Source organism: Pseudomonas faucium (assembly GCF_021602585.1).
Lineage (GTDB): Bacteria > Pseudomonadota > Gammaproteobacteria > Pseudomonadales > Pseudomonadaceae > Aquipseudomonas > Aquipseudomonas faucium.
In genome coordinates this window covers 1-55,601 of the sequence record NZ_BQIP01000008.1, presented here as the reverse complement: position 1 = coordinate 55,601, position 55,601 = coordinate 1, and the positions used below count along the sequence as shown (strand labels likewise).

Below are 55,601 nucleotides of genomic sequence, written 5' to 3'. Positions count from 1 at the left end.
CCCGTTTTCATGTGTGTAGCAGTGCCGGCCTCTTCGCGGGGCAAGCCGGCTCCCACAGGTTCAGTAGAGAACCTGTGGGAGCCGGCTTGCCGGCGATAGGGCCGGTACAGGCAAGCTCAAATTACGCGTGCTTCCAACTCTTCGGCATACCGCGCCGCAAAGGCCATCAACATCGGCCCTGCCCCCTGCAACGTCACCAACGCACTGCGCAGGAAATTCAGATTCCCCTCGACCCGCGCCCGCTCCAGCCAAGCCCCCGCCTCAGCCATTTCCCCACGCTCGACCAGCACCAGCGCCAGGCTGAACATCCCGCGAAAATCCCCCGCCTCGGCCGAGCGCCGATACCAGCGCACCGCCCTCACCGGGCTCGGCGCAGTGGCGATGCCCTGCTCCAGGTACCGCCCATACAGGTTCATCGACTTGGCATGGCCCATCTGCGCGGCCTTCTCGTAGCACAGCAAGGCCTGGGCCTGGTTGGCCGGCACACCACGCCCGGTGGCCAGCAGGTTGCCCAGGTTGTAAAGGCCCCAGTCCAGGCCGGCATCGGCCGCACGCGCATAATGGATGGCCGCCTGCGACCAGTCCTGAGCGCCGCCCCAGGCATGCTCCAGGCAACGGCCGAGCATGTTGTGGGCCATGGCACTGCCGCCCTGGGCGGCGATGCCGAACCAGCGCCGGGCCACCGCCTCATCGGCTTCGATGCCACGCCCATCGAGCAAGATCTGCCCAAGCAGCAGTTGCGCCTCGACCACGCCCTCCCCGGCCGCCGCCAGGATCGCCTGGGCCGCCTGGCCGGGGCTGTGTTCGAGCATGGCCTTGAGGCCGGCCACATCCACCACGTCTTCACGCCGCAACTGATAGGACACGTCTCAGACCTCGGCCCAGCGGCGCAGCAGGTTATGGTAGGTGCCGGTCAGCTGCAGCAGTGAGGGGTGCTCCGGCACATCGGCAGTCAGTTGCTGGATGGCATTGTCCATCTCGAACAGCAGTGCCCGCTGGCTGTCCTCGCGCACCAGGCTCTGGGTCCAGAAGAACGCGGCATAACGCACGCCGCGGGTCACCGGGTTGACCTTGTGCAGGCTGGTGCCGGGGTACAGCACGAGGTCGCCGGCAGCCAGCTTGACCTGCTGCGTGCCATAGGTGTCCTGGATCACCAGTTCGCCGCCGTCGTAGCTGTCCGGCTCGCTGAGGAACAAGGTCGAGGACAGGTCGGTGCGCACCCGCTCCGGGCTGCCCTTGGGCTGGCGCAGGGCGTTGTCGATATGGAAGCCGAAGTTGCCCCCTTCGCGGTAGCAGTTGATCAGCGGCGGGAACACCTTGTGCGGCAGCGCTGCCGACATGAAGCGTGGCGTCTGCCACAGCCGGTCGATCAGCGCGCTGCCGATTTCCTTGGCCAGCGCATGGCCCTCCGGCAACTGCAGGTTGTGCTTGGCCTTGGCCGACTGGTAGCCGGCGGTGACCTTGCCGTCTGCCCAGTCGGCTTGCTCCAGGGCCTCGCGAATACGCGCGAGCTCGTCGCGGTCGAACAAACCGGGAATGTGAAGCAGCATGGCGACGGCACCGTCAGAAAGTGTAAAGGCGCCAATGATATTGATTCACTTTTACGCCGCACAAGCCCTTTCGCCGCTTAAGACGTTTCAGCTCAAGTAAACCGTAAAGCGAATTTGTAAAGATTGTAAATTCCTAGCGAATGGTAACGACTCTCAATTGCTAGTTACAATCGCTTACACTATGATCCGCGGCCTTCACACCTTGGGGAAGGTCCATAACAATGCGAAACGTACCATCTGCAGTCAGTTCACCACGCCTGATCGTGTCCGCCATCGGCGTCGCCCTTAGCGCATCCAGCGTCTATGCCGCCGACCCTGCCGCCAGCAGCGCCATCACCCTCGACGCCACCAGCGTCAACGGCAAGGCTGAACAAGCCAGCACCGACTACAAGGTCGAGAAGGCTTCCTCGCAGAAGTACACCGCACCACTGGTGGACACCCCGCGCTCGATCACCGTGATCCCGCAGCAAGTGATCAAGGACACCAACGCCCTGACCCTGCAGGATGCCCTGCGCACCGTGCCAGGCATCACCTTCGGTGCCGGCGAAGGCGGCAACCCGCAAGGCGACCGCCCGTTCATCCGCGGCTTCGATGCCCAGGGTGACACCTACCTGGACGGCGTGCGCGACACCGGCGCGCAAACCCGCGAAATCTTCGCCATCGAATCGGTGGAAGTGGCCAAGGGCCCGAACTCGGCCATCGGTGGCCGTGGCGCCGCCGGCGGCACCATCAACCTGGTGAGCAAGCGCGCCCACCTGGGCAACTCGCTGGACGGCGCCTGGACCTGGGGCAGCGACCAGACCCAGCGCTACACCTTCGATGGCAACTACCAGTTCAGCGACACCGTGGCTGGCCGCCTCAACCTGATGACCCACGACAGCAACGTCGCCGGCCGTGACAAGGTGAACTACGACCGCTGGGGTATCGCCCCGTCCCTGGCCTTCGGCCTCGGCACGCCGACCCGCGTCAACCTCGACTACTACCACCTGGAAAGCGACGACCTGCCCGATTCCGGCATCCCGTACAGCATCCCGACTGCCGGCAGCGGCGCACGTACCTCGGCGCACCCGAGCAAGCCCGACGACGGCGGCGACAGCGACAACTTCTATGGCCTGACCGGCCGCGACTTCCGCAAGAGCCGCGTCGACATCGCCACCTTCGCCATCGAGCACGACCTGACCGACTCGCTGACCATCAAGAACACCCTGCGCCACGGCAACAGCATGCAGGACTACATCCTGACCCAGCCCGACGACAGCAAGGGCAACGTCAACAATGGCAGCGTCTGGCGCCGCGCCAACACCCGCGTGGGCAACACCGCCACCACCACCAACCAGACCGACCTGTTCGGCGACTTCTACCTGGGCGGGTTCAAGAACAGCTTCTCTACCGGCATCGAGCTGAGCCGTGAAGAAAGCAAGCGTTCGACGTACAACGTCGACACCAACACCCATGGCTCGACCGCCACGACGTGCAACCCGAGCTTGATCGGCGCCAACAGCGGCTACAACTGCACCTCGCTGGGCAACCCGAACCCGGACGACCCGTGGAACGGCGCGATCTCGCGCAACTACGCCGGCACCGACACCAAGAGCAACACCCGCGCCATCTACGTGTTCGACACCCTCGAGCTGTCGCCGGACTGGCTGCTGAACATGGGCCTGCGCTACGACCACTTCGACACCCAGTACCGTGGCTACGATGCCTCCGGCGCCACCGTGGTGAACACCAAGGGTGTCGCCTCCAAGGGCAAGGACACCAGCGAGTTCGTCACCGGCCAGCTGGGCCTGGTGTGGAAACCGGCCGAGAACGGCAGCATCTACGTCTCCTACGCTACTTCCGCGACGCCACCGGGCGCGCTGCTGGGCGAAGGCATGGAAGGCAACCCGCTGGGCAACACTACCGACCGCGGTGGCAACCTGCTGAACAGCGACATGGAGCCGGAAGAAACCACCAACTACGAAATCGGCACCAAGTGGGACCTGCTCGACCAGCGCCTGTCCCTGGCCGCCGCGTTGTTCCGCACCGAGAAGGAAAACGCCCGCGTCCAGGTCGACACCACCACCTACGAAAACGTCGGCGAAACCCGCGTGCAGGGCATCGAGCTGTCGGCCAGCGGCAAGCTGACCGACAAGTGGCAAGTGTTCGCCGGCTACACCTACATGGAAGCGCGCCAGATCGATGGCGGCGCACTGGGCAAGGTCAACGACGGCAACCAGCTGCCGAACACCCCGAACAACAGCGCCAGCCTGTGGACCACCTACTCGGTCACGCCGAAGCTGACCATCGGTGGCGGCGCGTTCTACGTGGATGACGTGTATGGCAGCGTGGCCAACACCACCATGGTCGACAGCTACGTGCGCTACGACGCCATGGCCGCCTACAAGCTGACCAAGAACGTCGACCTGCAGCTGAACGTGCAGAACCTGACCAACGAGGTGTACTACGACAAGGCATTCTCCACCCACTTCGCCAACCAGGCGGCCGGGCGGACCACCCTGCTGACCACCGCAGTCCACTTCTAAAGCAGCACCCCCAAGCCCCGTTCATTCCCATGAGCGGGGCTTTTGCGTACCAAGGCATAATGCACCCCGCGCAACAGGCCCCAGCAACACAAGGTGATCGATGTGGTGAAGAAGACGCTGTTCCAATTGCACTGGTTCTTTGGCATCACCGCTGGGCTGGTGCTGGCCTTGATGGGCATTACCGGGGCGCTGTACTCGTTCCAGGAAGAACTGCTGCGCGCGTTCAACGCCGACGTGCTGAAGGTCGAGGTGCGCGCAGAGGGCGTGCTGCCGCCGGCCGAGCTGGTGCGCCGGGTCGAGGCCGAGCAAGGCGACAAGATCTCGATGCTGTGGGTCGATGTCCGCGAAGGCAATGCCGCGCGCATCTTCTTCACCCCTGCCCCAGGCGAGCGGCGTGGCGCCCTGCGCTACGCCGACCCGTACACCGGCGAACTCAAGGGCGAAGTGGCCGGGCAAGGTTTCTTCAACCTGATGCTCGAGCTGCACCGCTTCCTGGCCATGGGCGACACCGGCCGGCAGATCACCGGCGCCTGTACCTTGATGCTGATCTTCTTCTGTCTGTCCGGGCTGTACCTGCGCTGGCCGCGCAAGGCGCTGAACTGGCGCACCTGGCTGACCCTGGACTGGGCCAAGAAAGGCCGCGCCTTCAATTGGGACCTGCACGCGGTGTTCGGCACCTGGTGCCTGCTGTTCTACCTGCTGTTCGCCCTGACCGGGCTGTTCTGGTCCTACGAGTGGTACCGCGAAGGCCTGAACCGCCTGCTGGGTGATGCGCCTGCCGCCGGCCAGCAGCAAAAACGCGGCGAAGGCCGTGGCCGCCACGGGCCGCAGAAGGTCGACAAGAACGCAGCGCCGCTGGTGGTCGACTACGACGCCATCTGGGCCAACCTCAAGGCGGCAGCAGGCCCGAGCCTTGCCACCTACAACCTGCGCTTGCCACCCGCGGGCGGCCAGCCGGCCAACCTGTTCTACCTGCAAGACAGCGCCGCGCACCCGCGCGCCTTCAATACCCTGGTGCTCGACCCGGCTACCGGCCAGGTGAAAAGCCATGACCGCTACCTCGACAAGTCGTTCAAGGCGCAGCTGCTGCAGAGCGTCTACGCCCTGCATGTCGGCGAGTACTTCGGCCTGCCGGGGCGCATCATCGTCACGCTCGCCAGCCTGACCATGCCGCTGTTCTTCGTCACCGGCTGGTTGCTGTACCTCGACCGCCGGCGCAAGAAACGCCAGGTGCGGGCCGCCCGTGGCAACGTCGACAACACCGATGCCGGCGCCGGTAGCTGGCTGATCGGCTTCGCCAGCCAAAGTGGTTTTGCCGAGCAACTGGCCTGGCAGAGCGCCGGGCAATTGCAGGCCGCCGGCCTGCCGGTGCAAGTACGCGCCCTGGCCGAGTTGGGCGAGGATGATTTGCGCAAGGCACGCCGCGCGCTGTTCGTGGTCAGCACCTTCGGCGACGGCGAGGCGCCCGACAGCGCACGCGCTTTCGAGCGCAAGGTGCTGGGCCAGCCCTGGGCGCTGAACGAGCTCAGCTACGCCGTGCTGGCCCTGGGCGACCGCCAGTACCCGCACTTCTGCGGCTTCGCCCGGCGCCTGCAGGCGTGGCTGGGCGAGCGCGGCGCCAGCAGCGCGTTCAGCCCGGTGGAAGTCGACAATGCCGACCCTTCGGCCCTGCAGCAGTGGCAGCAATCGCTGGCACAGCTGACCGGCGCACAGCCGGTCGCCGCCTGGCAGGCGCCCAGCTACGGCAACTGGAGCCTGGAGCACCGCGAGCTGCTCAACCCAGGCAGCCAGGGCCAACCGGTGTACCTGCTCGGGCTGCGCGCCCAGCAAGCTGCCAGCTGGCAAGCCGGTGACCTGGTCGACATCCTGCCGCTCAATGGCCAGCCACGGATCGAAACCTTCCTCAGCGGCATGGCGCTGGATGCCAGCACCCTGGTGCAGCTCGACGGCCTGCAGGAAACCCTCGCCCAGGCCCTGGCCGGCCGCCAGTTACCCACCCGCCGTGACCACCTGATCGGCTTGCACCCGCAAGCGCTGGTGGATGCGCTGGTGCCGATCGGCAGCCGTGAATACTCCATCGCCTCGATCGCCAGCGATGGCGTGCTGGAGCTGATCGTGCGCCAGGAACGTCACAGCGACGGCAACCTGGGCCTGGGTTCTGGCTGGCTGACCGAATACCTGCCGCTTGGCGGCACGCTGAGCCTGCGCCTGCGCCGCAACAGCGCGTTCCACTTGCCGGAGGTGGCGGCGCCGCTGATCCTGATCGGCAACGGCACCGGCCTTGCGGGGCTGCGCAGCTTGCTCAAGGCGCGGATCAGCGCCGGCGAGCAGCGCAACTGGCTGCTGTTCGGCGAGCGCAATCGGGCGCATGACCTGCTGTGTGGCGATGAGCTGCAGGGCTGGCTGCAAAACGGCGACCTGGCGCGGCTGGACCTGGCGTTTTCGCGGGATCAGGCCGAGAAGGTGTATGTGCAGGATGTGTTGCTGCAACAGGCCGAAGTGTTCAAGCGCTGGGTTGCCGAGGGTGCCTGTGTGTATGTCTGCGGCAGCCTGCAAGGGATGGCGGCGGGGGTGGATGCGGCGCTCAAGGGCATGCTTGGGGAGGCCGTGGTCGAGCAGCTGATCGAAGATGGGCGCTATCGCCGGGATGTGTACTGATCGAACTTGTAGGAGCGGCCTTGTGTCGCGAAAGGGCCGCGAAGCGGCCCCAGCAATCTCTGTGGTACCACCTGATCTTGGGGCCGCTCTGCGGCCCTTTCGCGACACAAGGCCGCTCCTACACATCAGCGCTCAGTGCAGCTCGAAGGTATCGGCATCCAGGTTGGCCGGGAAGCGGGTGCGATACGCCGCCAGCTCCGCCGCGCTCAACACCGCCGTGAACACACCGTCCGCCTCGCCTGCGCTGAGCAGGCTCTCACCCTGGAAGTCCAGCACCTGGCTGTCGCCGGAATAGGCGAAGCCCTTGCCATCGGTGCCCACCCGGTTCACCGCCGCCACATAGCACAGGTTCTCGATACCCCGCGCCGGCAGCAAGCGGTTCCAGTGCTGGCGCCGCGCCGCCGGCCAGTTGGCGGTGTACAGCAGCAGGTCGGTGTCCTGGGCATCACGGCTCCACACCGGGAAGCGCAGGTCGTAGCAGATCAGCGGGCGCACGCGCCAGCCTTTGATCTCGAACTGCACCTGGCGCTCGCCCGGGGTGTAGTGCTTGTGCTCGCCGGCCATGCGGAACAGGTGGCGTTTGTCGTAGTGCAGGATCTCGCCGTCCGGGCGCGCCCACAGCAGGCGGTTGCGGTGGCTGCCGTCGGCGGCCTGGACGATCACGCTGCCGGTGATCACCGCGTCGATCCGCTTGGCCTGGGCCTTGAGCCATTTGTAGGTCGGGCCGTTCTCGGGCTCGGCCAGGCGCTCCGACTCCATGGAAAAACCGGTGGTGAACATCTCCGGCAGGATCACCAGGTCGACGTCGCCGGCCTGCTCCAGCAGCACCTCGAAGTGCGCGTAGTTGGCCTCGCGGTCATGCCAGGCCAGGGTGGTCTGGATCAGGGCGATTTTCAGGTTGGGCAGTGCACTCAGATCGCGCATAGTTTTTCCGCTGCCTGGCGCAGCGTCTCCTCACGTTTGGCAAAGCACAGGCGCACCAGGCGTTGCTCGGGGATGGGTTGCTGGTAGAACACCGACACCGGAATGGTCGCCACGCCGTGCTCGCGGGTCAGCCACAGGGCCATGTCGACGTCGTTCAGGTCCGGGCGGATCTGCGAGTAGTCCACCAGCTGGAAGTAGGTACCGGCGGTACGGGTGAAACTGAAACGCGAGCCTTCGAGCAGGTCGCAGAACAGGTCGCGCTTGGCCTGGTAGAAGCCCGGCAGCTCATCGAGGTGCTGCGGGTGTTCGGCCATGAAATCGGCCAGCGCGCACTGCAGCGGCGTGACGCCGCAGAAGTTGACGTACTGGTGCACCTTGCGCAGTTCCGCGCTCAAGGCCGGTGGGGCGATCACGTAGCCGGTTTTCCAACCGGTCACGTGGTAGGTCTTGCCGAACGAGCTGACCACGAAGGCGCGGGCGTAGAGCTCGGCGTGGGCCAGCACGCTGGCGTGCTGCACGCCATCGAAGACCAGGTGCTCGTAGACCTCGTCGCTGATCAGGTAGATGTCGCGGTCGGCGATCAACCGCGCCAGCTGGTCGAGGTCGTCACGGCTGATCAGCGCGCCGCTGGGGTTGTGCGGCGAGTTGAGGATGACCATGCGCGTGCGCGGGCTCAGGGCCTCGCTGAACTTCTGCCAGTCGATGCGAAAATCGCCGTCGCGCAGCTGCACGTGCACGCAACGGCCACCGGCCAGCTCCACCGAGGGCTCGTAGCTGTCGTAGCAGGGGTCGAAGACGATCACTTCGTCGCCGGCATGGATGACCGCCTGGATGGCGCAGAAGATCGCCTCGGTGGCACCGGGGGTGATGGTCACTTCCTGGTCGGCATCGACCTTGGCGCCATACAGCCGCTCGACCTTCGCCGACACCTGCTGGCGCAGGGCTGGCAGGCCGGTCATTGGCGCGTACTGGTTATGCCCGGCGGCCACATGGCGGCCGACCGCATCGAGCAAAGCCTGCGGGGCATTGAAGTCGGGGAAACCCTGGGAGAGGTTGAGCGCGCCGGTTTGCACGGCAAGCTGGGACATGGTGGTGAAGATGGTCGTGCCGACATTCGGCAGTTTGCTGCGGATCATGGAGCCCTCTTTCCTGGGGTTTGTCCGGCACGGGGTAGAGACCGAGCATAGCGGATCAAGCAGTCAGGAAAAAGGTTGAAACAATAGGGGGATTGCGGTGGGTCAAGGAAGCTGGGGCCGCTTGGCGGCCCCATGCCAAGGTCAGCGCTTGTCGCGGCGCTTCTTCTCGGCCTTCTTGTGGTGCGACATCAAGCGGCGCTTCTTGTTGACCTGGCGGTCGGTGAGGGTGTTCTTCTTGCCCTCGTAAGGGTTTTCGCCACCCTTGTACTCGATGCGGATCGGCGTACCGACCAGCTTGAGCACGCGACGGTAGGTGTTTTCCAGGTAACGCGAGTACGACTTGGGGATCTTCTCGGTCTGGTTGCCGTGGATCACGATCAGCGGCGGGTTGGCACCACCGAGGTGGGCATAGCGCAGCTTGATGCGGCGGCCGTTGACCAACGGCGGCTGGTGTTCGCTGACCGCATCTTCGAGGATCTGCGTCAGGCGGCTGGTTGGCCAGCGGGTGACCGCAGACTTGAACGCGGCCTGCACCGACTTGTACAGGTGGCCCACGCCGGTGCCGTGCAGCGCCGAAATGAAGTGGATGTCGGCGAAGTCGACGAAGAACAGCCGGCGCTCCAGCTCGGTCTTCACGTAGTCGCGCTCACCCGGCTCCATGCCATCCCACTTGTTCAGGGCGATGACGATGGCACGGCCGGCTTCGAGGGCGAAGCCCAGCAGGTTGAGGTCGTGGTCGACCACACCTTCGCGGGCGTCCATGACGAAGATCACCACGTTGGCGTCCTTGATCGCCTGCAGGGTCTTCACCACCGAGAACTTTTCGACTTCCTCGTGGATCTTGCCGCGCTTGCGCACGCCGGCGGTGTCGATGAAGGTGTACTTCTCGTCATCGCGCTCGAACGGGATGTAGATACTGTCGCGGGTGGTGCCCGGCTGGTCGTAGACCACCACGCGCTCTTCGCCGAGCATGCGGTTGACCAGGGTCGACTTGCCGACGTTGGGGCGGCCGATGATGGCGATCTTGATGCCATCCTTTTCGCTCGGGCCCGGGATGCGCACCGCTTCCTCGCCTTCGGCGACGTCCTGGTCCAGGGCTTCTTCCTCGGCATCGCGAGGGATATGGCCCAGTACCGACTCCATCAGCTGGTTGATGCCGCGGCCCTGCGAGCCTGCCACCGGAATGGCGTTGCCCATGCCCAGCGGCGAGAACTCGGCGCGGGCGACGTCGGCGTCGATGTTGTCGATCTTGTTGGCGACCAGGATGGCCGACTTGTTGCGCTTGCGCAGGTGCTCGGCAATCATCTGGTCGGCGGCGGTCATGCCGGCGCGGGCATCGACCAGGAACAGCACGTAGTCGGCTTCTTCGATGGCCATCAGCGACTGCTCGGCCATCTTCTCGTCCATGCCCACTTCGTCACCGGTGATACCACCGGTGTCGATCAGGATGTAGGAACGACCCTGCCAGCTGGCATCACCATACTGGCGGTCACGGGTCAGGCCCGACAGGTCACCGACGATGGCATCGCGGGTCTTGGTCAGGCGGTTGAACATGGTGGATTTGCCGACGTTCGGCCGGCCCACCAGGGCGATTACGGGAACCATGCGGCTCTCCACTCTTGAATTCTTGAAAATGCAAAGGCCGCTGCAAGGCAGCGGCCGGAGTTAGGGCGGCGTGTCCTACGCCGCAACTCAAGACCCTTAGCGGTCTTGAGCATAGCTTCAGCGGATGGTCAGTGCCTCGAGCTTGCCGCTGTTGCCAAAGACGTAGATGGTGTCGCCGACCACCAGGGGCCGGGCACGCAGGCCATCGCTGTCGATACGTTCACGGCCGACGAAGCGGCCATCGACCTGGCTGAGCAGGTGCAGGTAACCCTCGAAATCACCCACTGCCACATAGCTGGAGTACACCTCCGGCGCGGTCAACTGGCGGCGTGCCATCGAGTCGTTGCTCCACAGGGCGCTGGAGGAGCGTTCGTCGACGCTCTGCACAGTGCCCGAGGCTTCGCTGACGTAGACGTTGCCAAAGCCCTGGGCGACACCCACGTAGCTGGAGGCATCACGCTGCCACAGCACGCGGCCGCTTTCCAGGTCCAGGCCGGCGACCCGGCCCTGGTAGGTGCTGACGTACAGGGTACCACCGGACAGCAGCAGGCCGCCGTCGATATCGACCACGCGGTCCAGCTCGGAACGGCCTTGCGGGATGGCCACGCGGCTTTCCCACACCGGCACGCCGTTGTTGATATCCACTGCCACCACCTTGCCGGTGGACAGGCCGGCGACGGCCAGGCGGTTGGTGGCAATCGGTGCACCGGTGCCACGCAGGGTCAGCACGGCCGGGGTGTTCTCGTAGATCCAGCGGCGGTCGCCAGTGGCGGCATCCAGGCCGATCAGGCGGTCGTCCTGGGTCTGCACCACCACAACGTCACCGTTGTTGGCAGGCGGCGCCAGCACTTCGCTGGTGACGCGCGCCTTCCAGCGCTCTTCACCGGTGCTGGAGTCCAGGGCGATCACCTCACCCTTGAGGGTGCCGAGCATGACCAGGCCATAGCCGACACCGACCGCGCCGGAAACCGGCTTGTCCAGGTCCTTCTTCCACACCACGTCACCGGTGATGCGGTCGAGGGCGAAGACTTCGCCGTTGACGTCGGAGGCGTAGATACGGTCGTTCTCGATGGCCGGTACCAGGGTGTTGTAGGTTTCGCCCTGGCCGTCACCGATCGAACGGCTCCACTGCTTCTTCAGCACCACTTCTTCGGTGAACTTGGTCAGCTCGGCCGGAGGCAGTTCCTTCTTGCTGTTGCTGCTGCAACCTGCGGCCAGAACGGCCAGGGTCAGCACTGCTGCTTGTTTCCAACCGATCACGTCACGCGTCCCCTTTGGCCAGATCATCCAGCTTCAGTTGCAGGCCACCGACCGCAGCGTCATCCGACAGCGCAGCCTTGGCTTTTTCGTATGCACCGTGGGCATCGTCGGCGCGGCCCAGCTGCACCAGCAGGTCGCCCTTCAATTCTTCACGGCTGGCCAGGAACGCCTTGTCGGCGTCGCCGTCGAGCAGTTTCAGGGCATCTTCGGCCTTGTTCTGGGCGGCCAGCACGCGCGCCAGGCGCTGACGTGCGATTTCGCCCAGGGTCACGTCGGCCGGCTTGTCCAGCACGGCCTTGAGCTCGGCAGCGGCGTCGTCGAGCTTGCCGCTCTCGACCGCGACCTTGGCCACGAACAGGCTGCCGTACTGGGCATAGGCCGTACCGCCGAACTCGCTCTTGAGCTTGCCGGACAGTTCCGCGACCTTGGTCGCGTCAGGCTGGCCGCTCGGGGTCAGGCTGGTCTCCAGCAGGGCCTGGTACAGCTGCGAGGCGCCTTGCGACTGGTTGTTCTGGTACTTGTGCCAGGTGTTCCAGCCCAGCACCACCACGCCGGCCAGCAGCGCGCCAGTCAGCAGCGGCTTGCCGTTGCGGTTCCACCAGTCCTTGACCGTTGCCAGGTCATCATCATCGGTACTCGACACCCCAATACTCCTTTTCGCCTATTCGCTTGTTGAACCGCGTTACGCCTGTGCGATCGCGGTTTCCAGGTGCTCAGCCAGAGCATCCCAGGCAATGTTCTGTTGTTCGCCCTGACCACGCAGGGGCTTCACGCCGATCTCTTGCTTGGCCAGCTCGTCGTCGCCAAGAATCAGGGCGAACAGTGCCCCGCTCTTGTCGGCTTTCTTGAACTGGCTCTTGAAGCTGCCGCCGCCGGCGTTGACCGCCAGGCGCAAGCCCGGCAGGCGATCGCGCAGCCCTTCGGACAGGCGCAGGCCAGCCAGTTCCGCCTGCTCGCCGAAGGCGCACAGGTAGACGTCGATCTGGCGATTGATCGACTCCGGCACCTTGCCGAGGGTCTCCAGCAGCAGGATCAGGCGCTCGATGCCCATGGCGAAGCCAACGCCGGTGGTCGGCTTGCCGCCCATCTGCTCGACCAGGCCATCGTAACGGCCACCGGCGCAGACCGTGCCCTGGGCGCCGAGCTTGTCGGTGACCCATTCGAATACGGTCTTGCTGTAGTAGTCCAGGCCACGCACCAGCTTGGTGTTGATCACGAACGGAATACCGGCGGCGTCGAGGCGTGCCTTGAGGCCCTCGAAGTGCACGCGCGAATCCTCGTCCAGGTAGTCTTCCAGCTTCGGCGCGCCGACCAGCACCGCCTGGGTGCCCTGGTCCTTGCTGTCGAGGATGCGCAGCGGGTTGCTCTTGAGGCGGCGCTGGCTGTCTTCGTCGAGCTGCTCCAGGCGCGCCGAGAGGAACTCGACCAGCGCGTCACGGTAGCGGGCACGCGCTTCGCTGGTGCCCAGGCTGTTGAGCTCGAGCTTGACCGCGTCCTGGATGCCCAGCAGGCCCCACAGGCGCCAGGTCAGCATGATCAGCTCGGCGTCGATGTCCGGGCCATCGAGGTTGAACACTTCGACGCCGATCTGGTGGAACTGGCGGTACCGGCCCTTCTGTGGGCGCTCGTGGCGGAACATCTGGCCGATGTACCAGAGCTTCTGCACCTGGCCGTTGCCGGTGATGCCATGCTCGAGCACGGCACGCACGCAAGCGGCGGTGCCTTCGGGGCGCAGGGTCAGCGAATCGCCGTTGCGGTCCTCGAAGGTGTACATCTCTTTTTCGACGATGTCGGTGACTTCACCAATGGAGCGCTTGAACAGCTCGGTGAACTCGACGATCGGCGTGCGGATCTGGCTGTACCCATAGGTGTCCAGCAGGCCGGCGACGGTGCCTTCGAAGTAGCGCCACAGCGGCGACTGCTCTGGCAGGATGTCGTTCATGCCACGGATGGCTTGCAGCGATTTGCTCACGAAAAGTCCTTACGAATCTGTGTGTCAGCTGCGGGCGATCAGCGCCGCGTCAGCCTCGACCTTTTCGGCCGCTTTCTGGCGGATGAGTTTTTCCAGCTCATCGACCAGGTTGTCATTGGTCAGCTTCTGCGCAGGCTTGCCGTCGATGTAGATCAGGTTCGGCGTGCCGCCGGTCAGCCCCACGTGGGCCTCCTTGGCTTCACCCGGGCCGTTGACCACGCAACCGATCACCGCCACGTCCAGCGGCACCAGCAGGTCTTCCAGGCGCCCTTCCAGCTCGTTCATGGTCTTGACCACATCGAAGTTCTGCCGCGAGCAGCTCGGGCAGGCGATGAAGTTGATGCCACGCGAACGCAGGTGCAGGGACTTGAGGATGTCGTAGCCGACCTTCACTTCTTCGACCGGGTCGGCCGCCAGCGAGATGCGGATGGTATCGCCAATGCCTTCGGCCAGCAGCATACCGAGGCCGACGGCGGATTTCACCGTGCCCGAACGCAGGCCACCGGCTTCGGTGATGCCCAGGTGCAGCGGCTGGATGATCTGCTTGGCCAGCAGGCGGTAGGCCTCGACGGCCATGAACACGTCGGAGGCCTTGACGCTGACCTTGAAGTCCTGGAAGTCCAGGCGGTCCAGGTGCTCCACGTGACGCAGGGCAGACTCGACCAGCGCGGCCGGGGTCGGCTCGCCGTACTTCTTCTGCAGGTCCTTTTCCAGGGAGCCGGCGTTGACGCCGATGCGGATCGGGATGCCGCGGTCGCGGGCGGCATCGACCACCGCGCGCACACGGTCTTCACGGCCGATGTTGCCCGGGTTGATGCGCAGGCAATCGACGCCCAGTTCGGCCACGCGCAAGGCGATCTTGTAGTCGAAGTGGATGTCGGCGACCAGCGGCACGCTGACCAGTTGCTTGATCTTGCCGAACGCCTCGGCGGCGTCCATGTCAGGTACCGAGACGCGCACGATGTCGACGCCGGCATCGACCAGGCGCTGGATCTGCGCCACGGTGGCGGCGACGTCGTTGGTGTCGGTGTTGGTCATGCTCTGCACCGCGATGGGAGCATCACCACCCACCGGCACATTGCCGACCCAGATTTTGCGGGATTCGCGACGTTTGATCGGAGATTCGCCGTGCATGACTTATTGTCCCAACTTCAGGCGAGCGGTCTCGCCACTGGTGAACGGGGCAACATCGACGGGCTGGCCGTTGTAGCTGACCTGGGCGCCACGGGCAAAGCCCAGGCGCACCGCGAACGGCGGCTTGCCGGTCAGCTCCAGGTTGTCGCCCTTGCGCTTGATGGCGCTGAACAGCACCTTGCCGTTGCCATCGGTGACCTGGGTCCAGCAGTCGGCGACGAACTGGATGGCGACCTTGGCGCTGCCGGCCGGTACTGCGGCGGGCTCGGCGGCGGCCACTGCCGGCACGCTGGCCACCGGCGCCACTGGGGCGGCTGGCGTGGCTGGCGTTGCAGGGGTGGCGGGCACGGCCGGTGCCGGTGTTGCAGCGGTTTGCTGAGCGGGTGCCGGCGCAGTGGTGGCAGGCGCCGCTTCGCTGGCGGGCTGGCCAGCCGGTTCGGCCGGGGCCTGCTCCAGGGGCAGCGGTGCGCTCTCAGCCTGCTGGCTGGCGGTGACGGCCTGGTCTTCAGGCTCGTCCAGCGGGTGGATCTGGGTGGTGCCGTCGGCGCTCTCGACTTCTACGTGTTCCAGGGCGATCTTGGCCAGGTCCTTGCCACGCAGGCTGCCCTGGTCCTGCCACCAGATGAAGCTGCCACCCACCACGGCGACCAGCAGCAACAGGCTGACGCCACGCAGGATGTTGTGCGACAGGCGCACCGGCTCCTCGATGCGGCCCAGCGAATGCACTTCGCTGCCCTTGGCATGGGTACCGGTGTACTGGTCGAAGGCCTCGACCAGGGGCGCCTGGTCCAAGTCCATGAGCTTGGCATAGGCGCGGATGTAGCCACGGGCGAAGGTGTGCCCTGGCAGCTTGTCGAAGGCGCCGGTTTCCACATGGTTCAGCGAACTGATGGTGAGGTTGAGCTTGCGGGCCACCTCGGCTTGCGACCACTCCCGTTTTTCGCGGGCCTGGCGCAACAGCTCACCGGGGTTCTGGCCAGTCGCTGCTGCTACTTCGGGATGCGCGGCTTTCATCGTTGCTCCGACAGGTATTGCTGATATTCCGGCGTACCGGGATAAAGTCGTTGTAATTGCTGGCCCAGCTCGGCCAGTGTGCCCTGCTCGTCGAACACCCGGGCAAGACGGCTGCCCAGCAGCAGGCTGCGGGCGCTGTGATCGCTCAACTGGCTGAAACGATCGTAGTAGTCCCGGGACGGCACATAATGCCTGTTTTCGTAGGACAACTCAGCCATTTCCAGCAACGCCCTGGGCTGCCGCTGATTGAGCTGCAGGGCCTTGGTCAGGTAAGCGTGTGCCTGGTCGCGATTTTCCAGCTTCAGCGCCGTCAGGCCAAGGTTCTCGTACACCCGGGAGCGCTCAGGATACAGGCTATCGGCGCTGGCCAGGCGAAACATCTGCTCGGCTTCGGCAAAACGTTGCTGAGCATATAGGAAACTGCCGTAGTTGTTGCGAATTCGCGTATCGCCGGGGCGCGCTGCAAGCGCCTGCTTGAACTGGGCTTCGGCCAGTGCGGCCTCGCCTTCGGCCTGGAACACCAGCGCCAGGGCCGCGTGAGCATCGGCGTCACTGGCATCCAGGGCCAGCGCCTTGCCCAAAGGAGCCTTGGCCTGTTCGGTCAAACCTTGTTGCAAATAGCCCAGCCCGAGCTGCACGTAGGCCCGCCCCGCCTCTGCCCTGCCCTGGCGCGAGGCCAGGGGGTCGCTCGCGCCGCCCGACACGCAGCCGGCCAGCAGCATAAGCGCGGGGATCGACAGCGCGGCGCGCAGGCTCATGGCAGGCCGGCCTCAGTGACGCACGGCGTTGTCTGAAAGCTCAGCGTCTGCGGAGAGCTGGCGCACTGCGATGTAGCGTTCGCTGCGGCGGGTCCGGTCGTTGACCTGGCCGACCAGCTGACCACAGGCGGCGTCGATGTCTTCGCCGCGGGTGGTTCGGGTGGTGACGTTGAAGCCACCGTGGTGCAGCATGTCCTGGAAGCGGCGGATAGCATTGTTGCTAGGCCGCTCGTAACCCGAATGGGGGAACGGGTTGAATGGGATCAGGTTGATCTTGCACGGCACGTCACGCAGCAGCTCGATCATCTGCGCGGCGTGCTCGGGCTGGTCGTTGACGTCCTTGAGCAGGGTGTACTCGATGGTCAGCACGCGCTTGCCACCCAGGGTCGACATGTAGCCCATGCACGATTCCAGCAGCATCTTCAGCGGGTACTTCTTGTTGATCGGTACCAGCTGGTTGCGCAGTTCGTCGTTCGGAGCATGCAGCGACAGGGCCAGCGACACGTCGATGTGCTTGGCCAGTTCGTCGATCATCGGCACCACGCCCGAGGTGGACAGGGTGACGCGACGCTTGGAAATGCCATAGCCGAGATCTTCCATCATGATCTTCATGGCGGCGATGACATTGTCGAAATTCAGCAGGGGCTCGCCCATGCCCATCATGACCACGTTGGTAATCGCGCGATCGATCTTGGCCGGGACAGTCCCGAAGGATTTGTTGGCAAGCCACACCTGGCCGATCACTTCGGCGGCGGTAAGGTTGCTGTTGAAGCCTTGCTTGCCGGTGGAGCAGAAACTGCAGTCCAGGGCGCAGCCGGCTTGCGACGAGACGCAGAGCGTGCCGCGGTCGTCGGTGGGGATGTAGACGGTCTCGACGCAGCTGCCGGAGGCAACGCGGACCACCCACTTGCGGGTACCGTCAGCGGAAATGTCTTCGCTGACCACTTCCGGGCCCCGAATCTCGGCAACGGCCTCGAGCTTTTCACGCAGGACCTTGCCGACATTGGTCATGGCGGCGAAATCGTCGACGCCAAAATGGTGAATCCACTTCATCACCTGGCCAGCGCGAAAGCGCTTCTCCCCGATCGAGTCGAAGAACTGTTCCATTTCCTGCAGGGTCAGCCCCAACAGGTTGATTTTGCCGGTAGATGTCGTCATGGATTCACCTTCACCCTTAAGCTTTCGCTTAGCGAGTGGTTACCTCGGTAGCAGCGAAGAAGTAAGCGATTTCGCGAGCAGCAGCAGCTTCGGAGTCCGAACCGTGAACGGCGTTGGCGTCGATCGACTCGGCGAAGTCAGCACGGATGGTGCCGGCAGCAGCTTCTTTAGGGTTGGTAGCGCCCATCAGCTCACGGTTCAGAGCGATGGCGTTTTCGCCTTCCAGAACCTGAACAACGACCGGACCGGAAGTCATGAAGGCAACCAGGTCACCGAAGAAGCCACGAGCGCTGTGCTCGGCGTAGAAGCCTTCGGCTTCGGCCTTGGACAGTTGCTTGATTTTCGAGGCGACGATTTTCAGGCCGGCTTCTTCGAAGCGAGTGGTGATCTTGCCGATCACGTTCTTGGCAACGGCGTCAGGCTTGATGATCGAGAAAGTACGTTGAACAGCCATGGAAAACTCCAGAATATGAGTGTTGCGAAAAATTAAACCCGCGAATTATACGCGGGTTCCAGGGGATTGCCTAACCTGCAGCGTCACGCTTAGTCGGCTTCATCAATCCAGGCCGCCTGGATGGCCTCCAGCACTTTCTCACCGCCACGTGACGGATCGTCGCTGAATTCTGGCAAGGCCAGCACCCAGCGGTGCAGATCGACGAAATTTACATAACGAGGATCGACTTCCGGCTTGTTTTCCGCAAGCTGGATGGCGATCTCAAGTACATCAATCCATTTCAAGCTCATGCGGCAAACCTCAGTGCGGCGCTTCGGCAGCGTGATTGAGCGAATACTTGGGGATCTCGATGGTCAGGTCTTCATCGGCGACCACCACCTGGCAGCCGAGGCGCGATTGAGCCTCCAGGCCCCAGGCCTTGTCCAGCATGTCCTCTTCCAGCTCGTCGGCTTCTTCAAGGGAGTCGAAACCCTTGCGCACGATGCAGTGGCAGGTGGTACAGGCCTTGACGCCACCGCAGGCGCTTTCCATCTCGATGTGATGGTCGTGGGCCAGTTCCAGGATGTTGGTCCCGGGCTCGACTTCCACGGTCAACCCCTCTGGGCAGAACTTTTCGTGCGGCAGGAATGTCACCAGCGGCATCGGTTACTCCTCGATCTCATTCAGGTTGCGCCCGGCCAGTGCGGCTTTGACCGTCGAATCAAGGCGACGGGCGGCAAATGCATCGGTCACCTGCGACAGACGCTTGGTCTGTTGCTCGATGGCTGGGCCATCGGTGCCGGCCAGCAAATCACGTAGTTCTTGCATCTGGAATTCGATGGCTTGGCGCTCTTCACTGCTGAGCAGGCGCTCACCATCGGCGTCCAGGGCGCCCTGTACCGCTTCGAGCAGGCGCTCGCCGTCGACCTGGTGCTCACGCAACTGGCGAGCTTGCTTGTCGGTACCTGCGTGCTCGAAGGAATCCTTGAGCATGCGCGCGATCTCGCCATCGGTCAGGCCGTAGGACGGCTTGACCTGGATGCTGGCTTCCACGCCCGAACCCAGCTCGCGGGCAGCAACGCTGAGCAGGCCGTCGGCATCGACCTGGAACGTCACGCGGATCTTCGCCGCACCAGCAACCATGGCCGGGATGCCGCGCAGTTCGAAGCGTGCCAGGGAGCGGCAGTCGCTGATCAGCTCGCGCTCGCCCTGCAGCACGTGGATCATCATGGCCGACTGGCCATCTTTGTAAGTGGTGAACTCCTGGGCGCGGGCCACTGGAATGGTGGTGTTGCGCGGAATCACCTTCTCCATCAGCCCGCCCATGGTCTCAAGGCCCAGGGACAGCGGGATGACATCGAGCAGCAGCAGCTCGCCACCTTCGCGGCGGTTGCCGGCCAGGGTATCGGCCTGGATCGCGGCGCCGATGGCCACCACCTGGTCCGGGTCGATCGAGGTCAGCGGGGTGCGGCCGAACAGCGTGCCGACAGCCTCGCGCACACGCGGCACGCGGGTCGAACCACCGACCATCACCACGGCAGCCACCTCTTCGAGCTCAACGCCGCTGTCGCGCACGGCGCGGCGGCAGGCCTTGAGGCTGCGGGCGATCATCGGCTCGATCATCGCGTCGAAGGCGGCGCGGCTGAGCTCGCCCTGCCAGGCGCCATGGCTGACACTGACCACGTCGGCGTCGGTCAGGGCTTCCTTGGCGGCGCAGGCGGCTTGCAGCAACTGGCGCTGGGTAGCCGGGTCGAGGTCGGCGGACAGGCCCGCCTGCTCGATGATCCAGCCGGCGATGGCATGGTCGAAGTCGTCGCCGCCCAGGGCGGTATCGCCGCCGGTGGCCAGTACTTCGAACACACCGGCAGTCAGGCGCAGGATCGAGATATCGAAGGTTCCGCCACCCAGGTCATAGATGGCCACCAGGCCTTCGGCATTCTGGTCCAGGCCATAGGCCACGGCAGCGGCAGTCGGCTCGTTGAGCAGGCGCAGCACGTTCAGGCCGGCCAGCTTGGCCGCATCCTTGGTCGCCTGGCGCTGGGCATCGTCGAAATAGGCCGGCACGGTGATCACCGCCCCCACCAGTTCGCCACCCAGGGTCTGCTCGGCGCGCTCGCGCAATACCTTGAGAATGTCGGCAGACACTTCCACCGGGCTCTTCGGGCCCTGCACCGTGTCGATGAACGGCATGTGCGACTCGCCACCCACGAAGCGGTACGGCAGCTGCTCGCCGAGCTGCTTGACGTCGGCCAGGCCGCGCCCCATCAGGCGCTTGACCGACAGCACGGTGTTCAATGGGTCACTGGACGCCGCCTCGCGCGCGGCCAGGCCGACTTCACAGCGGCCAGCCAGGTAGCGCACTGCCGAAGGCAGAATGACGTTACCCTGCGCATCGGGCAGGGGCTCGCTGCGACCGCTGCGCACGGCAGCGACCAGAGAATTGGTGGTGCCCAGGTCGATGCCCACCGCCAGGCGGCGCTGGTGCGGCTGAGGGCTTTGACCGGGTTCGGCGATCTGCAGTAGGGCCATGCTTATCTAATTACCTTAGGCGTCATCACGGGCGGCGCCGGGTTAATCGTCGAGGCGCTCTTCCAGTTGGCGCACTTCTTGGGCGAGCTTGTCGAGGAACTGCATGCGGCGCATCAGGCGCTCGGCCTGTTCACGCTCGGCAGGCACATCCCAGCAGGCGGCGAAATCCTCGTTCAGCGTGTTCTGGGCAGCCTTCAGGCGCTTCTTGAACACGTCGACACCGTCGAGGTCGGCTTCGTCCTGCAACTCTTCGAGCTCTTCGCGCCACTGCATCTGCTGCAACAGGAAGTCCGGGTCATGGACCGTGACTTCCTGGGGCACTTCATGGCCACCGATAGCCAGCAGGTAGCGGGCACGGCGCGGCGCACTGCGCAGGGTCTGGTAGGCGTCGTTGAGGGCCGCGGACTTCTCCAGGGCTACCCGCTGCTCACGCTCGGAAGCGTCGGCAAAGCGGTCCGGATGGACCTCGCGGGCCAGCTCGCGATAGCGCGTGGCCAGCTTGTCGAGGTCCAGGCGGAAGCACGGCTGGAGATCAAACAGAGCGAAATGACAAGGAGTACCCACAGCCAGCCTCAGACGTTGAAGCTTTCGCCGCAGCCACACTCACCGCGCACGTTGGGGTTGTTGAACTTGAAGCCTTCGTTCAACCCTTCCTTGACGAAGTCCAGCTCGGTGCCATCGAGGTATACCAGGCTCTTGGGATCGATGATCACCTTGACGCCGTGGTTCTCGAACACCTGGTCTTCGGCGGCGAGCTCGTCAACGAACTCCAGCACGTAGGCCAGGCCCGAGCAGCCGGTGGTGCGCACGCCCAGGCGAATGCCCTCACCCTTGCCGCGCCCGTCGAGGGAGCGGCGAATGTGGTTGGCGGCGGCTTCTGTCATGCTGATAGCCATCGGAACTCCTTGACTCTTACCTTGCAACGGGCGGCTTAGATCAAGCCTTTCTTCTGCTTGTAGTCGCGAACGGCTGCCTTGATGGCATCCTCGGCGAGTACCGAGCAGTGGATCTTCACCGGCGGCAGCGCCAGTTCTTCCGCCAGCTGGGTGTTCTTGATGGTTTCGGCTTCGTCCAGGGTCTTGCCCTTCATCCACTCGGTGGCGAGGGAGCTGGAGGCGATGGCCGAACCGCAGCCGTAAGTCTTGAACTTGGCGTCTTCGATGATGCCTTGCTCGTTGACCTTGATCTGCAGACGCATCACGTCACCGCACGCTGGGGCGCCGACCATGCCGGTACCGACATCCGGGTCCTCGGCATTCATCTTGCCGACGTTGCGTGGGTTTTCGTAGTGGTCGATGACCTTTTCACTGTATGCCATGGTGCAATTCCTTCCTCATCAGGGAGCCGCTCTTGCCGGCGACTGCTTAGTGGGCGGCCCACTCGATCTTGGAGATATCGACGCCGTCTTTGTACATGTCCCACAGCGGCGACAACTCACGCAGTTTGTTCACCGCCTCGCAGACTTTCTGCGCGGCGTAGTCGACTTCTTCTTCGGTAGTGAAGCGGCCGAAGGAGAAGCGGATCGAGCTGTGCGCCAGCTCGTCGTTACGGCCCAGCGCGCGCAGTACATACGACGGCTCGAGCGAGGCGGAGGTGCAGGCCGAACCGGACGATACGGCGATGTCCTTGAGCGACATCAGCAGCGACTCGCCTTCGACGTAGTTGAAGCTCAGGTTCAGGTTGTGCGGCACGCGGGCGGTGCTGCTGCCGTTGACGTACAGCTCCTCGAGGTCCGAGACCTGCTTGAAGAAGCGGTCGCTCAGGGCCTTGATGCGCACGTTTTCAGCGGCCATTTCCTGCTTGGCAATGGCGAAGGCTTCGCCCATGCCGACGATCTGGTGGGTCGGCAGGGTGCCCGAACGCATGCCGCGCTCATGGCCACCGCCGTGGATGATCGCTTCCAGGCGCACACGCGGCTTGCGGCTGACGTACAGCGCGCCGATGCCTTTGGGGCCATAGACCTTGTGCGCGGAGAACGACATCAGGTCGACCTTCAGCTTTTGCAGGTCGATTTCGACCTTGCCGGCCGACTGCGCGGCATCGACGTGGAACAGCACGCCGCGCGAGCGGGTCAGTTCACCGATGGCGGCGATGTCGTTGATCGAGCCGACTTCGTTGTTCACGTGCATCAGCGAGACCAGGATGGTGTCGTCGCGCAGCGCCGCCTCGACCTGGGCCGGGGTGACGATGCCGTCTTCGCCTGGCTCGAGGTAGGTGACTTCGAAACCTTCACGCTCGAGCTGGCGAGCGGTATCCAGGACCGCCTTGTGCTCGATCTTGGAGGTGATGATGTGCTTGCCCTTGGTCTGATAGAAGTGCGCAACGCCTTTCAGGGCGAGGTTGTCGGACTCGGTGGCACCGCTGGTCCAGACGATCTCGCGCGGGTCGGCGTTGATCAGCTCGGCCACCTGGCGACGGCCGTTCTCGACCGCTTCTTCGGCCTTCCAGCCAAACACGTGGGAACGCGAGGCCGGGTTACCGAAGTTTCCGTCGACCAGCAGGCAGTCGGCCATCTTCTGGGCGACGCGGGGATCGACCGGGGTGGTCGCGGAGTAATCGAGGTAGATCGGCAACTTCATTGAGTATCTCCTATCAGGCGGTGGCGTCGCTCGTCGTCACAGTTGACAAAGGGTCAGTCGACGGCGGACGTCTCAATCTTGTCCAGCTGGGCAGTACGGCCTGCGACACGACGCAGGTCCTGGCGCTGGGCGACTTCCTGCACCTCACGGCGCTTGACGAGGTCGGCCAGGCTGATGCCGCTGAGAAATTCATGGATCTGCTGGCTGAGGTCGCACCACAGGTGGTGGGTCAGGCAGGTGTCACCGGCATGGCAATCCCCGAGGCCCTGGCAACGGGTGGCATCGACCGATTCGTTGACCGCGTCGATGACCTGGGCCACCTGGATGGTTTCCATGCCGCGCGACAGCTGATAGCCACCACCCGGGCCGCGCACACTGGAGACCAGGCTGCTGCGGCGCAGCTTGGCGAACAGCTGCTCCAGATAAGAGAGGGAAATGCCCTGGCGCTCGGAAATGTCGGCCAAAGACACCGGCCCATGCTGCGCGTGCAACGCCAGGTCAAGCATGGCAGTCACGGCGTATCGGCCTTTGGTAGTCAGTCGCATGGCTAATGGGTACCACGGGAGTTACAGGATGTGTGCGAGTATGCGATTCCCGAGCATTTAAGTCAACTATTAGACCTACTGCTTTAGTCGGGTTTGGCATCTGGGAGGCGGGCGCGATTGTAGCAGCAAAGGGGCGTAAGCACACGCCCCATATGTCAGCGCAGGTTCAGCGGGGCGTTTTCAAAGCGACTGAGTGTCGCGCTGGGCCGCCGGCGCCGCTTCGCTGAAGTCGTCTTCCGGCAGTGCCGGCAACTCCTTGGCACAGTAGTCACTGCCCATCTTGGTCAGGGCCCCGCACATGCCCTCCAGGCGCTCGTCCACTGCCTGCAGGTGGTCGAGCATCTGGCCAATGGCCCGGGCCACCGGGTCGGGCATGTCGCCGCTGACGCCATAGGCATCGAAGCCGATCTTCTCGGCCATGGCCTTGCGCCTGGCCTCGAGCTCGCCGTCTTCGCTCTTGACGATGATCCGCCCCGGGATGCCCACCGCAGTGGCGCCGGCCGGCACCGCCTTGGTGACCACCGCGTTGGAGCCGATCTTGGCCCCGGCACCGACGGTGAACGGCCCCAGCACCTTGGCGCCGGCGCCGACCACCACGCCGTTCTCCAGGGTCGGGTGGCGCTTGCCCTTGTTCCAGCTGGTGCCACCCAGGGTCACGCCCTGATACAGCGTGACATCGTCGCCGATCTCGGCGGTTTCACCGATGACGATGCCCATGCCATGGTCAATGAAGAAGCGCCGGCCGATGGTGGCGCCGGGGTGGATCTCGATGCCGGTCATCCAGCGCCCGAAGTTGGACACCAGGCGCGCCAGCCATTTGAAGTCGCGCTTCCACAGGGCATTGCCCAGGCGGTGCAGCCAGATCGCATGCATGCCCGGGTAGCAGGTCAGCACCTCGAAGGCGTTGCGCGCCGCCGGGTCGCGGTGGAAAACGCTCTGGATATCTTCACGCAGACGTTCGAACATCTGTCAGTCCTTCCTTTTATGCGCATCGCCCCGTGCGACCTTCTGGGTCTCGGTGAGGATGCCGCGCAAAATGCTCATTTCCGGACGCTCGACCGAGCTACGCCCATACAGCCGGCGCAGGCGCGCCATCAAATGCTTGGGCTTCTCGGGATCAAGGAAGCCGATGTCCACCAGGGTTTTTTCCAGGTGTTCATAGAACAGCTCCATTTCATCCATGGTCGCCAGCTCGCTGGCGTCGACCTTCTCCGCCTGCGGCGCCGAGCCTTCGACTGCCAGCCAGGCCATGCGCACCTCATAGGAGAGCACCTGGACGGCGGCAGCCAGATTCAGCGAACTGAAGCCGGGGTTCGAGGGAATGTGCACGTGGAAGTGACATCGCTGCAGTTCTTCGTTGGTCAGCCCGGCGTGCTCGCGGCCGAACACCAGGGCGATCTCTTCGCCGCCGGTGCCGTGCGCCACCGCCTTGGCCCCGCATTCGCGGGGATCGATCAGCGGCCAGGGGATGCTGCGCTCACGGGCGCTGGTGCCCATCACCAGGCTGCAGCCGACCAGCGCGTCTTCCAGGCTGTCGACCACCTGGGCATTGGCCAGCACGTCGTCGGCGCCGGAGGCGCGCGCGCTGGCGTCAGCGGCCGGGAACTCTTTGGGCTGCACCAGCACCAGGCGCGACAAGCCCATGTTTTTCATGGCACGCGCAGCGCCGCCGATGTTGCCGGGGTGGCTGGTATTGACCAGAACAACACGAATATTTTGCAGCAAGGTGTTGTGCTCACAGATGCGGGTTTTGAGGGTTTCGATCTTACAGAACCGACCAGCGAAACGCCATGAAAGCAAATGTGACACTTCTGCCGCCAAAATTTTCTGCTAGAATGTTCGGCTTTCTTCTTTAACATCTCCAGGTGACCCGCCCATGCAGCCTATGCTGAATATCGCCCTGCGCGCCGCTCGCAGCGCCAGTGAACTGATCTTCCGCTCCATCGAACGCCTGGATACCATCAAGGTCGACGAGAAAGAGGCCAAGGACTACGTCTCCGAGGTTGATCGCGCCGCCGAACAGAGCATCGTCAACGCCCTGCGCAAGGCGTACCCGAACCACTCCATCCAGGGTGAAGAGACTGGCCTGCACGCGGGCACCGGCGAAGAAGGCAAGGACTACCTGTGGATCATCGATCCGCTGGACGGCACCACCAACTTCCTGCGCGGCATCCCCCACTTCGCTGTCAGCATCGCCTGCAAATACCGCGGCCGCCTCGAGCACGCCGTGATCGTCGACCCGGTACGCCAGGAAGAATTCACCGCCAGCCGTGGCCGTGGCGCCCAGCTCAATGGCCGTCGCCTGCGCGTCAGCTCGCGCACCAGCCTGGATGGCGCCCTGCTGGGCACCGGCTTCCCGTTCCGTGACAACCAGATGGCCGACATGGACAACTACCTGGGCATGTTCCGCGCCCTGACTGGCCAGACCGCCGGCATCCGCCGCGCCGGTTCCGCCAGCCTGGACCTGGCCTACGTCGCCGCCGGCCGTTTCGACGCCTTCTGGGAGTCGGGCCTGTCCGAGTGGGACATGGCTGCAGGCGTGCTGCTGATCCAGGAAGCGGGTGGCCTGGTGAGCGACTTCAACGGTGGCCACGACTTCCTCGACAAGGGCCACATCGTCGCGGGCAACATCAAGTGCTTCAAGGCCGTGCTGACTGCTATCCAGCCGCACCTGCCCGAGCACATGAAGCGCTAAGCCAAGGCAATAAATATCTCTCGGGGGTAATGCCAATCCGTTAACACGGATTCACTGAGCCTTTACCCTTTAGAGCAAAAAATCCGATGCCCGGAAACGAGCATCGGATTTTTTATGCGCGCATCTAAAGCATTGACGCTCACCCATGAAACATCATCGCTGGCACGCAGCGTACACTTCACGCTTCCACGACCAGCAAAATATTCATATCAAAAAAGAAAATGCCGGCCAGCTTAACTGGACAGCAGCAGGTCTCGCACCTGGTATTTCTGTCAGTTTCGCACCCAACACGCGCTTGCTAGAGTTCCCCCACGATCAAACAGGATGCACCCAAACCATTGCTCAGCAACCGCGGCGGCCTTAGCGCCAGCAGGCGCCGCGGCCCTGACTTCATGATTAGGAGATCCAGCCATGAAAGCGCCAGAAAACCTCAACAAAGTGCAATCAAGGGCATATTTTCAAGAGTTCAGCGTACGCGAATCAGGCGTAAAGAATTTATATATCCCACTCGAGATCGAAGAAAGCAGCAAACGTGTAGACCTGTACTTCGAACCGGGCAATAACGACCTCACCAAAATAGATCTAGAGTTCCAAACGGCCTCTGGAGATTGGGTATATCTTAATACCATAGATCTACCACCCTCCCACGGAGAAATTGGTTATGTTTTCAGAGGCAATTCTGCAAGTTACAAATACAGAATTAACTTTCATACGAACAACGATAGATTCATCTTTGTACAAGGCGTGCTTGCCATTATCGAGTGGTAAATAGACTCATCAATCTCATTGATCTCTATTGGCAGCCGATGCCATTTCCTGGGCGCAGACAGGGTTTTGGGCAAGCCTATGAAAAAGCCGATGCTCGTTTCCGAGCATCGGCTTTTTCGGCCTAGTGGGCATATGGCCTCGGGCCCTCACTGCCCCGGCTGTGCCTGGCTCAGGATCAACTTGCCATTCTTGTCCAGCGGAATGGTCGAGCCCGGGTCACGGTCCATCTTGATCTTGCCGACCTGGTCACCAATGGAATAGGTGACGTTGTAGCCCACTACCTTCTCGCTGATATCGTTGACCGTGTTGCAGCGTGTTTGCGTGGTGGTGTAGGTGTCACGCTGCTGCATGCCTTCCTGCACCTTGTTGCCCGCATAGCCACCACCGACCGCACCGGCCACGGTGGCGATCTTCTTGCCGGTGCCGCCGCCGATCTGGTTGCCCAGCAGGCCGCCAGCGAGGGCGCCCACCACGGTACCGGCGATCTGGTGCTGGTCCTTGACCGGCGCCTGACGGGTCACGGCGACATCCTTGCAGACCTCGCGCGGTGTCTTCACCTGCTGCTTGATTGGCTGCACGTCGGTGACCTGGGCGTATTCAGGCCCTTTGTTCACCAAGCTGTAGGTCGCCACAGCACCTCCGGCAGTTACACCGACAGCACCCAGTACCGCACCCACCAGCATTGATTTGTTCACTTGAACCTCCTGATCGTACCCGCGGGGCTCAGCCCGCCTTCTCCCTGCCTTGGAGCAAAAAAAAAGGCGCGAGTTCAACACTCGCGCCTTTTTGACCGCCGAACGGCGTGGAGTCAGCCCTTATGGGCGCTCATCCACACCCTCGTTCTTGGCAGGCGGGATCAGGTCTTCGCTGTTCAGGTTCAGCCAGATCAGCACCACGTTGGCGATGTAGATCGACGAGTAGGTACCGGCCATGACACCGATGAACAGTGCCAGGGAGAAGCCGAACAGGTTGTCACCGCCGAAGAACAGCAACGCGGCAATCGCCAGCAAGGTCGAAACCGAGGTGGCGATGGTGCGCAGCAGGGTCTGGGTGGTCGAGACGTTGATGTTCTCGATCAGCGACGCCTTGCGCATCACACGGAAGTTCTCGCGCACCCGGTCGAACACGACGATGGTGTCGTTGAGCGAGTAGCCGATGATCGCCAGCACCGCCGCCAGCACCGTCAGGTCGAAGGTGATCTGGAAGAACGACAGGATACCCAGGGTCACCACCACGTCGTGGATCAGCGACACGATGGCGCCGACCGCGAACTTCCACTGGAAGCGGAAGGCCAGGTAGATGAGGATGCCGCCCAGCGCCAGCAGCATGCCGAGGCCGCCCTGGTCGCGCAGCTCTTCACCCACCTGCGGGCCGACGAACTCGACGCGCTTGAGCGTTGCCGGGTTGTCACCGCCGATCTTCTGCAAGGCTGCAGCGACCTTGTTGCCCAGCTGCGGGTCATCGCCCGGCATGCGCACCAGCAGGTCGGTGGTGGCGCCGAAGCTCTGCACCACGGCCTCATGGAAGCCGGAGTTGACCAGTTCGCTGCGCACCGTCTGCAGGTCGGCCGGGCGCTCGTAGGTCAGCTCGATCAGCGTACCGCCGGTGAAGTCCAGGCCGAAGTTGAGGCCTTTATGCCACCAGCTGAACAGCGCCAGCACGGTGAGGAGCACGGTAATGGCGAACGCGACATTGCGCACGCCCATGAAATTGATGGTTTTCATCGCAGCTCCCTCAAACCCACAGCTTCTTGATGTCACGCCCGCCGCAGGTCAGGTTGACCATTGCACGGGTCACCATGACGGCGGTGAACATCGAGGTGAAAATCCCGAGGGACATGGTAACCGCAAAGCCCTTGACCGGGCCGGTGCCCATGGCGAACAGGATGCCGCCGACCAGCAGGCTGGTCAGGTTGGCGTCGATGATCGCGGTGTAGGCGCGGTTGAAACCTTCGTGAATGGCACGCTGCACCGACATGCCGGCTTTGAGCTCCTCGCGGATACGCGAGAAGATCAGCACGTTGGCGTCCACCGCCATACCCATGGTCAGCACGATACCGGCGATACCCGGCAGGGTCAGGGTCGCGCCCAACAGCGACATCAGTGCCAGCAGCAGCACCATGTTGCCGGCCAGGGCCACGGTGGCGATCACGCCGAAGCCGCGGTAGATGGCGATGATGAACAGCGAGACGAACAGCATGCCCCACAGCGACGCATCGACACCCTTGGTGATGTTGTCGGCACCCAGGCTTGGGCCGATGGTACGTTCTTCGGCGAAGTACATCGGCGCGGCCAGGCCACCGGCACGCAGCAGCAGGGCCAGCTCAGACGATTCGCCCTGGCCGTTCAGGCCGGTGATACGGAACTGGCTGCCCAGCGGCGACTGGATGGTCGCCAGGCTGATGATCTTCTTCTCTTCCTGGAAGCTCTGAACCGGCACTTCCTTCTCGACGCCGTCGACGGTCTGCTTGACGTAGCGGGTGACCGGCTTCTGTTCGATGAAGATCACCGCCATGCTGCGCCCGACGTTGCTGCGCGTGGCGCGGCTCATCAGCTCGCCGCCATGGCCATCCAGGCGGATGTTCACTTGCGGGCGACCGTGCTCGTCGAAGCTGGCCTGGGCGTCGGTGACCTGGTCACCGGTGATGATCAGGCCACGCTCGACCGGGGCGGAACGGCCGCCCTCACGGAACTCGAAGACCTCGGTGGTCGCCTTGGACGCGCCTGGCTCGGCACCGAAGCGGAACTCCAGGTTGGCGGTCTTGCCGAGGATACGCTTGGCCTCGGCAGTGTCCTGCACGCCTGGCAGCTCGACCACGATGCGGTTGGCGCCCTGGCGCTGGACCAGCGGCTCGGCCACGCCCAGCTCGTTGACCCGGTTGCGCACGGTGGTGAGGTTCTGCTTGATCGAGTATTCGCGGATCTCGGCGACTTTCGCCTGGGTCAGCGCCAGACGCAGCACGGCGACATCGTTGCGCTCGGTGGTGGTCAGGTCGAAATCATTGAAATTCTTGCGGATCAGGGCACGTGCCTGTTCGCGGGTAGCATCGTCAGCGAAGCCCAGCATGATGCCGCCATCCTGCTGAGGCAGGCTGCGGTAGCGGATGCGCTCTTTGCGCAGCAAGGTCTTGACCTCGCCTTCGTAGACTTTCATGCGGGCGCTCATGGCCTTGTCCATGTCCACTTCCAGCAGGAAGTGCACACCACCGGAAAGGTCCAGGCCCAGCTTCATCGGGCTTGCACCCAGGTTGCGCAGCCATTGCGGGGTGGTCTGTGCCAGGTTCAGGGCCACGACGTAATCATCGCCCAGTGCCTTGCGCACTACATCCTTGGCTGGCAGCTGGTCTTCCTGGTTGGTCAGGCGTACCAGCCCGCTGCCCTTCTCGCCCAGGCTCGCGCCCTTGACGGTGATGCCGGCATCGCTCAGCGCCTTGGTGACGCGATCGAGTTCGGCCTGGCTCACATGCAGCGCCGAGCTGGCACCGCTGATCTGCACCGCAGGGTCATCCGGGTAGAGGTTGGGAGCGGAATAAATAAAACCGATCGCCAGTACCAACACGATCAGTGCGTATTTCCACAGAGGGTATTTGTTCAGCATCACGCCGCCCGTTCAAGACGCGGGGCGCGTTGCGCGCCCCGACTGGAAAGAAAAACCGGTAACTCAGATAGCCTTGAGCGTACCTTTTGGCAGGGTCGCGGCAATGGCGCCCTTCTGGAACTTCAACTCGACGGTGTCGGACACTTCCAGAACCACGAAATCGTCGGAAACCTTGACGATCTTGCCGGCGATGCCGCCGTTGGTGACAACTTCGTCACCTTTTTGCAAGTTGCTCAGCAGGTTTTTCTGCTCTTTGGCACGCTTGGCCTGCGGGCGCCAGATCATCAGGTAGAAGATGACCAGGAAACCGACCAGGAAAATCCACTCGAAGCCGGTACCGGCTGGGCCGGCGGCGGGTGCTGCTGCGTCCGCGTAGGCGGCGGGGATCAAGAAGCTCATTGGGCACTCCTAATGTAAATTTTCTAATAATGGATGCGAACAGTCAGTCCAAAGGCGGCACAGGCAGCCCGCGCTTGGCGTAGAAGGCGTCGACAAAGGCGGCCAATTTACCCTGTTGAATAGCCTCGCGTAAACCGGCCATCAAGCGCTGGTAATGGCGCAAGTTGTGGATGGTATTCAGCATGCTGCTCAGCATTTCGCCACACTTGTCCAGGTGATGCAGATAAGCGCGGGAGAAGTTGCTGCAGGTGTAGCAGTCACAGGTCGGATCCAGCGGCGAATCATCATGGCGATGGAACGCGTTGCGGATCTTGATCACCCCTGTATCGACGAACAGGTGGCCGTTGCGCGCGTTGCGCGTAGGCATCACGCAGTCGAACATGTCGACGCCGCGGCGCACACCCTCAACGAGATCTTCCGGTTTGCCTACCCCCATAAGGTAACGAGGTTTGTCAGCGGGCATCTGCGCGGGCAGGTAGTCCAGCACCTTGATCATCTCGTGCTTGGGCTCGCCCACCGACAGGCCGCCGATCGCCAGGCCGTCGAAGTCGATGTTGACCAGCGCTTCCAGCGAACGCATGCGCAGGTCCTGGTACATGCCGCCCTGGACGATGCCGAACAGCGCCGCGGAGCTGTCGCCGTGAGCGTTCTTCGAGCGCTGGGCCCAGCGCAGCGACAGCTCCATGGAGGTGCGCGCCACGTCGTGCTCGGCCGGGTACGGCGTGCACTCGTCGAAGATCATCACGATGTCCGAACCCAGGTCGCGCTGCACCTGCATGGACTCTTCCGGGCCCATGAACACCTTGGAGCCGTCGACCGGCGAGGCAAAGGTCACGCCCTCTTCCTTGATCTTGCGCATGGCGCCCAGGCTGAACACCTGGAAGCCACCGGAGTCGGTCAGGATCGGGCCTTTCCACTGCATGAAATCGTGCAGGCCGTTGTGCTTCTTGATCACCTCGGTGCCCGGGCGCAGCCACAGGTGGAAGGTGTTGCCGAGGATGATCTCGGCACCGATGGCCTCGATGTCACGCGGCAGCATGCCCTTGACCGTGCCATAGGTGCCCACCGGCATGAACGCCGGGGTCTCTACCGTGCCACGGGGGAAGGTCAGGCGGCCACGACGGGCCTTGCCGTCGGTGGCCAGCAGTTCGAAGGACATTCGACAGGTGCGACTCATGCTTGATCCTCGGGGCCGCGCGGCGCCGGATTGCGGGTGATGAACATGGCATCACCGTAACTGAAGAAGCGGTAACCGTTTGCCACCGCCGCCGCGTAGGCAGCCATGGTTTCGGGGTAACCGGCGAAGGCCGAGACCAGCATCAGCAGCGTGGACTCCGGCAGGTGGAAGTTGGTGACCAGGGCATCGACCACATGGAACGGCCGGCCCGGGTAGATGAAGATGTCGGTGTCGCCACTGAACGCCTTGAGCACGCCATCGCGCGCCGCGCTCTCCAGCGAGCGCACGCTGGTGGTGCCGACCGCGATCACCCGCCCGCCACGAGCGCGGCAGGCGGCGATGGCATCGACCACCTCCTGGCTCACTTCGAGCCATTCCTTGTGCATGTGGTGGTCTTCGATCTTGTCGACCCGCACCGGCTGGAAGGTGCCGGCGCCCACGTGCAGGGTGACGAAGGCGCGCTCCACGCCCTTGGCGGCGATCTTCTCGAGCAGCGCCTCGTCGAAGTGCAGGCCGGCAGTGGGCGCAGCCACCGCGCCTGCGCGCTCGGCGTAGACGGTCTGGTAGCGCTCACGGTCGGCGCCCTCGTCGGGGCGGTCGATGTAGGGCGGGAGCGGCATGTGGCCGACGCGCTCGAGCAGTGGCAGCACCTCTTCGGTGAAGCGCAGCTCGAACAGCGTCTCGTGGCGCGCGACCATTTCGGCCTCGCCACCGCCGTCGATGAGGATCAGCGCACCCTCCTTGGGCGCCTTGCTGGCGCGCACATGGGCAAGCACGCGATGGCTGTCGAGCACGCGCTCGACCAGCACTTCCAGCTTGCCGCCGGAGGCTTTCTGGCCAAACAGCCGCGCCGGGATCACCCGGGTGTTGTTGAACACCATCAGGTCGCCGGGGCGCAGGAAGTCGAGCAGGTCGGTGAACTGCTTGTGCGCCAGCGCGCCGCTCGGCCCATCGAGGACCAGCAGTCGGCTGCCATGGCGCTCGGCCAGTGGGTGGCGGGCGATCAGGGAATCGGGGAGTTCGAAGGAAAAATCGGCGACGCGCATGATGATGTTCGGGTTCGGCAGGGCCGGGAAGTTTAGCCCAATGCGTGAAAATTGACCATGAAAGCCGATTGACCGACCAGAGGCACCTCTCTATACTGCGCGCCACACGCCCTGATGGCGGAATTGGTAGACGCGGCGGATTCAAAATCCGTTTTCGAAAGGAGTGGGAGTTCGAGTCTCCCTCGGGGCACCAAATCCAGAAAAAACCGACCTTATGGTCGGTTTTTTTGTGCCTGCGTTTACGCCTCGCCATGCGGCTGCTTGCTTGACGCCACCGCTACGACCCCGCGCCCTCGCGCCATGGCCGCAATCTATTGGCCATCAGCAGACCTACTACTTAAGATGTCACTCGTCGGGTATACACATAAAGTATTGCCGGAGTAATGGCTCTTCGCCATATTTGCACCCCCAATTTATCAACCTTGTACCGACCATGAAATCGACCGCGCCCTGTCTGGCAGCAATGATGCTGCTGAGTGGGTGCAATGGAATGCCGACCGCTTATGTCTCGGACCCTGTCTACGACCAGGCTTTCGTAGTCACCTCCGGCGCCCCGCTGCCGATGCTGTTGATGGCCAGCGCCATCCAGTGGAACGAGGACTACGCCGTAACTGCCAAACACACGCCTTTCCTGCGCAACGTGGTCCATGAGGGCCTCGGTGACGTGGTGTTCTTCAAGCACAAGGCCACCCAGGTGCCGCATTGGCGCCAGTACATACCGGGTGAATCGGTGACCGCGGTCGGCTTCAACAGCCTGATGATGCCGGTGCAGGGCAAGGGCCGGACCCTGGATTCGCTGGTGCGCCTGGAAGGCACGCCTGGCAGCGTCTTCTACTCGGTGCATGACGGGCCGATGGTCAAGGGCATGTCCGGTGGGCCGCTGTTTGCCGAGGACGGCAAGGTCGTCGGCATCAACGTGGCGTTCATCCCCAAGGATGAGATCGACAGCCGCAACCGGCCTGATCTTGCCGACAAGGCGCGCGTCAGCGTGTTCATGTCGTACAGCGAGATCGACAAGGAATGGCGACGCTTCCAGTACCTGGCGCACAAGACCAGGCCAAATGGCGCGCCGGCTGCGGTCAAGGGATATGTGGCGGTCGCGGCCAAGCCCTGATCTGGGGTGCGCTGAAGCATCAGCGCGAAACCATGTGAGGCTGGGCGCATAGATCGATGCCGAGCGCGCGAATGACCTTCAGTACAGTATCAAAACGCGGTTTTGCTCCCGGCGTGAGGGCCTTGTAAAGGCTCTCTCTACCCAAACCACTCTGGGCTGCAATCTGCGACATTCCACGCGCCCGTGCGATATGACCGAGCGCGCGGATGATTTCATCCGTATCGCCATCAATCAAAACCTGGCTTAGGTACTCGCTTATAGCTTCTTCGCTATCGAGCAATGTTGCCATGTCAAAAGGAATGAGTTTTTCGTTCATTCGAGCTCCTTCGCCAGCTTTCTGGCCTTCAGGATGTCGGCCACCTGAGAGGACTTGTCGCCTCCGACAAGCAACACAATCAACCGGTTTTCCCTGCGTGTGAAATAGACCCGGTACCCAGCTGCAACGTCAACGCGAAGTTCACTGAGACCTCCCCCAAGTGCTTTGAAATCACCGAGATTCCCCATCGCCGCTCGCTCGATCCTACGGCCTACAGCCAATCTGGCCCTGAGATCTTTCAAGCAAGCCAACCAGCGGGCGAAACACTCGGTTTGCTCAATGACACACATCATGTGGACACCCCAATCGTATCCACATGGATACGAATTTTCAAGATTTGGAAGTGCTTCCACTCTGACGATGTTCCCCCGCGGTAGAAACTCGCCCGCATCTCTTATCGACGTAAGCTTTTTCCACGCCAAGCTGCCGACAAAATCTCTTGCAACATCCACCGCCGAACCTTCTCCACCCCACGACGTCGGAACCTCCATTGCCCCTGCATCGAGGTCTCCCGCGTGAAAGACATCATCGCCCGCAAGTACCGCCTGGTGGTGAAGACCTTCGGCTACATCGGCTGGTCGCTGTTCTGGCTGCTGATCTGGGATGTGCTGGTCACCATCGATTTCATGCTGTTCTTCAACAGCAAGTTCACCCTGCCGCTGATTCCGCTGACCCTGCTGGGTTCGGCGCTGGTGGTGCTGGTGAGCTTTCGCAACAGCAGCGCCTACAACCGCTGGTGGGAAGCGCGCACGTTATGGGGGGCGCTGGTCAACAGTTCGCGCAGCTTCGCCCGGCAGACACTGACGCTGATCGACGACCCGCAGGACGGGCTCAACCCGGTCAAGGCCACGCTGCTGCGCCGGCATATCGCCTACGTCAACTGCCTGGCCGCACACCTCAAGGGCGAGCCTTGCCCGGATGAGCTGATGGCGTTCATCCCGCCGGCCGAATTCGAGCGGCGCAACCGTTCGAACAATTTTGCCAACGACATTCTCGGCGGCTCGGCGGCCCTGCTGGCACGCGAATACCAGGCCGGGCGCCTGGACAGCATTCGCCTGGCGCGGCTGGAGTCGACGCTGGTGGACCTGTCCAATGCCCAGGGCGGCATGGAGCGCATCGCCAACACGCCGCTGCCCTACCCTTACGTGTACTTTCCGCGGCTGTTCATCACGCTGTTCTGCCTGATCGTGCCGGTGGGGCTGGTCGAGTCGCTGGAGTGGTTCACGCCACTGGCATCGACGGTGGTCGGGTTCATGCTGCTGGCGATCGAGCGCATCGGCACCGACTTGCAGAGCCCGTTTCGCTTCAGCGAGCATCAGATCCAGATGGACAGCATCTGCGAGACCATCGAGCGCAACCTGGAGTCGATGCAGCGCGAGGCGCAATGCGCGGAGCTGATACAGCCCAGCGCTCAAGCGCGCACATAGCGCTGGCGCAGCACATCACTGAAGGCATCCACCAGAAGCACCAGCAAAAGCATCGCCAGGATCACCGTACTGGCCTGCGCCTCCTGGAACAGGCTCAGGGTGGTATAGAGCATCTGCCCCAGCCCGCCAGCGCCGACAAAGCCCAGCACGCTGGCCATGCGGATGTTGTTCTCCCAGCGATACAAGCTATAGGCCAGCAATTGCGGCCATAGGTTGGGCAAGGTGCCGAAGCAGAACGCCGCCACCTGCCCGCCCCCCTGCAGGCGGATCGCCGCAGCCGGCTCGGCCGGCGCATTCTCCAGCGCCTCGGCGAACAACCGCCCCAACACCCCTGCCGTGTGCAGGGCCAGGGCCAGGGTGCCGGCATTGGGGCCCAAGCCCGCAGCCAGCACCGTCAGCGCCGCCCACACCAGCTCTGGGATGGCGCGAAGGGCATTGAGCAGCAAGCGTGCCACCGATTGCAGCGGCCAGCCGAAGCGTCCGGCTGCCGGCAACGCCAGGAGCATGCCCAGCACCATCGCCAGCAACGTGCCCAGCCCCGACATGGCCAGGGTTTCCAGCGCGCCATGCCCCACCGCACGCAAATGCTCTGTGGATAAGTCCGGGTGCAGGAAGCGCCGCGCATACTCGCCCATCTGCCCCAGGCCGCCATCACCCACCAGCGCGTGCAGGTCCAGTTGCAGATAACCAAACGAGGCAACCACCGCCGCAACGATGGCACCGACCACCAGCAGATTGACCAACCGATTCATGCCAGCCTCCCGCGCAGGAAGCGGCTCAGCAGGTCAGCCAGCAGCACCAGGGCGAAGAAGGCCAGCAGCATGCTCGCCACCTCACCGCCGGCAAACATGCGCATCGACAGATCGATCTGCTGCCCCAGCCCACCCGCGCCGACAAAGCCCATCACCACCGACGCCCGCACCGCGCACTCCCAGCGATACACGGTGTACGACACCAGCTCCGCCACTGCACTCGGCAGGATGCCGTAGCAAAACGCCGCCAGGCGCCCACTGCCGGCCTGCAACAGGGCGTGCGCGGGGCGCTGGTCGACCGATTCGTAGATTTCCGCATAGACCTTGCCGAGCATGCCGCTGTAGGTGATGGCGATGGCCAGCACGCCTGCCGTCGGCCCCAGGCCCACGGCGCGGACGAACAGCAGTGCCCAGACGATTTCCGGCACGCTGCGCAGAAAGATCAGCAAACCGCGCACCGGCATCCGCAGCAGGCGCGATACCCCACCGGCACGGCCGCCTCGCGATGCCGCCCGCAGTGACAAGGCACGGCTGGCCAAAAGGCTGGTCGGCACAGCCAGCAGCAGCGCCAAGGCCATGCCCGCCGTAGCTACGGCGAGGGTCTGCAAGGTGGAGGTGTACAGCAGTTCGAGAAACTCGGCGTCATGGGCCGGAGGCCAGAAGGCACGGGTGAAGCTGGCGATCTGTTGACGGTTTTCCGCCTGCAGCAATACCCCAGGGTTCAGTTCGCTCAATTGCAGGCCGGGCCACAACACGGCCAGGGCAAGCACTGTGATCAGCAACCGCGGCAGTAGCGCCGGGTCGCGGCTATCGGCCTTCAGCATCGGGGGATCTGCACGGTCAGGGTCGGCCCCTGGACTACCGGCGAAGCCAGATGCTCGTTGGCGTAGAGGGCATCGAGCATCTGCTCGCTCACCGCGCCGGCCGCACAATCGAACATCACCCGGCCCTCACGAATGCCAATCACCCGCGGGAAGTGGGCCAGGGCCAGTTCGACCGCATGCAGGCTAGCGACCAGGGTGACGCCATTGGCCTGGGCATGGCGGTTGAGCAGCGCCAGGCTGTGTTCGGCCAGCACCGGGTCCATGGCCGAGACCGGCTCGTCGGTCAGCAGCACCTCGGGGCGCTGATACATCGCCCGGGCGATGCCGACCCGTTGCAGCTGGCCACCCGACAACTGCCCGCACTGGACGAACAGCTTGTCGGCCAGGCCCAGCTCCGCCAGCACTCGGCGCGCACCCGGCACATCGGTGGGGTAGATCAGGTTGAACAGGCCACGCAGCGTGCCCCACTGCCCCAGCCGGCCGGCCAGCACCGCCGTCACCACCCGCTGGCGCGGTGGCAAGGGCGGGGCCTGGTGCACCAGGCCAATCCTCGCCCGCAAGCGCTGACGGGCGCCGGCAGACAGCGCCCAAGGCTGCTCGCCGAACAGTTCCAGGTGCCCGCTGCTGGGCTGCACAGCCGTGGCCATCAGGTGCAGCAGGCTCGACTTGCCAGCCCCCGAGGGGCCGATGATCGCCACCCGCTCACCCTTGTCGATGCGCAGGCTCACCGCATCGAGCGCGCGGACCTGGCCATGGCGCAGGCCGGCGCCGTGTACATGAATGGTCACTTGAGCAGGCCAGCCTCACGTGCCGCTTGCTCGGTGCCCTGGTAGTTCTCCGGCTTGGTCTCGATGAAGCGGCTGGCCGCCTGCAGGTCGAGAATCGCCTTGTGCTCGGGGTTGGCCGGGTCGAGGTCGAGGAAGGCTTGCTTGATCTTCTCCTTGAGCGCCGGGTCCATGTTGCCGCGCACGGTCCAGTTGTAGTCGTAGTAGGCCGGGGTGGTGGCGAAGACCTTGACCTTGCTGGTGTCGACCTTGCCGGCATCGACCAGCTTCTGCCAGACGCTGGCATTGAGCACGCCGCCATCGACCTTGCCCGCCTGCACCCAGGCCACGGTGGCGTCATGGGCGCCGGAATAGGCCACGCGGCTGAAGTAGCTCTCGGGCTTGATGTCGTTTTCCTTGAGCATGAAGTAGCGCGGCATCAGGCTGCCGGAGGTGGAGGAGATCGAACCGAAGGCGAACGACTTGCCCTTGAGGTCGGCCAGGCTCTTCACGTCCGGGTTGGCGGTGATGAACTTGGAGGTGAACTGGGCGTCCTGCTCACGCTGCACCAGCGGCGTGGCGGTTGGGTCTTTCAGGTGCACCTGGACGAAGGTGAAGCCACCCAGCCAGGCCAGGTCCAGGCGGTCGCTGGCCAGCGATTCGACCACGGCCGGGTAATCGGCCACCGGTACGAACTTCACCTCCATGCCCAGCTGCTTGGACAGGTACTCGCCCAATGGCTTGAACTTGCGCAACAGTTCGGTCGGCGCCTCGTCGGGGATGGCACTGACCCGCAAGGTATCAGCGGCCTGGGCGACAACGGCACAGCAGGACAGCACGAGGCCGGCGGCGAGCGCCAGGGGGCGTTTGAGCATGGGGGTTCTCCGGATCGGTAGCGAGAAAATTGCGGCAACCTGCCGACGTGGGAAGTATAAGAGCCGCAGGCGCAAAGGCCAGCTTTGCTACAATCGCGCAACAATTTGATCCCTGAGGTGCGTATGAGCGAGCCGATTCGCCTGACCCAGTACAGCCATGGTGCCGGCTGCGGATGCAAGATTTCCCCCAAGGTGCTGGATGTGATCCTGGCCGAGAGCGGCGCCCAGGCCCTGGACCCGAAACTCTGGGTCGGCAATGCCTCGCGCGACGACGCTGCGGTCTACGCCCTGGATGACGAGCGCGGCGTGGTGTCCACCACCGATTTCTTCATGCCCATCGTCGACGACCCGTATGACTTCGGCCGCATCGCCGCGACCAACGCCATCAGCGACATCTACGCCATGGGCGGCGACCCGCTGATGGCCATCGCCATCCTCGGCTGGCCGGTCAACGTGCTGCCGCCCGAGGTGGCCCGCGAAGTCATCCGCGGTGGCCGCGCCGTCTGCGCCGAGGCCGGCATCCCCCTGGCCGGCGGCCATTCCATCGACGCCCCCGAGCCGATCTTCGGCCTGGCCGTGACCGGCGTGGTCAGCAAACGCCACCTCAAGCGCAACGACACCGCCACCGCCGGTTGCCGCCTGTACCTGACCAAGCCCCTGGGCATCGGCATCCTCACCACCGCCGAGAAAAAGGCCAAGCTGCGCGAGCAGGACCAGGGCCTGGCCCGGGACTGGATGTGCACGCTCAATACCCCGGGCAGCCGCTTTGGCAAGCTCGATGGGGTCAAGGCGATGACCGACGTGACCGGCTTCGGCCTGCTCGGGCACCTGGTCGAGCTGGCCGAAGGCAGCGGCCTGACCGCGCTGCTGGACTACGCCGCGGTGCCGCGCCTGCCAAGCGTCGAGCATTACCTGGCCGAGGGCTGCATCCCAGGGGGCACACTGCGCAACTTCGAAAGCTACGGCCACAAGATCGGCCAGTTGAGCGACGAGCAGAAGCACCTGCTGTGCGACCCGCAGACCAGCGGTGGCCTGCTGGTTGCCGTGAGCCCTGAAGGTGAAGCCGAGTTTCTCGCCCTGGCGGGCGAACTGGGCCTGCAACTGGCACCGATCGGCAAGCTGGTGGAGCGACAGAGCCACGCGGTCGAGGTGAGCTGATGCGCCCCGACTGCACCGACTTTCGCCAGCTGTTCCTCGATGACGCGCCGCTGATGGACATGCGCGCGCCCATCGAGTTCGTCAAAGGCGCCTTCCCCGGCGCCGTCAACCTGCCGCTGATGACCGACCAGGAGCGGCACAAGGTCGGTACTTGCTACAAGCAGCAAGGCCAGGCCGCCGCCATCACCTTCGGCCACCAGCTGGTCAGCGGCGCCACCAAGCACGAGCGTCTGCATGCCTGGGCCAGTTTCGCCAAGGCGCACCCCAACGGCTACCTGTACTGCGCGCGCGGCGGCCTGCGCTCGCTGATCGTCCAGCAATGGCTGCGCGATGAGGCCGGCATCGCCTACCCGCGCATCAAGGGCGGCTACAAGGCGCTGCGCACCTTCCTGCTGGAGACCACGCAGCAGGCGGTCGAGCAGTGCGATTTCGTGCTGGTGGGCGGCCTGACCGGCACCGGCAAGACCGATGTGCTGCACCAGCTGAACAACGTCATCGACCTCGAAGGCCATGCCAACCACCGCGGCTCCAGCTTTGGCAAGCGCGCCACCGCGCAGCCGGCGCAGATCGACTTCGAGAACAAGCTGGCGATCGACGTGCTGAAAAAGCGCGCCCGTGGCATCGAACAGTTCGTACTCGAGGATGAAGGGCGCATCGTCGGCAGCTGCGCGGTGCCTCTGGGGCTGTACCAGGGCATGCAGCGCTACCCGCTGGTGTGGCTGGAAGACAGCTTCGAGAACCGTGTGGAACGCATCCTGCGCGACTACGTGACCAACCTGTGCGCCGAGTTCATCGCCGTGCATGGCGAGCAGGATGGCCGCCGGTTGTACGCCGAGCGCCTGTTGCAAAGCATGGCCAATATCCACAAGCGGCTGGGTGGCGAGCGCTTCCAGCGCTTGCACGAACTGCTGCGCCAGGCCCTGGAAGAACAGGCGCGCAGCGGTGCGGTGGACTTGCACAGGGGCTGGATCGAGGGGTTGCTGAAGGAATACTACGACCCGATGTATGCCTACCAACGCGATGCCAAGGCTGAGCGGATCGAGTTTGCCGGGGATGCGCTGGAAGTGCGCGAGTACCTCAAGGCGCGTAATCGCTGAGGGCCGCTGTGCGGCCCTAATCGCCGGCAAGCCGGCTCCCACAGGGATAGCGCACAGCTCAAGGCCTGCACTGTACCTGTGGGAGCCGGCTTGCCGGCGATAGGGCCAACCCGCAAAGCATCACTGCCCGGGGCTGAGCACCCGCTCCAGCTCCGCCGCCCGCTCCCGGGTCATGTCCAGCACGCACATGCCACCTTCCAGCTGAGCCAGGGTGCCGCCACTGGCCTGCACATGGAACCTGCAGTTGGCATCCCGATAGCCGACCCATTGGCGCTGCACCTCACGCAGGCTCTTCTGCCGCGTGCTATCCAGCCTGCCCATCAACTGCTTGTAGACGCGGTTCAGCCGCCCATCCTGCAGCTGGGTCTCGGCCTGGATGCACCCGCTCATGGCAACCGTGCTGGACGCCTTGTCCATGCACTGGACATAGGCCGGCGAGTTGTCATCAGCCAGCGCCAGTGACGTGCACGTGGCCAGGGCCAGCCCCATCAGATACTGCTTGTTCATGACCATCCTCCCTAGAACGCTTGCAACTGCTGCGGCGGCATCAGCACCTTGCCCGGCTCGAAGCGCAGCGACGGCATCTGCGTGGCGGCATACAGGGTGACCGCCAGCGCGGCGATCAACGCCACATCCAGCCAGTGCCACCCCGGCATCTCGGCGCGGCTGCGCGCCTTCCAGCAATGCCAGGCCTGCCCTGCGCAAAACACCGCCATGGACGCCAGCCAAAGGTAGAAGCCTGCACCAAAGCCGGTGCGCTCCTGGAACGCATAGCTGATGTTATCCGGCAGCCGCTCGATGCCAAAGCTGCTGGCCGCCAGGTACAACGCCGCCAGCCCGGCCACCAGCGCCAGGCGCCGAAAACGCCGATGGGCAAGGATGGCCAGGGCCAGCAGCGGGTTGGCGAACCATTGGAACAGCCCGAACGGCACGCCCCATGGCCCGTACAACAGCATCTGCAAGGCCGGCATGTGCCCGCCGGCACTCATCAGCGCGCCGTCGAAGCACAGGGCAAGCAGATACAGGGCGAGGGTGCAGGCCAGGTAATACGCCGTCATGCCACAGGCGGCTCGAGCAGCAAGCCATAGAGGCCCGAATCGGACAATTCGCCGGCCACGCACCAGCGCGCGCGCAAGGTGCCTTCAAGCACGAAGCCCTGGCGTTCGAGGGTGCGCGCCGAACCCTGATTGCGCGGGTCGATCTCGCCTTCCAGGCGGCGCATGTGCAGGGTGTGGGCGAGGTAGTCGATGAAGCAGGTCAGCGCTTCGTCCATGTAGCCCCGGCCCTGCACCGCACTGGCCAGGCAATAGCCGATCTCGCCGCGGCGCGAGACGTCGTCGATGTTGAACAGCTGGACCATGCCGATCAGTTCGCCATTGTCACGGCGGTACATGCCCAGCTTGAGCTGGTCGCCATTGGCGTAGGCCTCACGGTCGGCGGCCAGGGCGCTTTCGGCCTCGGCCAGGTTGTGCCAGGGCGCGTGGTGCCAATAGCGCATGACCTCGGGGTCGGCCATGATCGCCAGCCATTGCGCGGCGTCGGCATGGCGCATGGGCCGAAGCTGCAGCCGCGGGCTGTCGAGGCAGAGGTCGCTGGGGAAACTGCGGGGTGGGGTCACGCCGGATCTCCTGTCCATTGCTGGGAAGCGGACAGTCTACCGTCATGTGCCCCCTTCGAGCAGCCCGATCAGGCCACCTCGGCCCCGTCATCCGGCCAATGCGGCTCGTTGGCCCCCGGCGGGGTCAAAGGTGGCAGGCCATAGGCCGCCCGCGCATCGTCGCAGCTGGGGTTGTGCACCCCACCCTCCCACGACGCCTCGAACTCCCGGCATGGGCTGGAACGGTTGGCGTAGATGGTGCACGCCACCTCTTTGCCGATCTCGCCCTGCAGGCTCACGCAGCGGCAGGGTTTGGCGTCGGTGCCGATCATCGCTACCCGGGTCGGGTTGATCTGCACCACCAGGTCGTCAGGCACGAGGCCGCCGGCAGACTGGCATTCGCCCCAGAAGAAGGACACACGGAAATACCCGCAGCAGGCGCCGCAGTCAAGGCAAGGGTTGTATTCGGACATGATGGCACGGGGGGGAAGGTTGTTGTTATCGGGGCGATGCCCGCGGCGCCATTTGTAATCGAAGCCAGGTCGGCTGAGAAGAGGGGCGAAGAAAAATAGTTCGCCGTCGATCCGACAGCATCAGGGGCCGCTGCGCGACCCCTGACTTGGCGTTACTTGCGAACCAGGCCGTCAGCCCGGAACATCTGCCGGATGCCGCGAATCGCCTGGCGAATGCGGTCCTGGTTCTCGATCAGGGCAAAGCGCACATGGTCGTCGCCATAATCGCCAAACCCGATACCCGGCGACACGCAGACCTTGGCCTCGGCCAACAGCTTCTTGGCAAACTCCAGCGAGCCCAGGTGGGCATACTGCTCGGGGATCTTGGCCCACACGTACATCGACGCCTTGGGGTTTTCCACCATCCAGCCCAGCTCGTGCAGCCCTTTGACCAGCAGGTTGCGGCGCTGGCGGTACTGCTCGGCGATGTCGCGCACGCATTGCTGGTCGCCTTCGAGCGCCGCGATGGCCGCCACCTGCAGCGGGGTGAAGGTGCCGTAGTCGTGGTAGCTCTTGATCCGCGCCAGGGCGCTGACCAGCTCGGGGTTGCCGACCATGAAGCCGATCCGCCAGCCGGCCATGTTGTAGCTCTTGGACAGGGTGAAGAACTCCACCGCGATGTCCTTGGCGCCGGGCACCTGCATGATCGAGGGGGCTTTCCAGCCGTCGTAGACGATGTCGGCGTAGGCCAGGTCATGCACCACCAGCACATCGTACTGCTTGGCCAGGGCCACCACGCGCTCGAAGAAATCCAGCTCGACGCACTGGGCGGTCGGGTTGGAAGGGAAACCGAGGATCATCATCTTCGGCTTGGGGATCGACTCGCGGATCGCCCGCTCCAGCTCGTTGAAGAAGTCGACGCCAGGCACCAGCGGCACGGAGCGCACCTGGGCACCGGCAATCACTGCGCCGTAGATGTGGATCGGGTAGCTGGGGTTGGGCACCAGCACGGTGTCGCCTTGGTCGAGGGTGGCGAGCATCAGGTGCGCCAGGCCTTCCTTGGAGCCAATGGTGACGATGGCTTCGCTTTCCGGGTCGATGTCGACCTCGTAGCGCTCCTTGTACCAGTTGGAAATGGCCCGGCGCAGGCGCGGGATGCCGCGCGAGGTGGAATAGCCATGGGTGTCTTCACGCTGGGCGACCTGCACCAGCTTCTCGACGATGTGCGGGGGCGTGGCGCCGTCGGGGTTGCCCATGCTCAGGTCGATGATGTCCTCGCCACGGCGGCGGGCAGCCATCTTGAGCTCGGCAGTGATGTTGAAGACGTAGGGCGGGAGACGATCGATACGCGCGAAGCGGCGCGGTGAACCTGGGTTTGCCATGGTTTTCTCTACTGACGTAAGCGCCCGGAACCGTCCGAGCGACGCTGGCCGCTGCGGCGGCCGAATCAGAAGATAATGCCGCCGCAGTTTATATGCAAAGGAAATTTTCCTGTTTACTTATACCTTTTCAGACCATTGATTCGAATCTTCGGAATTTTCGGTAAGCATCCTCAGCGCAGCGCCTTGTACGTGTTCACGTCCCACTGCTGCAAACCCAAGCCCTCACAGGGGTCCATGTGGCCTCCAGCCACCTGGCTGAACGCCTTGCACTCGAGGCCATGATGGACCTTGCGCTCGCTGCCTTGCCCTTCGCTCAGATAGGTGTAGGACTTGCTGCGCATGCCCAGGTACAGCGCCTCGTCAGCGCGCAGCGCCTGGTGGTGGGCCATCAGCTGCTTGTCATCGAGCTGCAGGCGCTTGTCGAGGCTGACGCCCCAGCGCGTCAGGCAAACCTCGGCCAGATGCCGCACGATCAGCCCAGGCGCCTTGCAGGCCTCACCGCAGCCCTCCCCCGTCGGCGAAGCATTGCCCACCAGCGTGGCGTGGCGCCCAGGTAACGGGTAGATGCTCATGTGCGTGCCCGCCGCCACCTCCGGCACCACGCAGGCAAAACCCCGGGAGCGCTCATCGCGGGCATAGAAACCGACATACTCCTTGACGTTGCCCGCCAGCGCCACGCGCTCCTTCTGCACGTTCAGCACCCCCGGCACCGGGTCGATGGCCAGGATGTTCACCGGGATGTGCCGCAGGGCTTGGTCCTGGGCCATGGCATTGGCCAGCATGTGGCAGCTGATGCCACCGCGGCTCCAGCCGATCAGGTTGACCTGCTCCGGCAGCAGCGGCTTGCGAAACTGCTTGATGATCTGCTCCTGCAACGCCTGCGGGGTGACCTCGCGCGCACCATAGTCGTAGCGCTCGCGAAACCAGTTGCCGGTGCCCTTGGCATCGGCAATCGGCACCCCGGCGTCCTTGAGCCGCTGGTACTCGGCCTGGGTGCGCTGGCCTCGCTGCCACAGGCTCTGGCCCTTGATGACCTGCAACGCATGCTGAACGTTCTCCTGCCAGCCGCTGCCCAGCAACGCGCCCATCGCTGCGCCATGGTCGTTGTCGTCGACGAACAGGTTGTCGTCCTGCAGGTTGCCGCTGCCGGGGCCATCCACCACGATCTTGTGGGCCAGCTCCCGGCCCCGGTCATTGAAGGCCAGCACCGAAACCAGCTCGCCATTCCAGTAGTCACGGTTGCTGACATCGCCGGCGGTGGCGCCGGTGCCACAGAAGTACACGTTGAACACACTCATGCCTGCAGTCCTCGAAGGGTTGGGTTGCGCAGGCTAGCGCCAGGGCCGGCAGCCGGTTCAGCGGGAAGCACGAACCGCAGGCATAAAAAAACCCCGGCACATGGGCCGGGGTTTTTCCTGTAACAGGCGGCTGTATCAGCGCGCGTACGTCATCAGCACGTCCGCGGCAGTCTGGCTGTCCACCGACATCATCACGCTCAGTGCAGTGACGGTGAGGATGGAGAAGCCGAACACCTTGCGCGCCCACTTGCTGTCGTCCTCGGCCTTGTAGCCGCCCCAGGCCATGTACAGCCAGTACAGGCCCATTGCAGCTGCCACGGCCAGGTAGCCGAGGCCGGCGTAACCGCCGAGGGTGAGCATCAGGGTGGCGAGCACGAAGGCCAGCACGTACAGCACGATCTGCTTCTTCGCCGCGAGGATGCCGCGTGCCACCGGCAGGACCGGAATGTTGGCAGCGCTGTAATCCTTGAAGCGGAAAATCGCGATGGCAAAGCTGTGCGGCATCTGCCACAGGCTGAACATCACCAGCAGGGTCACTGCAGCCAGGTCGAAGCTGTTGCTCACGGCGCAGTAGCCGATCACCGGAGGCATGGCACCGGACAGGCTGCCGACCAAGGTGCCGTGCACCGATTTGCGCTTCAGCCAGAGGCTGTAGAAGCCGACGTAGACGATGAAGCCTACCGCTGCGCAGAACGCCGACAGCGGGTTGGCCTGGACATACAGCAGGCTGAAGCCTGCCACCCCGAGAAGGGTGGCGTAGACCAGCGCGAGGGGCAGCGACATGCCGCCCTGGACCATGACGCGGTTCTTGGTGCGTTCCATCTTCTGGTCGATGTCACGGTCGATGCAGTTGTTGAACACGCAACCGGACGCAACCACCAGGGACGTACCTACCACCACCGCCAGGAACAGGGCGAAGTCCACATGGCCCTTCGCGGCAAGGAAGAAACCGCCTGCCACGGAAAGCACGTTACCGAAAATGATCCCCGGTTTGGTGATTTGGATAAAGTGCTTAACGGACATGCAGTCTTACCTCACTTGGCCAGCATTTCGTAGTGGATGCTGAACATGATCCACAGCGACAGGCCGACCAGCAGTGCAATTACCAAAGTGGTGAACAGGAACGTCGACACGTTGGAACGCTGCTCTTTCGAGCGGTCCATGTGCAGGAAGTACACGAGGTGCACTACCACCTGGATGACGGCCATGGCCACCACGACCAGGACGGTCAGGTTCTTCGGCAGGCTTGGGAACATCACCAGGCCGAACGGGATCGCAGTCAGGATGATCGACAGTACGAAGCCGACCATGTAGGACTTGACGCTGCCGTGGTTACCTTCGTGATGAGTGTCGTGTGCGTTAGCCATTACAGAACCCCCAGCAGGTAGACGACGGTGAATACGCAGATCCAGACCACGTCCAGGAAGTGCCAGAACAGGCTCAGGCAGCTCATGCGGGTCTTGGCGGTCGGCGTGATGCCGTGCTTGTTGATCTGGTACATCATGATCGCCATCCAGATCAGGCCGGCGGTCACGTGCAGGCCGTGGGTACCTACCAGGGCGAAGAAGCCCGACAGGAAGCCGCTGCGCTGCGGGCCGAAGCCTTCGACGATCAGGTGATGGAATTCATAGATTTCCATCGCGATGAAGCCAGCACCGAACAGGAAGGTCACAGCCAACCAGCCCAGTACGCCTGCCTTGTTGCCGGCGAACATCTTCAGCATGGCGAAGCCGAAGGTGATCGAGGACAGCAGCAGGAACGCGGTTTCAACCAGCACGAAGTCGAGCTGGAAGATGTCGTGACCCGACGGGCCGCCGGCAAAACTGCCGGACAGCACCGCGTAGGTGGCGAAGAGCGACGCAAACAGGATGCAGTCGGTCATCAGGTACAGCCAGAAACCGAGTACGGTCATCTGGCCCGAGTCGTGGTGGTGGTCGTCATGCCCATGGTCGTGACCATGAGCAGCACCGTGCATTACTTGACTGGACATTGATTACACCCGCTCAAACGATTCGACACGTGCGCCGGCAGGCAGAGCACCTGCTTTGGCCAGCGCTTTCATGCGCTCGCCTTCGATGCGCGCCACTTCTTCGGCCGGAACCATGTAGCCCTGGTCGTCACGCGCAGCGTGGCGAACGAAGACCGCAATGGTTGCCAGCAGGCTTGCGCCGACCAGCCACCAGATGTGCCAGATGAAGGCAAAGCCGAAGACGGTCAGGAACATACCCATGAACAAACCGGTAGAGGTGTTGCTCGGCATGTGGATCGCGTCGAACTTCTTCGCTGGTTTGTAGGCGTTGCCCGATTCCTTGGTTTCGTGCCATGCGTCCAGGCCAACCTGCTCAGGCATGTGAGCGAAGTTGTAGAACGGAGGTGGCGAGGAAGTCGACCATTCCAGGGTACGGCCGCCCCATGGGTCGCCGGTCACGTCCAGGTTCTGGTTGCGGTCGCGGACCGAAACGTAGAGCTGGATCAGCTGGCAAGCGATACCGAACAGGATCAGCACGGCGCCGACGACGGCAACGTACAGGTAGGGTTCCCACAGTGGGTTGTCGGAGTGGTTCAGACGACGGGTCATGCCCATGAAGCCCAGGGCGTACAGCGGCATGAACGCAACGTAGAAGCCCGAGATCCAGAACCAGAAGGCAGCTTTGCCCCACTTCTCGTTCAGGGTGAAGCCGAAGGCTTTCGGGAACCAGAAGGCGAAGCCGGCGATGTAGCCGAACACCGCACCACCGATGATCACGTTGTGGAAGTGAGCAATTACGAACAGGCTGTTGTGCAGGACGAAGTCAGCACCTGGAACAGCCAGCAGAACGCCGGTCATGCCACCGATGGAGAAGGTGATCATGAAGCCCAGGGTCCACATCATCGGTGCGGTGAAGCGCACACGGCCCTGGTACATGGTGAACAGCCAGTTGAACAGCTTCACACCGGTCGGAATGGAGATCAGCATCGTCGCCAGGCCGAAGAAGGTGTTGACGCTGGCGCCGGCACCCATGGTGAAGAAGTGGTGCAGCCAGACCGCGAAGCCCAGGATGGCGATCGCGCCCGATGCGTAGATCATCGAGTGGTGGCCGAACAGACGCTTGCCGGAGAAGGTCGAAGTCACTTCCGAGAACACGCCGAAGGCCGGCAGGATCAGGATGTAGACCTCAGGGTGGCCCCACGCCCAGAACAGGTTGACGTACATCATCGGGTTCCCACCAAGCTCGTTGGTGAAGATGTGGAAGTCCAGATAACGGTCAACGGTCAGCAGTGCGAGTGCGGCGGTCAGGATCGGGAAGGAAGCGACGATCAGGACGTTGGCCCAGGTGCAGGTCCAGGTGAAGATCGGCATGTCCATCAGTTTCATGCCAGGTGCGCGCATCTTCATCACGGTGACGAGGAAGTTCACGCCAGTAAGCGTCGTACCCAATCCGGATAGCTGTAGCGCCCAGATGTAGTAGTCGACACCCACCCCAGGGCTGTACTGGATACCCGCTAGCGGCGGATAGGCAACCCAACCGGTCTTGGCGAATTCGCCGACGCCCAGGGAGATGTTGACCAGCAGCACGCCTGCCAGCAGCAGGTAGAAGCTCAGGGAGTTCAGGAACGGGAAGGCAACGTCACGTGCACCGATCTGCAGAGGAACCGCCAGGTTCATCAGGCCGGTGAAGAACGGCATCGCCATGAAGATGATCATGATCACACCGTGAGCGGTGAAGATCTGGTCATAGTGTTCAGGCGGCAGGTAGCCTTCGGAGCCGCCGGTAGCAGCTGCAAGCTGTGTACGCATCATGATGGCGTCGGCAAAGCCGCGCAGCAGCATGATCATCGCGACGATGATGTACATCACCCCGATTTTCTTGTGGTCGACCGTGGTCAGCCACTCGGTCCACAAGTAGGTCCACTTGCGGAAATAGGTGATTAGACCGACGACAGCGATACCACCGAGCGCGATCATGGCAAGCGTCACCATGACTATCGGCTCGTGATAGGGTATCGCCTCCAGGCTTAATTTACCGAACATCTCTTACTCCTCTGCCCCGGCAGCTGGTTGCATACTCGATTCCACACCCTTGGTAGTGGCCAGATCTTTGCTGCCTGCTTCTTCGTGGACCGGCTTGCCGCGGTTCATGCCTTCGTACTTGTCGACGATCGACTGGAACAGCTCTGCTGGTGCCTCGCTGTACAGCGCGACTGGGTTGTATTCGCTAGGTTTGGCCAGTGCTTGGTACTCGGCCTCGCCCAGTTTCAACGGCGACTGCTTGACCTCGGCGACCCACTTGTCGAAGTCTTCCTGGGAAGTTGCAGTAGCCTTGAATTTCATGCCGGTGAAGCCAGCGCCGCTGTAGTTGGCACTGATACCGTCGAACTCGCCGTTTTCGTTGGCGATCAGGTGCAGCTTGGTGGTCATGCCGGCCATGGCGTAGATCTGGCCGCCCAGGCCCGGGATGAAGAACGAGTTCATCACGGCGTCGGAAGTGACGCGGAAGTTGACCGGGGTGTTAGCCGGGAAGTTGATCTTGTTGACCGTCGCGATGCCCTGCTCCGGGTAGATGAACAGCCACTTCCAGTCCAGTGCGACCACGTCGATCTGGATCGGCTTGACGTCCGAGTCCAGTGGACGGTATGGGTCCAGCTTGTGGGTGGAGTGGTAGGTGACATAACCCAGGGCGATGATGATGATGATCGGGATGATCCACACCGCGGCCTCGATCTTGGTCGAGTGCGACCAGTCGGGGGTGTAGGTGGCCGCCTTGTTGGAAGCACGGTACTTCCAGGCGAACGCCACGGTCATGATGATGACCGGGATCACCACCAGCAGCATCAGGCCGGTAGCGATGAGGATGAGGTTCTTTTGCTCAATGCCGACCTGACCTTTCGGGTCGAGCAGGGTCCAGTTGCACCCACTGAGTAAAAGCATGCCTAAAAAGGGCAATATGCCAAACAGTCTGGGGTAACGCTTTTTACTCATCTCACGACCTCTAGATCAGCTTGCTTCAATGCAATTTGTGTTTTGGTGGCCAACACTTCGTCCTGCCAAGTGAGGCAATTCACGCCCGTACTCGCTCCTGCCTGGGGTCTGACTGCAGGACCTTGGCTCAAGCGGGTTAGCGGTGCTTATGGTTTCGTAGGCAACAGGCCTGTACTTCAGACCAAGTCCATTTGGTGCGGGAAAACGCGGAGGGGTATCCGCCCGGTATCGCCGCTGGGCGAAACTTGACGAAGTCAGCAAAAGAAAGCGCTGGGGCTTCCTTCAATCCTGCGACTCGCAAGCAGTGCCGAACGGAAATTGGGGGCGATTGTAGTGAGGTCGCCAACCCTTGACTATGACTTATTGAGCAACAGTCTTTTACAGAATGCGTAACAATCAAGGGTGGGAAATCAACTTCGCGACAGTTTGTCGCACCCCGCTTGCTAGCCCTCAAAGCCGCATGCCGCAAGGCTTCGTGATTGATCTGGATCAAGCGGGAGGGGACTTTTCCCTCTTCTCTGTGGGTGCAAAAGCCCCCACTGAAATCGGGACTAACGTCTAACGCTGGCGGCGGTTGCGATAGATGCCGAGCGGTACCAGGATGGCCGTCAGCACGAACGCCAGCAGAGCCCATTGCGCCAGGGACAGGCCGAGCAGCGGCGGGTATGGCGTGCTGCAGAAGCCGTCGACCTGGAATGCCAGTGGCCAGAGCTTGGCCAGGGGCAGGTCATCGACGATCGGCTGCAGGGTGTCGATGCCGCAACTGACCATGGGGTTGGCGAGTATATACACATGGTTGCCAGCCGCAACGATTCCGCCAATTGCGCTCAATACCACCAGGCACTCGAAGAAGGTCAGGCTGCGCTTGCCGGGCATCGCCGCGGCGATGAAGGCGAAGATCGCGATGAACAGCAAGGCATAGCGCTGCAGGATACACAGCGGGCATGGCGCTTCGCCCAGCACCACCTGCATGTACAACGCGCCGCCGAGCATGGCCACGCAGATCAGCCCCAGCAGCACCAGAAAGCGCCGTTCCCGATTCAGGCGCGATGTTTGTTCGTTCATTGCCGATTCCTTCGATGGATAGAGGGCAGCGTGCTTTGCCTGCCTGGCGCAAGTCTACACGCAGGCAGAACCTCGTTGCGTGTCGAGGCGGCGGCACGCAGCTGAGCTATCCGGAGCTGGCTTCAGACCGGCTGCGGCGACGTCGGTTCAACGTCGGCCGGCAAAAAAGCGGCTGCCCAGGTGCCGCGCAGGAGCAAGCCCCTCGACACCCGGGAGTGAAGGATACAGTGATTAAAGGAGGATTAAAGGTGAAAGATGGCCGTTGCGGTTCATCTTTCCTTATATATAGAAGGCGCAGGTACCGGCCCTATCGCCGGCAAGCCGGCGCCCACTGGCATGACGCCAGCCTCGTGTGGGAGCCGGCTTGCCGGCGATAGGGCCGGTACCGTCACTCCATCATTCCAGAGCAGCCGCCGGCCCGAAGAACTCGTAACGGCTTTGCGCCTCAGGCACCCCAAGCGCCTTCAGTTGCCGCTTGATCGCCGCCATGAACCCCTTCGGCCCCAGGAAGTACGCATCCACGTCACGCTCGCCCGGCAACCACTCGCCCAGCTGCTCCTGGCTCAGCAGGCCCACCGCATGGGCACCGCCCGCGCCCTCGTCTTCGGCATAGCAATAAAAGCGCGTGAGCTGAGGATGACGCGCGGCCAACCCATCGATCCAATCGCGGAACGCGTGCACCGAACCATTGCGGGCACAGTGTATGAAGTGCACCGGCCGCTCGGTCTGCAGCGCCGCCTCGAGCATGGCAAGCGTCGGCGTGATCCCCACCCCGCCACTGATCAGCACCAGCGGCTTGTCGCTGGCGGCCAGGGTGAAGTCACCGGAAGGCGGGAACAGCTGCAGCGTTTCGCCGACCATCAGCTGGTCATGCAGGTAATTGGAAACCTTGCCGCCCGCCTCGCGCTTGACGCTGATGCGGTACTGCTGGCCATCGCAGAGCGCCGACAGCGAATAGTTGCGACGCTGCTCGGCACCGTCGATGAACAGCTGCAAGCCGATGTACTGGCCAGGCTCGGCCTTGAGCACCGGTTTACCGTCGACCGGGGCAAAATAGAAGGAAACGATCTCGCTGCTTTCCTGCTCGCGGCGTACCAGGCGGAACTCACGGGTACCGCGCCAGCCACCGGCCGCTTCTTCCTTCTGTTTATAGAGGCCTTCCTCGGCGCCGATGAGAATGTCGGCCAGCTGGCCGTAGGCAGCCCCCCACGCAGCGATGACCTCGGGGGTGGCGATTTCCTTGCCGAGCACTTCTTCGATGGCGCGCAACAGGCAGCTACCGACGATCGGGTAATGCTCCGGCAGAATCTGCAAGGCCACATGCTTGTTGATGATCTGCCCGACCAGGCCGCCCAACTGCTCCAGCTGGTCGATGTGGCGCGCGTACATCAGCACGCCGTTGGCCAGCGCCCGTGGCTGGTCACCGCTGGCCTGGTGGGCCTGGTTGAACAATGGGCGTACCTCGGGGTACTCGTCGAGCATCATCTTGTAGAAGTGGGTGGTCAGGGTTTCGCCGCCCGTTTCAAGAAGGGGGACGGTGGCCTTGATGATTGCACGTTGTTCGGCATTGAGCATTTGCACGACTCCTGAACCTGAGGCTTGAAAAGTTGCAGTAAGCAATTCAGCAATCGTGCCAACTTTTTACTCCAGCAAAATCAGGGGCTTGACGCTAACCATGTCAAAACGACCAAGACGGATGTATAGTCATAACGACCAACAGGAGTCTTTATGACCGCAAAGCCCTTGCTCACCGCACTGCTGCCCCTGGTCAGCGACCTTTCCCGCGACCTGCCCGACCAGGAGCGCTACCGGCGCCTGCTGCAGGCCATGCGCGGCCTGCTGCCGTGCGATGCCGCCGCGTTGCTGCGCCTGGACGGCGAATGGCTGGTGCCGCTGGCGGTCGATGGCCTGTCGCCCGACACCTTGGGCCGGCGCTTCAAGGTCAGCGAGCACCCGCGCTTCCAGATTTTGCTCAGCCGCCCGGAGCCCACTCGCTTTGCCAGCGACTCCGAGCTGCCCGACCCCTACGACGGCCTGGTCAACGCCCCCGATGCCGACCTCGAAGTGCACGACTGCATGGGCTGCCCGCTGATGGTCGATGAGCGCCCCTGGGGCCTGGTGACCCTCGACGCCCTCACCCCCGGCCAGTTCCAGAGCATGGAGCTGGATGCCCTGCAGGCCTTCGCCAGCCTGGCCGCCGCCACCGTGACCGTGGCCGAGCGCATCGAACACCTGGCCCTGCGCGCCGAGGACGAACACCACCGCGCCGAGATCTACCGCCAGGCCAGCGGCCAGGACCGTGAGCTGATCGGCCAGAGCAAGGCGCACAAGCAGCTGGTGGAAGAAATCCGCCTGGTCGGTGGCAGCGACCTGACCGTGCTGATCACCGGCGAAACCGGCGTGGGCAAGGAGCTGGTCGCCCAGGCCCTGCACCAGGCCAGCAGCCGCGCCGACAAACCCCTGGTCAGCCTCAACTGCGCCGCCCTGCCCGACACCCTGGTCGAGAGCGAGCTGTTCGGCCATGTGCGTGGCGCCTTCACCGGCGCCCATGGCGAGCGCCGGGGCAAGTTCGAACTGGCCAACGGCGGCACGCTGTTTCTCGATGAAGTGGGCGAGCTGTCGCTGACCGTGCAGGCCAAGCTGCTGCGCGTGTTGCAGAGCGGGCAGCTGCAGCGCCTTGGCTCGGACCGCGAGCACCGGGTCGACGTGCGCCTGATCGCCGCCACCAACCGCGACCTGGCCGCGGAAGTGCGCAGCGGCAACTACCGCGCCGACTTCTACCACCGCCTGAGCGTGTACCCGCTGCAGGTGCCGCCCTTGCGCGAACGTGGGCGTGACGTGCTGCTATTGGCCGGCTATTTCCTCGAACAGAACCGATCGCGCCTGGGGCTCAACAGCCTGCGCCTGAGCAGCGCAGCCCAGGCCGCGCTGCTGGCCTACGACTGGCCCGGCAACGTGCGCGAGCTGGAACACTTGATCGGCCGTTCGGCGCTCAAGGCCATGGGCCAACACCCGCAGCGCCCGCGCATCCTCACCCTGGAGGCCAGCGACCTCGACC

The 55,601-nt window shown here is 63.5% G+C and carries 57 protein-coding genes and 1 tRNA gene; 10 read left to right on the top strand and 48 right to left on the bottom strand.

Annotated elements, in window-relative coordinates; translation table 11 throughout:
- Positions 1 to 116: 116 nt before the first annotated feature.
- Positions 117 to 866 carry a tetratricopeptide repeat protein gene (locus L6D75_RS11405; protein ID WP_176515362.1) on the bottom strand — a complete coding sequence of 250 codons (750 nt, stop codon included), beginning with the start codon at positions 864 to 866 and terminating at the stop codon, positions 117 to 119.
- 3 nt (positions 867 to 869) lie between these two features.
- The gene (locus L6D75_RS11400) at positions 870 to 1,550 is read right to left on the bottom strand and encodes a Fe2+-dependent dioxygenase (RefSeq protein WP_176515360.1); all 681 of its coding nucleotides are present in this window, start codon (positions 1,548 to 1,550) and stop codon (positions 870 to 872) included.
- 221 nt (positions 1,551 to 1,771) lie between these two features.
- Here L6D75_RS11400 and L6D75_RS11395 point away from each other — a divergent pair, with 221 nt between their 5' ends.
- Both L6D75_RS11395 and L6D75_RS11390 read left to right on the top strand, forming a co-directional pair.
- Entirely contained in the window at positions 1,772 to 4,075 is a 2,304-nt protein-coding gene (locus L6D75_RS11395) for a TonB-dependent receptor (RefSeq protein ID WP_176515358.1), read from the top strand.
- A 102-nt stretch (positions 4,076 to 4,177) separates the two neighbouring features.
- Entirely contained in the window at positions 4,178 to 6,733 is a 2,556-nt protein-coding gene (locus L6D75_RS11390; RefSeq protein ID WP_176515356.1) for a PepSY domain-containing protein, read from the top strand.
- A 132-nt stretch (positions 6,734 to 6,865) separates the two neighbouring features.
- Here L6D75_RS11390 and L6D75_RS11385 read toward each other — a convergent pair whose 3' ends face one another.
- The 21 genes from L6D75_RS11385 to trmJ all read right to left on the bottom strand — a co-directional run bounded on the left by L6D75_RS11385 (position 6,866) and on the right by trmJ (position 25,505).
- Entirely contained in the window at positions 6,866 to 7,657 is a 792-nt protein-coding gene (locus tag L6D75_RS11385) for an amidohydrolase (RefSeq protein ID WP_176515354.1), read from the bottom strand.
- Complete coding sequence (locus L6D75_RS11380) at positions 7,645 to 8,793, bottom strand: pyridoxal phosphate-dependent aminotransferase (protein WP_176515352.1); 1,149 nt, start codon at positions 8,791 to 8,793, stop codon at positions 7,645 to 7,647. Before L6D75_RS11380 ends, L6D75_RS11385 begins: the two co-directional genes overlap by 13 nt.
- A gap of 141 nt (positions 8,794 to 8,934) precedes the next feature.
- Positions 8,935 to 10,398: a ribosome biogenesis GTPase Der gene (der, locus tag L6D75_RS11375; RefSeq protein ID WP_176515350.1), complete on the bottom strand. Its 1,464-nt coding sequence runs from the start codon at positions 10,396 to 10,398 to the stop codon at positions 8,935 to 8,937.
- A gap of 117 nt (positions 10,399 to 10,515) precedes the next feature.
- A complete protein-coding gene (gene bamB, locus L6D75_RS11370) occupies positions 10,516 to 11,658 on the bottom strand; it encodes an outer membrane protein assembly factor BamB (RefSeq protein WP_176515348.1) in 1,143 nt (380 codons plus the stop codon).
- 1 nt (position 11,659) lies between these two features.
- A complete protein-coding gene (locus L6D75_RS11365; RefSeq protein ID WP_176515346.1) occupies positions 11,660 to 12,301 on the bottom strand; it encodes a tetratricopeptide repeat protein in 642 nt (213 codons plus the stop codon).
- Between the two features lie 39 nt (positions 12,302 to 12,340).
- Entirely contained in the window at positions 12,341 to 13,630 is a 1,290-nt protein-coding gene (gene hisS / locus L6D75_RS11360) for a histidine--tRNA ligase (protein ID WP_176515344.1), read from the bottom strand.
- Between the two features lie 24 nt (positions 13,631 to 13,654).
- Positions 13,655 to 14,764: a flavodoxin-dependent (E)-4-hydroxy-3-methylbut-2-enyl-diphosphate synthase gene (ispG, locus tag L6D75_RS11355; protein ID WP_008092556.1), complete on the bottom strand. Its 1,110-nt coding sequence runs from the start codon at positions 14,762 to 14,764 to the stop codon at positions 13,655 to 13,657.
- Positions 14,765 to 14,767: 3 nt separating this feature from the next.
- A complete protein-coding gene (locus tag L6D75_RS11350; RefSeq protein WP_176515343.1) occupies positions 14,768 to 15,778 on the bottom strand; it encodes a RodZ domain-containing protein in 1,011 nt (336 codons plus the stop codon).
- Positions 15,775 to 16,536 carry a type IV pilus biogenesis/stability protein PilW gene (gene pilW / locus L6D75_RS11345; protein WP_176515341.1) on the bottom strand — a complete coding sequence of 254 codons (762 nt, stop codon included), beginning with the start codon at positions 16,534 to 16,536 and terminating at the stop codon, positions 15,775 to 15,777. Before pilW ends, L6D75_RS11350 begins: the two co-directional genes overlap by 4 nt.
- Before the next feature lie 12 nt (positions 16,537 to 16,548).
- Positions 16,549 to 17,694 carry a dual-specificity RNA methyltransferase RlmN gene (gene rlmN, locus L6D75_RS11340; RefSeq protein WP_176515339.1) on the bottom strand — a complete coding sequence of 382 codons (1,146 nt, stop codon included), beginning with the start codon at positions 17,692 to 17,694 and terminating at the stop codon, positions 16,549 to 16,551.
- 28 nt (positions 17,695 to 17,722) lie between these two features.
- The gene (gene ndk, locus L6D75_RS11335; protein WP_008092560.1) at positions 17,723 to 18,148 is read right to left on the bottom strand and encodes a nucleoside-diphosphate kinase; all 426 of its coding nucleotides are present in this window, start codon (positions 18,146 to 18,148) and stop codon (positions 17,723 to 17,725) included.
- Between the two features lie 89 nt (positions 18,149 to 18,237).
- Complete coding sequence (gene iscX, locus L6D75_RS11330; RefSeq protein ID WP_176515337.1) at positions 18,238 to 18,438, bottom strand: Fe-S cluster assembly protein IscX; 201 nt, start codon at positions 18,436 to 18,438, stop codon at positions 18,238 to 18,240.
- A gap of 10 nt (positions 18,439 to 18,448) precedes the next feature.
- A complete protein-coding gene (gene fdx, locus L6D75_RS11325; RefSeq protein WP_021781772.1) occupies positions 18,449 to 18,790 on the bottom strand; it encodes an ISC system 2Fe-2S type ferredoxin in 342 nt (113 codons plus the stop codon).
- Between the two features lie 3 nt (positions 18,791 to 18,793).
- Complete coding sequence (gene hscA / locus L6D75_RS11320) at positions 18,794 to 20,656, bottom strand: Fe-S protein assembly chaperone HscA (RefSeq protein ID WP_176515335.1); 1,863 nt, start codon at positions 20,654 to 20,656, stop codon at positions 18,794 to 18,796.
- A 42-nt stretch (positions 20,657 to 20,698) separates the two neighbouring features.
- On the bottom strand, positions 20,699 to 21,220 hold the full coding sequence (gene hscB, locus L6D75_RS11315) for a co-chaperone HscB (RefSeq protein ID WP_176515333.1): 522 nt from the start codon (positions 21,218 to 21,220) through the stop codon (positions 20,699 to 20,701).
- Between the two features lie 8 nt (positions 21,221 to 21,228).
- A complete protein-coding gene (gene iscA / locus L6D75_RS11310) occupies positions 21,229 to 21,552 on the bottom strand; it encodes an iron-sulfur cluster assembly protein IscA (protein ID WP_023630636.1) in 324 nt (107 codons plus the stop codon).
- 35 nt (positions 21,553 to 21,587) lie between these two features.
- On the bottom strand, positions 21,588 to 21,974 hold the full coding sequence (gene iscU / locus L6D75_RS11305) for a Fe-S cluster assembly scaffold IscU (RefSeq protein WP_007929523.1): 387 nt from the start codon (positions 21,972 to 21,974) through the stop codon (positions 21,588 to 21,590).
- Positions 21,975 to 22,020: 46 nt separating this feature from the next.
- Positions 22,021 to 23,235, bottom strand: coding sequence for an IscS subfamily cysteine desulfurase (locus tag L6D75_RS11300; protein ID WP_176515330.1), 1,215 nt, complete (start codon positions 23,233 to 23,235; stop codon positions 22,021 to 22,023).
- 53 nt (positions 23,236 to 23,288) lie between these two features.
- The gene (iscR, locus tag L6D75_RS11295; RefSeq protein ID WP_043196984.1) at positions 23,289 to 23,780 is read right to left on the bottom strand and encodes a Fe-S cluster assembly transcriptional regulator IscR; all 492 of its coding nucleotides are present in this window, start codon (positions 23,778 to 23,780) and stop codon (positions 23,289 to 23,291) included.
- A 180-nt stretch (positions 23,781 to 23,960) separates the two neighbouring features.
- On the bottom strand, positions 23,961 to 24,746 hold the full coding sequence (gene cysE / locus L6D75_RS11290) for a serine O-acetyltransferase (RefSeq protein ID WP_176515328.1): 786 nt from the start codon (positions 24,744 to 24,746) through the stop codon (positions 23,961 to 23,963).
- Positions 24,747 to 24,749: 3 nt separating this feature from the next.
- A complete protein-coding gene (gene trmJ / locus L6D75_RS11285; protein WP_176515326.1) occupies positions 24,750 to 25,505 on the bottom strand; it encodes a tRNA (cytosine(32)/uridine(32)-2'-O)-methyltransferase TrmJ in 756 nt (251 codons plus the stop codon).
- A 151-nt stretch (positions 25,506 to 25,656) separates the two neighbouring features.
- On the opposite strand from trmJ, the gene suhB reads away from it, so the two are divergent.
- Positions 25,657 to 26,475, top strand: coding sequence for a type III secretion system regulator SuhB (gene suhB / locus L6D75_RS11280; protein WP_152956689.1), 819 nt, complete (start codon positions 25,657 to 25,659; stop codon positions 26,473 to 26,475).
- 411 nt (positions 26,476 to 26,886) lie between these two features.
- Complete coding sequence (locus L6D75_RS11275) at positions 26,887 to 27,243, top strand: hypothetical protein (RefSeq protein WP_176515324.1); 357 nt, start codon at positions 26,887 to 26,889, stop codon at positions 27,241 to 27,243.
- Between the two features lie 146 nt (positions 27,244 to 27,389).
- On the opposite strand, the gene L6D75_RS11270 is transcribed toward L6D75_RS11275, so the two are convergent.
- The 6 genes from L6D75_RS11270 to queA all read right to left on the bottom strand — a co-directional run bounded on the left by L6D75_RS11270 (position 27,390) and on the right by queA (position 33,462).
- On the bottom strand, positions 27,390 to 27,938 hold the full coding sequence (locus L6D75_RS11270; RefSeq protein ID WP_176515322.1) for a glycine zipper 2TM domain-containing protein: 549 nt from the start codon (positions 27,936 to 27,938) through the stop codon (positions 27,390 to 27,392).
- Between the two features lie 120 nt (positions 27,939 to 28,058).
- Positions 28,059 to 28,967 carry a protein translocase subunit SecF gene (gene secF, locus L6D75_RS11265; RefSeq protein ID WP_176515320.1) on the bottom strand — a complete coding sequence of 303 codons (909 nt, stop codon included), beginning with the start codon at positions 28,965 to 28,967 and terminating at the stop codon, positions 28,059 to 28,061.
- 10 nt (positions 28,968 to 28,977) lie between these two features.
- Complete coding sequence (secD, locus tag L6D75_RS11260) at positions 28,978 to 30,840, bottom strand: protein translocase subunit SecD (RefSeq protein ID WP_176515318.1); 1,863 nt, start codon at positions 30,838 to 30,840, stop codon at positions 28,978 to 28,980.
- 63 nt (positions 30,841 to 30,903) lie between these two features.
- Positions 30,904 to 31,239 (bottom strand): preprotein translocase subunit YajC, encoded by a 336-nt coding sequence (yajC, locus tag L6D75_RS11255; RefSeq protein WP_008092587.1) that lies wholly within the window; start codon positions 31,237 to 31,239, stop codon positions 30,904 to 30,906.
- A 43-nt stretch (positions 31,240 to 31,282) separates the two neighbouring features.
- On the bottom strand, positions 31,283 to 32,398 hold the full coding sequence (gene tgt, locus L6D75_RS11250) for a tRNA guanosine(34) transglycosylase Tgt (RefSeq protein ID WP_176515421.1): 1,116 nt from the start codon (positions 32,396 to 32,398) through the stop codon (positions 31,283 to 31,285).
- A 14-nt stretch (positions 32,399 to 32,412) separates the two neighbouring features.
- Positions 32,413 to 33,462 (bottom strand): tRNA preQ1(34) S-adenosylmethionine ribosyltransferase-isomerase QueA, encoded by a 1,050-nt coding sequence (gene queA / locus L6D75_RS11245; RefSeq protein ID WP_176515316.1) that lies wholly within the window; start codon positions 33,460 to 33,462, stop codon positions 32,413 to 32,415.
- Between the two features lie 108 nt (positions 33,463 to 33,570).
- On the opposite strand from queA, the gene L6D75_RS11240 reads away from it, so the two are divergent.
- Both L6D75_RS11240 and L6D75_RS11235 read left to right on the top strand, forming a co-directional pair.
- Positions 33,571 to 33,655, top strand: a tRNA-Leu gene (locus L6D75_RS11240).
- Positions 33,656 to 33,928: 273 nt separating this feature from the next.
- On the top strand, positions 33,929 to 34,576 hold the full coding sequence (locus L6D75_RS11235) for a trypsin-like peptidase domain-containing protein (RefSeq protein WP_176515314.1): 648 nt from the start codon (positions 33,929 to 33,931) through the stop codon (positions 34,574 to 34,576).
- 19 nt (positions 34,577 to 34,595) lie between these two features.
- On the opposite strand, the gene L6D75_RS11230 is transcribed toward L6D75_RS11235, so the two are convergent.
- Positions 34,596 to 34,892 carry an addiction module antidote protein gene (locus L6D75_RS11230; protein WP_176515313.1) on the bottom strand — a complete coding sequence of 99 codons (297 nt, stop codon included), beginning with the start codon at positions 34,890 to 34,892 and terminating at the stop codon, positions 34,596 to 34,598.
- The gene (locus L6D75_RS11225; RefSeq protein WP_176515419.1) at positions 34,889 to 35,182 is read right to left on the bottom strand and encodes a type II toxin-antitoxin system RelE/ParE family toxin; all 294 of its coding nucleotides are present in this window, start codon (positions 35,180 to 35,182) and stop codon (positions 34,889 to 34,891) included. Before L6D75_RS11225 ends, L6D75_RS11230 begins: the two co-directional genes overlap by 4 nt.
- Positions 35,183 to 35,407: 225 nt before the next feature.
- On the opposite strand from L6D75_RS11225, the gene L6D75_RS11220 reads away from it, so the two are divergent.
- Entirely contained in the window at positions 35,408 to 36,319 is a 912-nt protein-coding gene (locus L6D75_RS11220; RefSeq protein ID WP_176515311.1) for a bestrophin family protein, read from the top strand.
- Here L6D75_RS11220 and phnE read toward each other — a convergent pair.
- From phnE to L6D75_RS11200, 4 genes are read right to left on the bottom strand one after another with little or no spacing between them, the layout of a single operon-like run.
- Positions 36,304 to 37,071, bottom strand: a complete 768-nt coding sequence (phnE, locus tag L6D75_RS11215; RefSeq protein ID WP_176515309.1) for a phosphonate ABC transporter, permease protein PhnE — start codon at positions 37,069 to 37,071, stop codon at positions 36,304 to 36,306. The genes L6D75_RS11220 and phnE overlap by 16 nt on opposite strands.
- Positions 37,068 to 37,895 (bottom strand): PhnE/PtxC family ABC transporter permease, encoded by an 828-nt coding sequence (locus L6D75_RS11210; protein ID WP_176515308.1) that lies wholly within the window; start codon positions 37,893 to 37,895, stop codon positions 37,068 to 37,070. The genes phnE and L6D75_RS11210 overlap by 4 nt, the downstream gene beginning before the upstream one ends.
- Positions 37,889 to 38,683 carry a phosphonate ABC transporter ATP-binding protein gene (locus L6D75_RS11205; protein WP_176515307.1) on the bottom strand — a complete coding sequence of 265 codons (795 nt, stop codon included), beginning with the start codon at positions 38,681 to 38,683 and terminating at the stop codon, positions 37,889 to 37,891. Before L6D75_RS11205 ends, L6D75_RS11210 begins: the two co-directional genes overlap by 7 nt.
- Positions 38,680 to 39,534 (bottom strand): putative selenate ABC transporter substrate-binding protein, encoded by an 855-nt coding sequence (locus L6D75_RS11200; RefSeq protein ID WP_176515306.1) that lies wholly within the window; start codon positions 39,532 to 39,534, stop codon positions 38,680 to 38,682. The genes L6D75_RS11205 and L6D75_RS11200 overlap by 4 nt, the downstream gene beginning before the upstream one ends.
- 123 nt (positions 39,535 to 39,657) lie before the next feature.
- Between L6D75_RS11200 and selD the strand changes: the two genes are divergently transcribed.
- Both selD and mnmH read left to right on the top strand, forming a co-directional pair.
- A complete protein-coding gene (selD, locus tag L6D75_RS11195) occupies positions 39,658 to 40,692 on the top strand; it encodes a selenide, water dikinase SelD (RefSeq protein ID WP_176515305.1) in 1,035 nt (344 codons plus the stop codon).
- A complete protein-coding gene (gene mnmH / locus L6D75_RS11190; protein ID WP_176515304.1) occupies positions 40,692 to 41,789 on the top strand; it encodes a tRNA 2-selenouridine(34) synthase MnmH in 1,098 nt (365 codons plus the stop codon). The genes selD and mnmH overlap by 1 nt, the downstream gene beginning before the upstream one ends.
- Positions 41,790 to 41,909: 120 nt before the next feature.
- Here mnmH and L6D75_RS11185 read toward each other — a convergent pair whose 3' ends face one another.
- The 13 genes from L6D75_RS11185 to hmpA form a co-directional block, all read right to left on the bottom strand.
- On the bottom strand, positions 41,910 to 42,296 hold the full coding sequence (locus L6D75_RS11185; protein WP_176515303.1) for a lysozyme inhibitor LprI family protein: 387 nt from the start codon (positions 42,294 to 42,296) through the stop codon (positions 41,910 to 41,912).
- Positions 42,297 to 42,307: 11 nt separating this feature from the next.
- Complete coding sequence (locus L6D75_RS11180) at positions 42,308 to 42,847, bottom strand: hypothetical protein (RefSeq protein ID WP_176515301.1); 540 nt, start codon at positions 42,845 to 42,847, stop codon at positions 42,308 to 42,310.
- Positions 42,844 to 43,407 (bottom strand): GNAT family N-acetyltransferase, encoded by a 564-nt coding sequence (locus tag L6D75_RS11175; protein WP_176515299.1) that lies wholly within the window; start codon positions 43,405 to 43,407, stop codon positions 42,844 to 42,846. The genes L6D75_RS11180 and L6D75_RS11175 overlap by 4 nt, the downstream gene beginning before the upstream one ends.
- 68 nt (positions 43,408 to 43,475) lie before the next feature.
- Entirely contained in the window at positions 43,476 to 43,859 is a 384-nt protein-coding gene (locus tag L6D75_RS11170; RefSeq protein WP_016393961.1) for a YkgJ family cysteine cluster protein, read from the bottom strand.
- Positions 43,860 to 44,011: 152 nt separating this feature from the next.
- Positions 44,012 to 45,220, bottom strand: a complete 1,209-nt coding sequence (gene alaC / locus L6D75_RS11165) for an alanine transaminase (protein ID WP_176515297.1) — start codon at positions 45,218 to 45,220, stop codon at positions 44,012 to 44,014.
- 170 nt (positions 45,221 to 45,390) lie between these two features.
- Positions 45,391 to 46,518, bottom strand: a complete 1,128-nt coding sequence (locus tag L6D75_RS11160; protein WP_176515295.1) for a hypothetical protein — start codon at positions 46,516 to 46,518, stop codon at positions 45,391 to 45,393.
- Positions 46,519 to 46,653: 135 nt separating this feature from the next.
- Entirely contained in the window at positions 46,654 to 47,541 is an 888-nt protein-coding gene (gene cyoE, locus L6D75_RS11155; protein WP_176515294.1) for a heme o synthase, read from the bottom strand.
- 11 nt (positions 47,542 to 47,552) lie between these two features.
- Positions 47,553 to 47,885, bottom strand: coding sequence for a cytochrome o ubiquinol oxidase subunit IV (cyoD, locus tag L6D75_RS11150; protein WP_176515292.1), 333 nt, complete (start codon positions 47,883 to 47,885; stop codon positions 47,553 to 47,555).
- Positions 47,885 to 48,508: a cytochrome o ubiquinol oxidase subunit III gene (gene cyoC, locus L6D75_RS11145; RefSeq protein WP_176515290.1), complete on the bottom strand. Its 624-nt coding sequence runs from the start codon at positions 48,506 to 48,508 to the stop codon at positions 47,885 to 47,887. The genes cyoD and cyoC overlap by 1 nt, the downstream gene beginning before the upstream one ends.
- A 3-nt stretch (positions 48,509 to 48,511) precedes the next feature.
- The gene (gene cyoB / locus L6D75_RS11140; protein ID WP_176515288.1) at positions 48,512 to 50,530 is read right to left on the bottom strand and encodes a cytochrome o ubiquinol oxidase subunit I; all 2,019 of its coding nucleotides are present in this window, start codon (positions 50,528 to 50,530) and stop codon (positions 48,512 to 48,514) included.
- A gap of 3 nt (positions 50,531 to 50,533) precedes the next feature.
- Positions 50,534 to 51,478: a ubiquinol oxidase subunit II gene (gene cyoA / locus L6D75_RS11135; RefSeq protein ID WP_176515286.1), complete on the bottom strand. Its 945-nt coding sequence runs from the start codon at positions 51,476 to 51,478 to the stop codon at positions 50,534 to 50,536.
- A 558-nt stretch (positions 51,479 to 52,036) separates the two neighbouring features.
- Positions 52,037 to 52,543 carry a disulfide bond formation protein B gene (locus L6D75_RS11130; RefSeq protein ID WP_176515285.1) on the bottom strand — a complete coding sequence of 169 codons (507 nt, stop codon included), beginning with the start codon at positions 52,541 to 52,543 and terminating at the stop codon, positions 52,037 to 52,039.
- 396 nt (positions 52,544 to 52,939) lie between these two features.
- Positions 52,940 to 54,118 (bottom strand): NO-inducible flavohemoprotein, encoded by a 1,179-nt coding sequence (gene hmpA / locus L6D75_RS11125; protein ID WP_176515283.1) that lies wholly within the window; start codon positions 54,116 to 54,118, stop codon positions 52,940 to 52,942.
- 153 nt (positions 54,119 to 54,271) lie between these two features.
- Between hmpA and norR the strand changes: the two genes are divergently transcribed.
- The coding region (gene norR / locus L6D75_RS11120; protein WP_236193530.1) for a nitric oxide reductase transcriptional regulator NorR at positions 54,272 to 55,601 on the top strand (1,330 nt) is incomplete at its 3' end.

Excerpts from the sequence above, each read along its gene's own strand:
- L6D75_RS11400 (WP_176515360.1), bottom strand. The coding sequence starts at position 1,550 with ATGCTGCTTCACATTCCCGGTTTGTTCGACCGCGACGAGCTCGCGCGT.
- L6D75_RS11395 (WP_176515358.1), top strand. The coding sequence starts at position 1,772 with ATGCGAAACGTACCATCTGCAGTCAGTTCACCACGCCTGATCGTGTCC.
- L6D75_RS11385 (WP_176515354.1), bottom strand. The coding sequence starts at position 7,657 with ATGCGCGATCTGAGTGCACTGCCCAACCTGAAAATCGCCCTGATCCAG.
- L6D75_RS11380 (WP_176515352.1), bottom strand. The coding sequence starts at position 8,793 with ATGATCCGCAGCAAACTGCCGAATGTCGGCACGACCATCTTCACCACC.
- der (WP_176515350.1), bottom strand. The coding sequence starts at position 10,398 with ATGGTTCCCGTAATCGCCCTGGTGGGCCGGCCGAACGTCGGCAAATCC.
- ispG (WP_008092556.1), bottom strand. The coding sequence starts at position 14,764 with ATGCACGGCGAATCTCCGATCAAACGTCGCGAATCCCGCAAAATCTGG.
- L6D75_RS11350 (WP_176515343.1), bottom strand. The coding sequence starts at position 15,778 with ATGAAAGCCGCGCATCCCGAAGTAGCAGCAGCGACTGGCCAGAACCCC.
- pilW (WP_176515341.1), bottom strand. The coding sequence starts at position 16,536 with ATGAGCCTGCGCGCCGCGCTGTCGATCCCCGCGCTTATGCTGCTGGCC.
- rlmN (WP_176515339.1), bottom strand. The coding sequence starts at position 17,694 with ATGACGACATCTACCGGCAAAATCAACCTGTTGGGGCTGACCCTGCAG.
- ndk (WP_008092560.1), bottom strand. The coding sequence starts at position 18,148 with ATGGCTGTTCAACGTACTTTCTCGATCATCAAGCCTGACGCCGTTGCC.
- iscX (WP_176515337.1), bottom strand. The coding sequence starts at position 18,438 with ATGAGCTTGAAATGGATTGATGTACTTGAGATCGCCATCCAGCTTGCG.
- fdx (WP_021781772.1), bottom strand. The coding sequence starts at position 18,790 with ATGCCGCTGGTGACATTCCTGCCGCACGAAAAGTTCTGCCCAGAGGGG.
- hscA (WP_176515335.1), bottom strand. The coding sequence starts at position 20,656 with ATGGCCCTACTGCAGATCGCCGAACCCGGTCAAAGCCCTCAGCCGCAC.
- iscA (WP_023630636.1), bottom strand. The coding sequence starts at position 21,552 with ATGGCTATCAGCATGACAGAAGCCGCCGCCAACCACATTCGCCGCTCC.
- iscU (WP_007929523.1), bottom strand. The coding sequence starts at position 21,974 with ATGGCATACAGTGAAAAGGTCATCGACCACTACGAAAACCCACGCAAC.
- L6D75_RS11300 (WP_176515330.1), bottom strand. The coding sequence starts at position 23,235 with ATGAAGTTGCCGATCTACCTCGATTACTCCGCGACCACCCCGGTCGAT.
- iscR (WP_043196984.1), bottom strand. The coding sequence starts at position 23,780 with ATGCGACTGACTACCAAAGGCCGATACGCCGTGACTGCCATGCTTGAC.
- cysE (WP_176515328.1), bottom strand. The coding sequence starts at position 24,746 with ATGTTCGAACGTCTGCGTGAAGATATCCAGAGCGTTTTCCACCGCGAC.
- suhB (WP_152956689.1), top strand. The coding sequence starts at position 25,657 with ATGCAGCCTATGCTGAATATCGCCCTGCGCGCCGCTCGCAGCGCCAGT.
- L6D75_RS11275 (WP_176515324.1), top strand. The coding sequence starts at position 26,887 with ATGAAAGCGCCAGAAAACCTCAACAAAGTGCAATCAAGGGCATATTTT.
- secF (WP_176515320.1), bottom strand. The coding sequence starts at position 28,967 with ATGAAAACCATCAATTTCATGGGCGTGCGCAATGTCGCGTTCGCCATT.
- secD (WP_176515318.1), bottom strand. The coding sequence starts at position 30,840 with ATGCTGAACAAATACCCTCTGTGGAAATACGCACTGATCGTGTTGGTA.
- yajC (WP_008092587.1), bottom strand. The coding sequence starts at position 31,239 with ATGAGCTTCTTGATCCCCGCCGCCTACGCGGACGCAGCAGCACCCGCC.
- tgt (WP_176515421.1), bottom strand. The coding sequence starts at position 32,398 with ATGTCCTTCGAACTGCTGGCCACCGACGGCAAGGCCCGTCGTGGCCGC.
- queA (WP_176515316.1), bottom strand. The coding sequence starts at position 33,462 with ATGCGCGTCGCCGATTTTTCCTTCGAACTCCCCGATTCCCTGATCGCC.
- L6D75_RS11235 (WP_176515314.1), top strand. The coding sequence starts at position 33,929 with ATGCTGCTGAGTGGGTGCAATGGAATGCCGACCGCTTATGTCTCGGAC.
- L6D75_RS11230 (WP_176515313.1), bottom strand. The coding sequence starts at position 34,892 with ATGAACGAAAAACTCATTCCTTTTGACATGGCAACATTGCTCGATAGC.
- L6D75_RS11225 (WP_176515419.1), bottom strand. The coding sequence starts at position 35,182 with ATGTGTGTCATTGAGCAAACCGAGTGTTTCGCCCGCTGGTTGGCTTGC.
- phnE (WP_176515309.1), bottom strand. The coding sequence starts at position 37,071 with ATGAATCGGTTGGTCAATCTGCTGGTGGTCGGTGCCATCGTTGCGGCG.
- L6D75_RS11210 (WP_176515308.1), bottom strand. The coding sequence starts at position 37,895 with ATGCTGAAGGCCGATAGCCGCGACCCGGCGCTACTGCCGCGGTTGCTG.
- L6D75_RS11200 (WP_176515306.1), bottom strand. The coding sequence starts at position 39,534 with ATGCTCAAACGCCCCCTGGCGCTCGCCGCCGGCCTCGTGCTGTCCTGC.
- selD (WP_176515305.1), top strand. The coding sequence starts at position 39,658 with ATGAGCGAGCCGATTCGCCTGACCCAGTACAGCCATGGTGCCGGCTGC.
- mnmH (WP_176515304.1), top strand. The coding sequence starts at position 40,692 with ATGCGCCCCGACTGCACCGACTTTCGCCAGCTGTTCCTCGATGACGCG.
- L6D75_RS11185 (WP_176515303.1), bottom strand. The coding sequence starts at position 42,296 with ATGAACAAGCAGTATCTGATGGGGCTGGCCCTGGCCACGTGCACGTCA.
- L6D75_RS11180 (WP_176515301.1), bottom strand. The coding sequence starts at position 42,847 with ATGACGGCGTATTACCTGGCCTGCACCCTCGCCCTGTATCTGCTTGCC.
- L6D75_RS11170 (WP_016393961.1), bottom strand. The coding sequence starts at position 43,859 with ATGTCCGAATACAACCCTTGCCTTGACTGCGGCGCCTGCTGCGGGTAT.
- alaC (WP_176515297.1), bottom strand. The coding sequence starts at position 45,220 with ATGGCAAACCCAGGTTCACCGCGCCGCTTCGCGCGTATCGATCGTCTC.
- L6D75_RS11160 (WP_176515295.1), bottom strand. The coding sequence starts at position 46,518 with ATGAGTGTGTTCAACGTGTACTTCTGTGGCACCGGCGCCACCGCCGGC.
- cyoE (WP_176515294.1), bottom strand. The coding sequence starts at position 47,541 with ATGTCCGTTAAGCACTTTATCCAAATCACCAAACCGGGGATCATTTTC.
- cyoD (WP_176515292.1), bottom strand. The coding sequence starts at position 47,885 with ATGGCTAACGCACACGACACTCATCACGAAGGTAACCACGGCAGCGTC.
- cyoC (WP_176515290.1), bottom strand. The coding sequence starts at position 48,508 with ATGTCCAGTCAAGTAATGCACGGTGCTGCTCATGGTCACGACCATGGG.
- cyoB (WP_176515288.1), bottom strand. The coding sequence starts at position 50,530 with ATGTTCGGTAAATTAAGCCTGGAGGCGATACCCTATCACGAGCCGATA.
- cyoA (WP_176515286.1), bottom strand. The coding sequence starts at position 51,478 with ATGAGTAAAAAGCGTTACCCCAGACTGTTTGGCATATTGCCCTTTTTA.
- L6D75_RS11130 (WP_176515285.1), bottom strand. The coding sequence starts at position 52,543 with ATGAACGAACAAACATCGCGCCTGAATCGGGAACGGCGCTTTCTGGTG.
- hmpA (WP_176515283.1), bottom strand. The coding sequence starts at position 54,118 with ATGCTCAATGCCGAACAACGTGCAATCATCAAGGCCACCGTCCCCCTT.